The sequence below is a fragment of the Streptomyces sp. NPDC052773 genome, assembly GCF_044547145.1.
Lineage (GTDB): Bacteria > Actinomycetota > Actinomycetes > Streptomycetales > Streptomycetaceae > Streptomyces.
In genome coordinates, this window is the sequence record NZ_JBITZX010000016.1 from 1 (window position 1) to 57,124 (window position 57,124).

Annotated in this window: 46 protein-coding genes and 3 pseudogenes (1 of these 49 cut by a window edge); 23 read left to right on the forward strand and 26 right to left on the reverse strand. The window is 71.6% G+C overall.

From position 1 onward, the window contains the following. Positions 1-105: 105 nt before the first annotated feature. A complete protein-coding gene (locus ACIG0D_RS28725) occupies positions 106-501 on the reverse strand; it encodes a VOC family protein (RefSeq protein ID WP_399806416.1) in 396 nt (131 codons plus the stop codon). 168 nt (positions 502-669) lie between these two features. Here ACIG0D_RS28725 and ACIG0D_RS28730 point away from each other — a divergent pair, with 168 nt between their 5' ends. Further along, positions 670-1,158, forward strand: coding sequence for an MSMEG_6728 family protein (locus ACIG0D_RS28730; protein ID WP_399806418.1), 489 nt, complete (start codon positions 670-672; stop codon positions 1,156-1,158). A 17-nt stretch (positions 1,159-1,175) separates the two neighbouring features. Here the strand turns inward: ACIG0D_RS28730 and ACIG0D_RS28735 are convergent, their stop codons facing one another. Then, entirely contained in the window at positions 1,176-2,369 is a 1,194-nt protein-coding gene (locus ACIG0D_RS28735) for a spore photoproduct lyase family protein (RefSeq protein ID WP_399806420.1), read from the reverse strand. Positions 2,370-2,574: 205 nt separating this feature from the next. Here ACIG0D_RS28735 and ACIG0D_RS28740 point away from each other — a divergent pair, with 205 nt between their 5' ends. After that, positions 2,575-3,459 (forward strand): oxygenase MpaB family protein, encoded by an 885-nt coding sequence (locus ACIG0D_RS28740; protein WP_399806422.1) that lies wholly within the window; start codon positions 2,575-2,577, stop codon positions 3,457-3,459. A gap of 18 nt (positions 3,460-3,477) precedes the next feature. On the opposite strand, the gene ACIG0D_RS28745 is transcribed toward ACIG0D_RS28740, so the two are convergent. Next, a complete protein-coding gene (locus tag ACIG0D_RS28745; RefSeq protein WP_399806787.1) occupies positions 3,478-4,635 on the reverse strand; it encodes a serine hydrolase domain-containing protein in 1,158 nt (385 codons plus the stop codon). 170 nt (positions 4,636-4,805) lie between these two features. Between ACIG0D_RS28745 and ACIG0D_RS28750 the strand changes: the two genes are divergently transcribed. Next, entirely contained in the window at positions 4,806-8,027 is a 3,222-nt protein-coding gene (locus ACIG0D_RS28750) for a BTAD domain-containing putative transcriptional regulator (RefSeq protein WP_399806424.1), read from the forward strand. Here ACIG0D_RS28750 and ACIG0D_RS28755 read toward each other — a convergent pair. From ACIG0D_RS28755 to ACIG0D_RS28775, 5 genes are all read right to left on the reverse strand, one after another. Next, positions 7,927-9,690: an SMI1/KNR4 family protein gene (locus ACIG0D_RS28755; protein ID WP_399806426.1), complete on the reverse strand. Its 1,764-nt coding sequence runs from the start codon at positions 9,688-9,690 to the stop codon at positions 7,927-7,929. The genes ACIG0D_RS28750 and ACIG0D_RS28755 overlap by 101 nt on opposite strands. An 11-nt stretch (positions 9,691-9,701) precedes the next feature. Further along, complete coding sequence (locus tag ACIG0D_RS28760) at positions 9,702-10,208, reverse strand: hypothetical protein (protein ID WP_399806428.1); 507 nt, start codon at positions 10,206-10,208, stop codon at positions 9,702-9,704. Positions 10,209-10,238: 30 nt separating this feature from the next. Next, positions 10,239-10,739 (reverse strand): hypothetical protein, encoded by a 501-nt coding sequence (locus ACIG0D_RS28765; protein WP_399806430.1) that lies wholly within the window; start codon positions 10,737-10,739, stop codon positions 10,239-10,241. A gap of 116 nt (positions 10,740-10,855) precedes the next feature. Next, on the reverse strand, positions 10,856-19,978 hold the full coding sequence (locus ACIG0D_RS28770) for a DNRLRE domain-containing protein (protein WP_399806432.1): 9,123 nt from the start codon (positions 19,976-19,978) through the stop codon (positions 10,856-10,858). A gap of 124 nt (positions 19,979-20,102) precedes the next feature. After that, positions 20,103-20,588 (reverse strand): hypothetical protein, encoded by a 486-nt coding sequence (locus ACIG0D_RS28775; protein WP_399806434.1) that lies wholly within the window; start codon positions 20,586-20,588, stop codon positions 20,103-20,105. Positions 20,589-20,877: 289 nt separating this feature from the next. Here ACIG0D_RS28775 and ACIG0D_RS28780 point away from each other — a divergent pair, with 289 nt between their 5' ends. After that, positions 20,878-21,354, forward strand: a complete 477-nt coding sequence (locus ACIG0D_RS28780) for a hypothetical protein (RefSeq protein WP_399806436.1) — start codon at positions 20,878-20,880, stop codon at positions 21,352-21,354. Positions 21,355-21,744: 390 nt separating this feature from the next. On the opposite strand, the gene ACIG0D_RS28785 is transcribed toward ACIG0D_RS28780, so the two are convergent. The 4 genes and pseudogenes from ACIG0D_RS28785 to ACIG0D_RS28800 form a co-directional block, all read right to left on the reverse strand. Then, the gene (locus ACIG0D_RS28785; protein ID WP_399806790.1) at positions 21,745-21,840 is read right to left on the reverse strand and encodes a hypothetical protein; all 96 of its coding nucleotides are present in this window, start codon (positions 21,838-21,840) and stop codon (positions 21,745-21,747) included. A gap of 85 nt (positions 21,841-21,925) precedes the next feature. Then, positions 21,926-22,090, reverse strand: a pseudogene (locus tag ACIG0D_RS28790) (lasso peptide biosynthesis B2 protein); the annotation flags it as partial. 88 nt (positions 22,091-22,178) lie between these two features. Next, entirely contained in the window at positions 22,179-22,334 is a 156-nt protein-coding gene (locus tag ACIG0D_RS28795; protein WP_399806438.1) for a PqqD family protein, read from the reverse strand. A gap of 26 nt (positions 22,335-22,360) precedes the next feature. After that, positions 22,361-22,471, reverse strand: coding sequence for a keywimysin-related RiPP (locus ACIG0D_RS28800; RefSeq protein ID WP_399806440.1), 111 nt, complete (start codon positions 22,469-22,471; stop codon positions 22,361-22,363). Between the two features lie 543 nt (positions 22,472-23,014). On the opposite strand from ACIG0D_RS28800, the gene ctaD reads away from it, so the two are divergent. Together ctaD and ACIG0D_RS28810 are read left to right on the forward strand one after the other, a co-directional pair. After that, on the forward strand, positions 23,015-24,727 hold the full coding sequence (gene ctaD, locus ACIG0D_RS28805) for a cytochrome c oxidase subunit I (RefSeq protein WP_399806442.1): 1,713 nt from the start codon (positions 23,015-23,017) through the stop codon (positions 24,725-24,727). Next, positions 24,724-25,107, forward strand: coding sequence for a hypothetical protein (locus ACIG0D_RS28810; RefSeq protein WP_399806444.1), 384 nt, complete (start codon positions 24,724-24,726; stop codon positions 25,105-25,107). The genes ctaD and ACIG0D_RS28810 overlap by 4 nt, the downstream gene beginning before the upstream one ends. A gap of 524 nt (positions 25,108-25,631) precedes the next feature. Here ACIG0D_RS28810 and ACIG0D_RS28815 read toward each other — a convergent pair. From ACIG0D_RS28815 to ACIG0D_RS28830, 4 genes are all read right to left on the reverse strand, one after another. Continuing rightward, positions 25,632-26,309 (reverse strand): hemerythrin domain-containing protein, encoded by a 678-nt coding sequence (locus tag ACIG0D_RS28815; RefSeq protein ID WP_399806446.1) that lies wholly within the window; start codon positions 26,307-26,309, stop codon positions 25,632-25,634. A gap of 75 nt (positions 26,310-26,384) precedes the next feature. Beyond that, on the reverse strand, positions 26,385-27,605 hold the full coding sequence (locus ACIG0D_RS28820) for a PP2C family protein-serine/threonine phosphatase (protein WP_399806449.1): 1,221 nt from the start codon (positions 27,603-27,605) through the stop codon (positions 26,385-26,387). Between the two features lie 151 nt (positions 27,606-27,756). Continuing rightward, positions 27,757-29,454 carry a RecQ family ATP-dependent DNA helicase gene (locus ACIG0D_RS28825; protein WP_399806451.1) on the reverse strand — a complete coding sequence of 566 codons (1,698 nt, stop codon included), beginning with the start codon at positions 29,452-29,454 and terminating at the stop codon, positions 27,757-27,759. A gap of 235 nt (positions 29,455-29,689) precedes the next feature. Further along, positions 29,690-30,763, reverse strand: coding sequence for a LysR family transcriptional regulator (locus ACIG0D_RS28830; protein ID WP_399806453.1), 1,074 nt, complete (start codon positions 30,761-30,763; stop codon positions 29,690-29,692). A gap of 125 nt (positions 30,764-30,888) precedes the next feature. Here ACIG0D_RS28830 and ACIG0D_RS28835 point away from each other — a divergent pair, with 125 nt between their 5' ends. The 7 genes from ACIG0D_RS28835 (at position 30,889) to ACIG0D_RS28865 (ending at position 37,866) form a co-directional block, all read left to right on the forward strand. Beyond that, complete coding sequence (locus ACIG0D_RS28835) at positions 30,889-31,887, forward strand: fumarylacetoacetate hydrolase family protein (protein WP_399806455.1); 999 nt, start codon at positions 30,889-30,891, stop codon at positions 31,885-31,887. Between the two features lie 14 nt (positions 31,888-31,901). Continuing rightward, positions 31,902-32,858 carry a cyclase family protein gene (locus ACIG0D_RS28840; RefSeq protein WP_399806792.1) on the forward strand — a complete coding sequence of 319 codons (957 nt, stop codon included), beginning with the start codon at positions 31,902-31,904 and terminating at the stop codon, positions 32,856-32,858. A 75-nt stretch (positions 32,859-32,933) separates the two neighbouring features. Next, the gene (locus ACIG0D_RS28845) at positions 32,934-34,064 is read left to right on the forward strand and encodes an FAD-dependent oxidoreductase (RefSeq protein ID WP_399806457.1); all 1,131 of its coding nucleotides are present in this window, start codon (positions 32,934-32,936) and stop codon (positions 34,062-34,064) included. Then, a complete protein-coding gene (locus ACIG0D_RS28850) occupies positions 34,061-35,062 on the forward strand; it encodes an amidohydrolase family protein (RefSeq protein ID WP_399806459.1) in 1,002 nt (333 codons plus the stop codon). The genes ACIG0D_RS28845 and ACIG0D_RS28850 overlap by 4 nt, the downstream gene beginning before the upstream one ends. A gap of 4 nt (positions 35,063-35,066) precedes the next feature. Next, positions 35,067-35,999 (forward strand): VOC family protein, encoded by a 933-nt coding sequence (locus ACIG0D_RS28855; RefSeq protein ID WP_399806461.1) that lies wholly within the window; start codon positions 35,067-35,069, stop codon positions 35,997-35,999. Positions 36,000-36,109: 110 nt separating this feature from the next. Then, complete coding sequence (locus tag ACIG0D_RS28860; RefSeq protein ID WP_399806463.1) at positions 36,110-37,117, forward strand: fumarylacetoacetate hydrolase family protein; 1,008 nt, start codon at positions 36,110-36,112, stop codon at positions 37,115-37,117. Then, positions 37,114-37,866 (forward strand): SDR family NAD(P)-dependent oxidoreductase, encoded by a 753-nt coding sequence (locus tag ACIG0D_RS28865; protein WP_399806465.1) that lies wholly within the window; start codon positions 37,114-37,116, stop codon positions 37,864-37,866. Before ACIG0D_RS28860 ends, ACIG0D_RS28865 begins: the two co-directional genes overlap by 4 nt. Positions 37,867-37,874: 8 nt before the next feature. Here the strand turns inward: ACIG0D_RS28865 and ACIG0D_RS28870 are convergent, their stop codons facing one another. Further along, positions 37,875-38,453 carry a Type-2Aa cytolytic delta-endotoxin gene (locus ACIG0D_RS28870; protein WP_399806467.1) on the reverse strand — a complete coding sequence of 193 codons (579 nt, stop codon included), beginning with the start codon at positions 38,451-38,453 and terminating at the stop codon, positions 37,875-37,877. A 158-nt stretch (positions 38,454-38,611) separates the two neighbouring features. Here ACIG0D_RS28870 and ACIG0D_RS28875 point away from each other — a divergent pair, with 158 nt between their 5' ends. Then, positions 38,612-39,046, forward strand: coding sequence for a VOC family protein (locus ACIG0D_RS28875; RefSeq protein WP_399806470.1), 435 nt, complete (start codon positions 38,612-38,614; stop codon positions 39,044-39,046). Positions 39,047-39,077: 31 nt separating this feature from the next. Here ACIG0D_RS28875 and ACIG0D_RS28880 read toward each other — a convergent pair whose 3' ends face one another. Next, positions 39,078-39,965, reverse strand: a complete 888-nt coding sequence (locus ACIG0D_RS28880) for a LysR substrate-binding domain-containing protein (protein ID WP_399806472.1) — start codon at positions 39,963-39,965, stop codon at positions 39,078-39,080. A gap of 398 nt (positions 39,966-40,363) precedes the next feature. Between ACIG0D_RS28880 and ACIG0D_RS28885 the strand changes: the two genes are divergently transcribed. From ACIG0D_RS28885 to ACIG0D_RS28900, 4 genes are all read left to right on the forward strand, one after another. Then, complete coding sequence (locus ACIG0D_RS28885; protein WP_399806475.1) at positions 40,364-40,753, forward strand: VOC family protein; 390 nt, start codon at positions 40,364-40,366, stop codon at positions 40,751-40,753. Between the two features lie 127 nt (positions 40,754-40,880). After that, complete coding sequence (locus ACIG0D_RS28890) at positions 40,881-41,147, forward strand: hypothetical protein (protein ID WP_399806477.1); 267 nt, start codon at positions 40,881-40,883, stop codon at positions 41,145-41,147. Positions 41,148-41,355: 208 nt separating this feature from the next. Continuing rightward, positions 41,356-41,817, forward strand: coding sequence for a DUF485 domain-containing protein (locus tag ACIG0D_RS28895; RefSeq protein WP_399806479.1), 462 nt, complete (start codon positions 41,356-41,358; stop codon positions 41,815-41,817). Further along, positions 41,814-43,430 carry a cation acetate symporter gene (locus ACIG0D_RS28900; protein WP_399806481.1) on the forward strand — a complete coding sequence of 539 codons (1,617 nt, stop codon included), beginning with the start codon at positions 41,814-41,816 and terminating at the stop codon, positions 43,428-43,430. Before ACIG0D_RS28895 ends, ACIG0D_RS28900 begins: the two co-directional genes overlap by 4 nt. Positions 43,431-43,514: 84 nt before the next feature. Here the strand turns inward: ACIG0D_RS28900 and ACIG0D_RS28905 are convergent. Beyond that, a pseudogene (locus ACIG0D_RS28905) lies at positions 43,515-45,933 on the reverse strand (SpoIIE family protein phosphatase). 307 nt (positions 45,934-46,240) lie between these two features. After that, positions 46,241-46,705: a MarR family winged helix-turn-helix transcriptional regulator gene (locus ACIG0D_RS28910; RefSeq protein ID WP_399806483.1), complete on the reverse strand. Its 465-nt coding sequence runs from the start codon at positions 46,703-46,705 to the stop codon at positions 46,241-46,243. Between the two features lie 152 nt (positions 46,706-46,857). Here ACIG0D_RS28910 and ACIG0D_RS28915 point away from each other — a divergent pair, with 152 nt between their 5' ends. The 3 genes from ACIG0D_RS28915 (at position 46,858) to ACIG0D_RS28925 (ending at position 50,740) form a co-directional block, all read left to right on the forward strand. Continuing rightward, entirely contained in the window at positions 46,858-48,345 is a 1,488-nt protein-coding gene (locus ACIG0D_RS28915) for an MFS transporter (RefSeq protein ID WP_399806485.1), read from the forward strand. 61 nt (positions 48,346-48,406) lie between these two features. Then, positions 48,407-49,333 carry an NADP-dependent oxidoreductase gene (locus ACIG0D_RS28920; protein WP_399806487.1) on the forward strand — a complete coding sequence of 309 codons (927 nt, stop codon included), beginning with the start codon at positions 48,407-48,409 and terminating at the stop codon, positions 49,331-49,333. 87 nt (positions 49,334-49,420) lie between these two features. Continuing rightward, positions 49,421-50,740, forward strand: a complete 1,320-nt coding sequence (locus ACIG0D_RS28925; protein WP_399806489.1) for an aldehyde dehydrogenase family protein — start codon at positions 49,421-49,423, stop codon at positions 50,738-50,740. Here the strand turns inward: ACIG0D_RS28925 and ACIG0D_RS28930 are convergent. From ACIG0D_RS28930 to ACIG0D_RS28955, 6 genes and pseudogenes are all read right to left on the reverse strand, one after another. Then, entirely contained in the window at positions 50,733-50,861 is a 129-nt protein-coding gene (locus tag ACIG0D_RS28930; protein ID WP_399806795.1) for an SDR family oxidoreductase, read from the reverse strand. The two genes, ACIG0D_RS28925 and ACIG0D_RS28930, sit on opposite strands and share 8 nt — an antisense overlap. Before the next feature lie 110 nt (positions 50,862-50,971). Next, positions 50,972-51,103: pseudogene (locus tag ACIG0D_RS28935) on the reverse strand (SDR family NAD(P)-dependent oxidoreductase); the annotation flags it as partial. 1 nt (position 51,104) lies between these two features. Further along, positions 51,105-52,337, reverse strand: coding sequence for an acyl-CoA dehydrogenase family protein (locus ACIG0D_RS28940; protein ID WP_399806491.1), 1,233 nt, complete (start codon positions 52,335-52,337; stop codon positions 51,105-51,107). 275 nt (positions 52,338-52,612) lie between these two features. Continuing rightward, on the reverse strand, positions 52,613-53,650 hold the full coding sequence (locus ACIG0D_RS28945) for a TetR family transcriptional regulator (RefSeq protein WP_399806493.1): 1,038 nt from the start codon (positions 53,648-53,650) through the stop codon (positions 52,613-52,615). Between the two features lie 91 nt (positions 53,651-53,741). Then, on the reverse strand, positions 53,742-54,371 hold the full coding sequence (locus ACIG0D_RS28950; protein ID WP_399806495.1) for an HAD family hydrolase: 630 nt from the start codon (positions 54,369-54,371) through the stop codon (positions 53,742-53,744). 10 nt (positions 54,372-54,381) lie between these two features. Next, the gene (locus tag ACIG0D_RS28955; protein ID WP_399806497.1) at positions 54,382-55,581 is read right to left on the reverse strand and encodes an acetyl-CoA C-acyltransferase; all 1,200 of its coding nucleotides are present in this window, start codon (positions 55,579-55,581) and stop codon (positions 54,382-54,384) included. Between the two features lie 186 nt (positions 55,582-55,767). On the opposite strand from ACIG0D_RS28955, the gene ACIG0D_RS28960 reads away from it, so the two are divergent. Both ACIG0D_RS28960 and ACIG0D_RS28965 read left to right on the forward strand, forming a co-directional pair. After that, positions 55,768-56,610 (forward strand): alpha/beta fold hydrolase, encoded by an 843-nt coding sequence (locus tag ACIG0D_RS28960; protein ID WP_399806499.1) that lies wholly within the window; start codon positions 55,768-55,770, stop codon positions 56,608-56,610. Between the two features lie 125 nt (positions 56,611-56,735). Then, positions 56,736-57,124: the 5' portion of a hypothetical protein gene (locus ACIG0D_RS28965; RefSeq protein WP_399806501.1), read on the forward strand. 436 nt of this gene lie beyond the right edge of the window; only the first 389 of its 825 coding nucleotides appear in the window; its start codon is at positions 56,736-56,738; the stop codon falls past the right edge of the window.

A 57,124-nucleotide genomic window follows, 5' to 3' on the forward strand; every position in this document is an offset into this window, starting at 1 on the left:
TGGTACAACTACCACCGACCCCACACCGGCATCGGCGGCCACCCACCAGCCAGCCGCGTCACCAACCTGTCCGGACAGCACACCTAGGGGGTGTCAGGCCGTCGGTCAGCTCTCCTGGAGCACGGACAGGACGTTGCCGGCCGGGTCGGTGAACCACGCGATCGCCGCGGGGCCCTCGCCGCCCCCGCCGCGCACGACGCCCTTGTCGTCGTGGTCGAACTCGGGGTAGCGCTCGAGGGTCACGCCGCGCCGCTCCAGTTCGGCGACGGCGGCGTCGATGTCGTCCACGGGGAAGTTGAGGATCGTGAACGTCGCCGGGGTGTGCGTGTCCTTCGGGTAGACGAAGACGCGCGCGCCGCTGCCGAGGCTGAGGATGAGCATCCGCATGGCCCCCTGCCCGGCCTCCTGCACCTCGAGGCCGAGCGTGTCGCCGTAGAAACGGCGGGCCGCGTCGAGGTCGTCGACCGAGAAGCCGCTGAACGCCTGGGATTGACCGAACATGCCGGGTGTCTCCTTCGCGGGTGGGTCCGTCCTGCGTCTCAGGGCACACCACGCGCGCCACGGCCCGGGCGTGCGCCACGCGAGCGGCGTCCGGATGGTCGTGCGCCGTTCACCCGCGCGCAGCCCCAGGGGTGCGCGATCCGTGGGGCTCCCGGAAAGCTGGGATGGATGCAGACGTTCTTGCCGCACCCCGACTTCCGGCGGACCGCCCTGCTGCTGGACCGGCGCCGGCTGGGCAAGCAGCGGGTCGAGGCGCTGCAGGTGCTGCGGGGGCTGACCGTGCCCGGCTACGGGTGGCGACGGCACCCGGCCGTGCGGATGTGGACCGGGTACGAGGAGGCCCTGGTGCGGTACGGCCTGGAGATCTGCCGGGTCTGGCGGGAGCAGGGGCATCAGGACAGCTGCGCCGCCTCCCTGGTCGCCGGGCTGGCCGCGTACCGGCCGGGCGCCCCGGTGCGCGGGCAGGCGGAGCTGGCGGCGGCCGGTGAGCTGCCGCCGTGGCTGGGCGACGAGGCGTTCCACGAGAGCCACCGCTCGGCGCTCGTCCGCAAGGATCCGGAGGTGTACGGCGGGCTGTTTCCCGGGGTGCCGGACGACCTGCCGTACGTCTGGCCCGCCTCGGACCGCGAGCCACGGCAGGCGCCCACGGAACGGTGAGGGCCCGTGCGGGGGTCTCAGAAGGCGTACCGGACGCGCAGCCAGGGGGTGTGGCGGCCGATGAGTGTGCGCAGGGCGTCCACCGCCTCCGCCTTGACCCCGTCGCGGTAGCGGACGTTGACCGCGCCGTTCTCGGAGCGCTTGGCCCGCTGGAGGTCGGGCCGCCACAGGACGTCCTCGGCCCGGGGGTGCCAGCCGAGGTTGACCTCGTGCAGCTCCCGGTTGTGCGTGAGGGTGATCACCTCGGCGGCGGCCTGCCGTTTCACCCGCTCCGGCAGCACGTCGTCGAGCCGGGTCAGCAGCTCCGCCCAGGCGTCCCGCCAGCCGGGGCGGATCACCACCGGCGAGAGATTGAAGTGCACCTCGTACCCGGCGTCCACGAAGTCCGCGGCGGCGCGGACCCGCTCGGCGACGGGTGATGTGCGCACGTCCAGCAGCCGGGAGTCGTCCGGCGGCATCAGCGAGAAGCGGATCCGGGTGCGGCCCCGCGGGTCGAGGGCGAGCAGGTCGGGGTTGACGAACTTGGTGGCGAAGGACGCCTTCGCGGTGGGCCACTGCCGGAAGGCGCGCACCAGGTCGGCGGTGTTCTCGCAGATCAGGGCGTCCACCGAGCAGTCGCCGTTCTCGCCGATGTCGTACACCCAGGACGTGTCGTCGCACTGGTTGGGCTCGGTCTTGGGTCCCTGCCGTGCGATGTGCCGGGCGAGGTGGGCGATGATCCGGTCGATGTTGGTGAAGACGGTGACGGGGTTGGCGTACCCCTTGCGGCGGGGCACGTAGCAGTAGGCGCAGGCCATGGCGCAGCCGTTGGAGGCGCCCGGGGCGATCCAGTCCGCGGACCGGCCGTTGGGGCGGACGGCGAGCGTCTTCCGCTCCCCCAGGACCAGCGTCTCCCCCTTGACGCGGACCCAGCGCTCGACGTTTCCCTCGTTGCCGTGCAGTCCGGGGATGCGCCAGTGCGAGTCCACCGTGACCAGCCGCGCCTCAGGGTACCGGGCGATGATCTGCCGGCCGCGCGGGGAGGCCGCCGCCGCGGGCTCGGCGTGGATCTCCCGTACCGGCAGCAGTCGGCGCGCCGTGGCGGAGTCCCGGAAGGAGGGGCCTTCGCGGACCTGCGCCGGCCCGCCGCCGACGGCGTCGAACCCGTCGAGCGCTTCGAGCCCGAAAAGGGTGCCGGAGCCGTCGTCCGGGGTGGGGGACGGGTGGTGCATGAGTGCTCCGGTGCGGTGGTGCCGAGGGGTGTTCGGTGAGCTTTGGTGCCCATGGTGCGGTACGGCCCTTCCTCCCCACTGTACGGGGGTCACTCCGCGTTCCCGCGGGCTCACAGCCGGTGCCGGGTCTCGCCGGAACGGAACGCGGCGGAGCAGTATGGACAGACGTCACCTGTCGCCGCCAGGGGAAGGAGGGGACGGCACCATGAGACTCTCCCCGGACCTGAGCCCCCTGCGCGACCGGGTGGGCGAGGCGATCCTCTCCCGGGTCGCCGGGCCGGACGGGCCGCGCAACCGAGCGCACATCCACGGCGCCGCGGGACCGCGCTGGTTCGGGCCCGAGCGGCCGATCCGCCAAGTCCACGGCGACGCCTCGATGTTCATCGGCGGCCTGGCCGCCCTGCTGCTCCAGTCGCTGCACCCGCTGGCCATGGCCGCCGTGGCCGCGCACTCCGGATTCCACGGCGATCCCTGGGGGCGGCTCCAGCGGACGAGCACCTTCCTCGCCGTCACGACCTACGGCCCCGCCGACAGCGCGCGGGCGGCCTGCGACCGGGTCCGGGCGGTCCACGAGCGGGTGCGCGGCACCACCGCCGACGGCCTCCCCTACGCCGCCTCGGACCCACACCTGCTGTGCTGGGTGCACATCGCGGAGGTCGACTGCTTCCTGCGCGCCCACCAGCGCTACGGCGCCCGTCCGCTGGACGACGCGGGCTGCGACGGGTACGTCGCGGACATGGCCCGCGTCGCGACCGCGCTCGGCATACCGGACCCGCCGACCGACCGCGCCCGTCTCGCGCGGTGTCTCGCCGCCTACCGCGCCGAACTGCGGGCGACACCCGAGGCCCGCGCCACGGCGCGATACCTGCTGCTGCGGCCACCCGTCCCGCTGGTGGCGCGGGTGCCCTACGGGGCGGTCGCCGCGTCCGCCGTGTCGCTGCTGCCGCCGTGGGCGGCCCGGGCGCTGTGGCTGCCCCGGCTCCCGGTGGCCGGGGACGTGGTCGCCCGCCCGCTCGGCACGGCGGTCACGGCGGGGATCCGCTGGGCGCTGGCCCCGCGCCGGGACGCCGTGCGCGGGGGCCGGGCCTGACCGGGGGCGCGGGACGTCTCAGGGCGTGGCCGAAGGGCCCGGAGGGCAGAACTCGGCCGAGACGACGTTCTTGCCGCCGCCGACCCAGTCGCCGTTGAAGTTCAGGGTGATCATGTGCCGGCCGTCCCGGGTGCCGAAGGCCTGGGTCGAGGAGCCGTGGATGCCGCCGGAGTGGCCCCAGACCTTGGTCCCGCAACTCGTCTCGTACTCGATGAGGCCGAGGCCGTAGCGCTGGCGGGGCAGGTTGCCCTCGGTGGAGACCGTGGTCGTCATCTGGTCCAGCTGGGCGGGGCGCAGCAGTCTGCCGGTGAACAGGGCCGTGTAGAAGCGGTTGAGGTCGGCGGAGTTGGTGATCATCTCCCCCGCCGCCCAGGCCCAGGAGGGGTTCAGCTCGGTCACGTCGTAGGTCGTGCCCGGGTCCTCGGTGAAGGTGGAGTAGTGCCGGGTGGGCGCGGGGACGTGCGGGTCGCGGCCGGGGAAGTACGTGGCGCGCATGCCGAGCGGCCGGGTGATACGCCGCTCGATCTCCTCGGCGTAGGGCCTGCCGGTCAGCCGTTCGATGATCAGGCCCAGCAGGAGGTAGTTGGTGTTGGAGTACTTCCACGAGGTGCCGGGGGCGAACTGGGGCGGGTTCCGCAGCGCGAGGGCGATGACCTGCCGCGGGGTCCAGTCGTCGTAGCGGGACTCCAGGAAGTCGATGCCCAGCACCTTCTGCGCGAACGTGGCGTCCTCGGTGAAGTTGAAGATGCCGCTGGTGTGGTTCATCAGCTGACGGACCGTGATCTTCGTGCCGTCGTGGCCGTTGCCGCGCACCAGGCCGGGCAGATGGTGGTCGACCGGGGCGTCGAGGTCCAGCTTCCCCTCCGCCTGGAGCTGGAGCAGGACGGTCGCCACCAGGGTCTTGGTGACGCTTCCCGCGCGGAACCGGTCGCCGTAGCCGCGGGGCTGCCGTGTGGCGAGGTCGGCGACGCCCGAGGTGCCCTTCCACACCCCGCGGCTGTCGCGCGCCTCGGCCACGACCCCCGGCACGCCCGCGGTGACGGCCGCGTCCATGGCGTCCTGAGTGGCGGCGTGTCGGGACTGCCGGGTCGGTACGGCGGTCACCGTGCCGTCGGCCGCGGCGGCGGGTGTCGTCAGGAACGCCGATCCCGCCGCCGCGATCACTGTCACGCCCACCAGCGTGGCCCGGATCCGGCGTGCCGGCCTGTGCGGTATGTGCGGCATGGGTGTCTTCCCTCTCTCGGTGCGCGGGAGACGCAGCATGCCGACGGCGTCCAACCGCCCGCCAACAACCGGCCAACAACGGCGCTTTGAACCGGGCGCGGCGCTGGACGAAGATGATGTCCGTGAGGTTCGCGGTGCTGGGAGCGGTGACGGCGGTCGACGACGACGGTGCGGCCGTCGCCCTCGGCGGGCCCAAGCCGCGCGCGTTGCTCGCCGCGCTGCTGCTGGAGCCGAACCGCACGGTCCCGCTGGACACGGTGATGACGGCGCTGTGGGGCGAGCGGCCCCCGGCGACGGCCACCGCCTCGCTGCACAACCACGTGGCCCGGCTGCGGCGAAGCCTCGGCGACACCGGCGGCACCCGGCTGTCCACCAGGACCCACGGGCTCGAACTGCGGGTTTCCGAAGGCGAGTTGGACCGGGATCTGTTCGAAGAGCGGGTGCGCCGGGCGCGGGAGGCGCGGGGCCGGGAGGACTGGGAGGCGGTGGAGCGGGACGCCGGTGCCGCCTTGGCGCTGTGGCGGGGCACCCCGTTCGCCGACGTGCGCGCGCTCGCCGGCCATCCCGTGGTGTCGCTCCTTCAGGAGCAGCGGTTGCAGGCGCTCGAGTGCCGCTTCGAGGCGCTGCTGCGGCTGGACCGCCTCGACGGGGTCGCCGCCGAACTGGGGGATCTGGTCGAGGAACACCCGTTCCGGGAGGCGCTGCACCGGCAGCTGATCCTCGTCCTCGGCCGCACCGACCGCCGAGCGGAGGCGCTGGCGCACTTCCGGTCGCTGCGCCGGACCCTGGTCGAGGAGCTGGGGGTGGAGCCAGGGCCCGCGGTCCAGGAAGCCCACCTGGAGGTGCTGCGGGGCACGGGTGTACGGCACCGCGCGTCGCCCCTCGCCACCAACGCCACCGTCGCCGCGACCACCGCGCCGACGGGTACGGCTCCGCGGCCGGCGCAGCTTCCCGCGCCGCCCGGAGAGTTCGTCGGCCGGGCCGAGCACATCGCCGGGCTGCGCGCGGCACTGGAGTCCGAGCGCCGCCGCACCGCGCTCGCCGTGATCAGCGGCATGGCGGGCGTGGGCAAGACGGGTCTCGCCCTGCACGTCGCGGACCGGCTCCGGCACGCCTTCCCCGACGGTCAGCTCCACCTCAACCTCCACGGGGCCACCCCCGGCGTGGCCCCCCTCGAACCCGCCGACGCCCTCGCCGTCCTCCTGCACGGCCTCGGGGTGGAGGCCCGGCGGATCCCGGGTGACGTGGGCGCCGCCTCCGCCCTGCTGCGCTCCGTGCTCGCCCCGACCCGGACCCTGCTCGTCCTCGACGACGCGGCCTCGGTGAGCCAGGTACGCCCGCTGCTCCCGGCCGGTGCCGGCTGCGCCGTACTGGTGACCAGCAGACGGCCGCTGGCCACCCTGGGAGCCTCGGCGCACGTCCGGCTCGAACCGCTCTCGCCCGAGGACGGCGCCCTGCTGCTGGAGCAAGCCTCCGGCCGGTCGTGGGACGCGTCCGACGCCGAGCCGGTCGCCCGGCTGGTGGCCCTGTGCGGCCGTCTCCCGCTGGCGCTGCGGATCTCGGCGGCCCGGCTGCGGAGCCGGCGGACCCTGCCGGTGGAGAAGCTGGTGGAACGCCTCGCCCGGCAGGAGGACCGCCTGGACGAGCTGGAACTGGAGGACCTGAGTGTGCGCCGGTCCCTGCTGGCGGCCCATGAGGCGCTGCTGGGCTCGGGCGACCCGCGGGACGCGGACGCCGCCGCGGCGCTGGTCCTCATCGGTGCGCTGGACCTGCCCGAGTACGGGGCGCCGCTGCTGGCGGCGGCCCTGGACCGCTCGCAGTGGACCGCCGAGCAGGCCCTGGACCGGCTGGCGGAGGTGGCGCTGCTCCAGGAGGTGCGCTTCGGCCGCTACGCGCCGCACGACCTGGTCCGCGACTTCGCCCGGGAGCTGGCCGGGCGGGCGGACGAGCGGGGCCGCACCGCCGGAGCGGTCGAGCGGGCCCTGAGCTGGTACGAGGAACGGCTCGCGCGGTGCGCGGCGGCACTGCGGCCGGACCCCGGCCGGGCCTCCGGGCACTCCGGGCGGCCCCGGCAGCCCGATGGCCCGGCGGACGAGGCCGAGCACCCAGGGCACCGCGCGGACCCGGCAGACGAGCCCCGGCACCCAGGCCACCGCGCGGACCCGGCAGACGAGACCAGCCACCCAGGCCACCGCGCGGAGCCGCCAGGCGAGCCCCGGCACGCCGGGACCGCCCGGCACCCCGGGGTCCGTACGGGCCCGGTCTTCGCCGATCCGGCGGCGGCGCTGGCCTGGGGCGACGCGGAAGCGGCGAACCTCCTCGCCCTGGCCGGTTCCGGCGGGCACGGACGCCTGGGCCCGGCCCGCACGCTGGAGCTGATCAACTCCCTGTTCCCCTACCTGCACGACCGCGGCCGGGTCCGCGACCTGGAACGCCTGACGCGGCACGCCATCGCCCTGGCCCGAGCCGGCGGCAACACCGCGGCCGAGGGGCGGGCGCTGGGGCACCTCGCCACCGCGCACTACTCGGCCGGGCGCGTCCGGCAGGCCGTGTTCGTCCTCGACGAGGCGGTACGGCTCAGCGAGCACGACTGCGACGACATGACCCGGATGCGGCACCTCGGCAACCGGGCCGCGCTGCTGCGGGAACTCGGCGACGGCGCCGCCGCCCGCGCGACCCTCGCACGGTGTCTCGCCCTGCGCCCCAACCGTCTCTCCCCCGGCGACGAGGCGCTGCTGCTCGGGCACCAGGGGTACGTGGCCGAACTCACCGACCCGCGCACGGCCGTCTCGTACCACCTGCGCAGCAGGGCACGCGCCCGGGAGGCCGGCAGCACCGTCGTCGAGCAGGTCGCGCTGTGCAACGCGGGCCGTGCGCATCTGGCCCTCGGCGAGCCCGACCGGGCGCTGCGCAGCTTCGACGAGGCGCTGCGCGTCATGGTCTCGGGCACCGCCCACTGGAACGCGGAACGGGAGACCCGCCTCGGCCGCGCCCAGGCGCTGCGGGCGCTGGGCCGCCTGGAGGAGGCCCGTGACACCTGCGCGGCGCTGCTCGCGGAGGCCGCCGCGCGGGGCGACTCCTACGGGCGGGGGCTCGCCGAGTACGAGTACGGCCACGTCCTCCGAGCGCTCGGAGACGAAGAGGGGGCCCGGGGCCGGTGGGCCGGCGCGCTGTCCGCCCTGGAGGGGACGGACGCGCCGGTCCTCGCCGAGCTGCGCGCCCTCGACCGGCCGGGCCCCCGGGTCACGACTCCCGCAGATCGGCGGCGAGTTCGCCCCGCCAGTGCACGGACAGCCGCTGATGGAGGATCTTCTCCGCGGCGACGGGAACCGGGAGCTCGATGAACGCCCGCAGCGCCTGGGCCGCGCTCTCGCGCACGACCCAGGCGCGGAAGTCCTCGGGGCCGACGGGAGCCGGATCACGGCTCCAGGAGGGCGGCACCATCCGGCGTGCCGCCCAGGTCTCCGCGGCGAGGGTGCGCATGCGCAGGTCGAGCGGGTCGTCGGGGAGGACGCGGACGTCCTCGCCACGGCGGATGCGCGCCAGCGCGTCCGCCACCTCCGGGTAGGTGTCGATCCGGGTCTCCGCCGCCAGCCGCGTCAACTGGGCGGCGACGGCGGCGCGCAGCCGCCGCGGCTCCGTCCGCTCCACGAGAGCGGCCAGGTCGAAGTTGCGCACCACGGTCACGGGCCGGAGCTCGTACTCCGGGAAGTCGTCGAGAACGGGGAGCAGCAGGGCGCTGGTCAGCTCCGTGTCCGCGTCGTCGTCCGGGTCGTGGACGATGCCGTGGTCGTCCGCCAGGCCGGTCAGGAGGCGGGTGTACGCGGTGGTGGATCCGGGCCAGGGGTCCGCGCCGACGTAGCGGGGCGGCATGCCCTCGGGAAGCTGGACGCTGCCTTCGCGCGGGGACATGACGCTGCGGGAGGCGTCCGGGCACGCGATGCCGTCCTCGGTGAGCGTGACGCGCACTTCCGGCCCCCGCTTGGTCAGGGCGACCGCCCGGGTGCCCGCGGACACGCGGCGCAGCACCTCGGGCCGGTCGAACTGCGCGGCGCCGGCCTCCTGTGCGGCGTACGCCCATCCGCCGGCCGTACCCGCCCGGACCAGCGGCCGGCGCGCCGCCCACGGTGAGGCCCCGGCCGCGCGTGCCCGCTCCCGGGTGCGCGGCCGGAGGGTGGCGGGGAGGGCGCCCAGCCGGCGCAGCAGTTCGTCCGGGGTCAGGCCTTCGGCGAAGAGGAGGTCCGGCTGGTCCGGGAGCGGTTCGGGGATGTGGGTGACGATGCGGGAGAAGGCGAGTACGGCGGTGCGTCCGTCCGCGAGGGGGACGAGGGGTGCGGGGTCCGGCTCCGTGGGGGCCGGTTCGGGTTCGCGGGCCGCCGCGGCCAGTGCCAGCGGGGAGACCGGGTCCGCGAGGAGGGGTTCTTCCTCCCGTTCCCACAGCAGGACGCCGTCCACGGCCAGGGGGACCTCGGCTTTGAAGGTGCGGCCGTGTTCCAGGGCGTCCGCGAAGTCGGCCAGGAGGTGCCGCAGTGAGGGCCAGCGGGTGAAGGAGGGGGCATCCTCGTCGAAGTACCGGCCGACTCGGCCGAAGTGGGGGCCGGGGCGGCACGACAGGAACAGTCCGTCGGAGGACTGCCAGCCGACGCCCAGCGTGATCAGCAGCCACTCCCGGCGCCAGAAGGCCGCCAGTTCGTCCTCGTCGTCCGGGTCGCCGGCCAGGTCTCCGGCGACATCGCGCAGGAACAGCGCGCTGCTCGCGAGGTCCGCCACGCCGGCGAGGGGCCCGTAGGTGCTCAACACCGGTGCGCCCGGCCGCAGTTCCACCCCGTCGTGGCAGCGCAGCGAGGCCACCAGGTCGTCGGGTAAGGAGACACCGAGTTCGAGCCGCAGGTTCTCGATGTCCGCGTCGGACGCCGGCGGGCGCAGCAGGGAGTGGCTGACGGGTGCGTGACGGGCCAGCCAGTCGTCGATGCGGGCCCAGGATTCCTCAACGGTGGGAATGCTCATGGGTGCGGACCCTACGGCCCGCCACTGACACTCTTGCGTTTGCGGACGTAGCGGCGGTAGTGCTCGACGCGGTCGCTGTCGAGGTCGACCAGTTCCAGGATGTCGATCGCCGTCTCGCGTTCGCCGGAGACGGCTTCCCGGAGGATCAGCGCGAGGCCTTCCCGGGCCCGGAGCCGGCATTCCTGGTCCAGGTGGGTGCGGCCGTGTGCTTCCTCCACCGGGTGCGGGTCGCCGGCGACGAGATGCCAGAGCAGTGTCACGAGGGAGGAACGCGCGGCGTCCGTCAGCGGCCCAGCGAGCGCGGCGAGGATCACGGCGACCGCGGGAACCGCCACCTCGAAGAGGCCGCCCCGGTCGACGAGGTGGCCCTCCAGGTCCGAGGCGAGCAGTTCGTCGTCGGTCTGGGCCTCCAGCAGGCGCCGGAACAGGTCGGGAACGTGCTGTGCGCCGTGGCCGCAGGCGCAGCGCAGCCGGTCCCATTCGACACGGTCCAGCTCCGCCCGTACCGCCTTGGTCATGCGTGGCGAGGTCACCGTGGGGCCTGCCGGTCAGGAGCGGCGGGCTGTCGCGATCAATTCCTTCTGGAGCTCGATCGCCCGGCGGCAGGAGAGGTTTTCGTGTTCCATTTCGACCGTGACGACGCGACCCAATGCCTGGCGCTGGAGCACGATCTCATAGCAGGCGTCGAGTGCGTCCCGGACTCCGGTCCAGTCCATCTGGTCCGTGGCGAATTGCATGATGTGGCCGAGGCCCAGGCGCAGTGCGCTTCCGGCGTAAGGGGAAAGGGAGTCGGATTCCAGGAAGGCCGCCTCGAAGAATTCCTCTTCGTCGAAAGGCGGTACGTCTCCGGTGTCGACGAAGGCCCGCAGCAGGCCGGTCGCCCGGTCGGTGAAGGCGACGGTGTCGGAGTCGAACACCTCCTCACCCTCGCTGTTCACCAGGCCGAGGGTGGCGTCCAGGACGTCCAGCACCAGCCCCACCGCGTCCCGGCGGGTGTCCAGGATCCCCTCGAAGTCCACCCCGCCGAATTCCGCGCCCCACAAAGTCATTCCGGCCCCCTTTCCGTCCCCGGGAGCCTAGCATCCGGCGCGCTTTCGGGGCCGGGAAAGAGCCGAGTGGCCCCCCGCCCGGCGGGAGGCCACTCGGAGTTCACCCTGACTCCTCCTCAGTTCTTCCGGTCCCAGGGGGCGACGCGGTCCCGCTCCCAGAGTTCGATATCGGCGAATTCCGGGTCGTTCGCACGGCCCGCGCAGTTCTGCCGGGACGGTCCGCAGGCCTTGCGCGACGACGCGATGGTGCCGGGACCGACGAGCGTCCCGTCCTGGCGGGCGTTCATGAAGATCTGCTCGGCGTCGGTCTCCAGCCTCGGGGTGGTGAACTCGACTCCGTGGAGCCGCTCGTACCCCAGCTCCTCCGCCTTGTCCTTCATGGCCTGGGTCGCACGGTTGTTGTTGGTGGTGTAGTACTTCCTGCCGTTGAACACGCCGGTGGCCACCGTGGTGCCCTGTTCGGCGATGCGTGCGCCCGCCGAGTCCGGGTCCATGCCCGTGGTCCTCGCGTCGTGAATGGCCTCCGCGTCGTCCAGCAGCTGGCGTGCCTCGTCGTCCGAGACCGGGCAGGTGCCCGGGGCGACCCGCCGGTCCTCGTTGTGGGTGAGGACGTGGACGCCGCCCACCTGCACGTAGAAGTCGTGCTGGCCCTCGACGGTGAGGTTGTGGACGCGCTGGCTGCGGTGGGTGACGTCGACCGCGGTGATCTGCACCCAGGTGCCCGCGGACGTCTGCAGCCACATGCCCGGCTTCAGCTCGCCGGCGGCGAACCACTTCCCGAAGTCGGGCACCCAGTAGGGGTGTTCCTCCGTGGAGGTGATCTTCGACGGCTTGCCGTCGCCTTCCTCGCCGTCGGTGTCGACGGTGAGCGTGACCAGGGTCTTCTTGCCCGCGTGGTCGCGGGTGTCGGTGATCTGGCGGCCCTGGAGGTCACCGGTCTCCGGGTCGGCGGCGAGGACGAACTCGCCCTCCTTCAGGTCCTCGATGTCCTTCGTGGACCCGTCCGCCATCAGCACCTTGGTGCCCGGGACGAAGCTGTTGCGCTTCACCGGGCAGCTGGGCGCCTCGGGTTCGTCGGTCTTGGGCTTCGACGGAGTCGCCGCGTCGGCGGTGTTCTCGGCCTTCTTGACGTCGTTGGCCGTGTCGGCGGCCTCGACGCCCTTCTGCACGTACCTGCCCGCCTTGACCGCGGTGGCCGCGTACCCGGCGAACGGGATCGCCGAGGACATGGACAGGGCGGCGTCGACGTAGTTGCCCTCGGCGGCGTACCAGATGCCGTTGGCGACGTCGGCGACCTCGCCGACCACCGGGATCAGACCGACCACGTCGAGGGCGGCGTGACCGATGTCGGACAGGGAGAGCCCGAACAGGTGGCCGTCGAGTTCCACGAAGCTGATCGGGTTGCCGCCCGCGAAGGCGTACCGGTTGCCGGTGAACGGATCGGTGGCCAGGGACATGTCCGCCAGGGCGCCGCTGTAGGAGTCCCGGGTCAGGAAGCGGTTCAGCCCGGGGTCGTAGTTGCGGAAGCCCATGTCGTACGTGCCGGAGCCGCCGTCCCAGCGCGAGGAGTTGTAGCGGAAGGAGTTGTAGTCGTCCTCCTGCTCGCCGCCCGTGCCGGGTTTGTCCTCGCCGGTCATCTGGGACTCGTCGGCGGAGCCGTAGGCGGTGTAGCCGTAGGTGGCGCGGGTGGTGCCGTCCTCCTTCGTGATCGCCTCGATGTCGCCCCGGGGACTGGTGACGTAGTGCGAGTACTCCTGGGTGCCGTCCTCCTTGTGCTTGATCTGCGTGGCGCGCTGGCCGCCGGCCAGGTACTGGTAGTCCTTGTCGGCCTTGCCGTCGACCGTCTCGCGCAGCAGCGTGTTGTCCAGGCCGAGGTAGGTGAACGCCTTGGTCTTCGACTCGGCGCCGGAGGTGGTCTCGGAGACCGTCCGGTCGAACGGGTCGTAGACGTAGGACGTGGTCACCGCGGCGGCGCCGGTGCCGGCGCGGACCTTGGCCGTGCGGTCGAAACCGTCGTAGTAGTACTTCTGGGCGGTCCGGCCGCCGGAGCTGACCGTGTCGAGACGGCCCAGCGGGTCGTAGTTGTAGGTGGACGTGACCCCGTTGGTCGTCGCCGACAGCAGCCGGTTGCGGTCGTAGCGCTGGGTGGTGGTGACGCCGTCGACCGTCTGCTCCACGACGTTGCTGTTGCGGTCGTAGGCGTAGGTCTCGGTGGCCGGGTCGTCGCCGGCCTTGTCGACCTTGACGACCCGGTCCTGCGGGTCGTAGGTGTAGCTGTAGGTGTTGTTGATGTAGGCCGCGTTGTCGTCGGCGTTCATCAGCTTCAGCACGTCCTTGGAGCGGTGCCCGTTGAGGGAGTACTCCAGGTCGTGCTGGGCCACCACCGTGCCGCTCGACGTCTGCTCCAGGGACCGCTTGACGGACCCGTCGAGGTAGTACGTCATCTCGAGCGTGTTGCCGTTGGGCTTGGTCTGCTTCAGCAGCTGGCCGCGCCCGGTGTAGGTCATGGTGGAGACCTGCTGCTTGTCCGCCGTCGGCGAGGCGGCGTTGGTGACCTTCCTGACCAGGTCGCGCTCGTCGTACTCGATCTTCGACCAGGTCAGGTCGTGGGTCGAGGTGACCGGGTTGCCGGTCTCGTCGTAGGTCAGCTCGGTGGTGTTCTTCACCGTGCCGCCGGCGAGTTCCTCGACCTTGGTGATCCGGTTCAGGCCGTTGTACGCGATCTTGTAGGTGTCGATCCTGGCGCCGGGCGAGTTGTCCTTGACCTCGACCATGTCGCCGTTGGCGTTGTACCGGTAGGTGAAGTCCTTCTTCTCGTTGTCCGTCTCACCGGTGTGGGAGCGCACCAGCTTCACCGCGTCGGCGAGCACCGTGCCGTTCGCCTGGTCGGTGAGGGTGACCTTCTGGGGGCCGTCCTCGACGAAGGCGTACGAGCCGAGGGAGATCCACTCGCCGGCCCGCTGGGTCTGGTCGACGGTCCGGGTGGCGCTGCCGCCGTCGTGGTCGATGCGGAACTTGGCGTCGGTCGCGGCGCCGTTGACCTGGGGATGGCGGACGAGGACTTCGTAGGTGCCGTTCTGCGGGATGTTCAGCTGCCACGAGAAGGACGCGCTGCCGCTGCCCGCGGGGTGCGAGTAGGTGTCGTAGCCGTACTGCTTCTCGGCCTCGGTGCGCGCCCAGGTGCCCTGGAGCGCCACGTTGTTGAAGTCCGAGCTGTCGACCAGCACGACGTGCCGGCCGACGGGCACACCGTCGTCGGAGTGGGCCCGCTGGTTGCCCGACGGGTAGAAGTCCCAGGTGAGGGTGCGCTGCTGGGAGCCGCCCGCCGAGGTCAGGGTGTTCTTCGTCTGCTGGCCCAGCGCGTTGTACTCGTAGGAGGAGGTGATGTCCCACGGATCCGTGCTGGTCCGGGTCCAGCCGTTGTCGTAGTAGGTGTACTTGGTGACGTTGCGGACCGACTGGCCGTCCGACGGCGGGGCGGAGACCTCGCTGAGGTTGCCGACCTCGTCGTAGAAGTAGCGCGTCGTGTCCGAGCTGGAGTAGCGGGCGTCGTCCTTGTCGAACGGCGAGCGTTCCTCCTTGACCCGGTTCAGCTCGTCGTAGACGGTCTCCGCCACGAAGTCGGTGTCGTCGTCGGTGGTGGCGACGCCGCGCGGGGTGATCGTCTTCGTCCGGTTGCCGACCTGGTCGTAGACGTAGCGGGTGGTGCGGTAGGTGATGTCGCCGGAGGCGTTCTCGCTGACCGGGACCTTGGACTCCACCAGGGCGCCGCGCTCGTCGTAGGTGGCGAGCGACTCGTTGCCCTCCGCGTCCGTCTGCGCGATCTTCAGGCCGTCCTTGTCGTAGCGGACGGAGGTGGCCCATTCGAGCGCGTCGATGGTGCGCACGACCCGGTGGTTCAGGTCGTACTCGTAGCGGGTGGTGTAGTCGTCGGGGTTCGCGGTGGCGTTCTTGCGGGCGTCCACCACCTTGACGAGGTTGCCGACGTTGTCGTACTCGGCCGTGGAGCGGTGGCCCTCGGCGTCGGTGACCTCGACCGGCTGGTACACCGCGTCGTAGCGGGTGGTGGAGGTGAAGTCCCCTGCGGTGGCGGTCAGGTTGCCCTGCGGGCCGGTCCGGGTGACGACGTTGCCGACCTTGTCGTAGGTGAAGGTCGACTTGCGGCCGGGGTCGGTGGTCTCGTCGCCGGGGGCGACGGTCTCGGTGACCTGGTCGGCCTTGTCGTACACGGAGGTCGTCTCGGCCCCGTTGGCGGCGTACGCCGTGACGATGTTGTCGTTGGGGTCGTAGACGGGTGCCTTGGTGACGATGAAGTCGCCCTTGCCCTGGTCCTTGGGTTCCTTCTTCTCCAGGGGCCGGCCGTAGACGTCGTAGGTCTGGGTGACCTCGGCGCCCTTGGCGTTGACGACCTTGGTGACGTTGCCCCGCACGTCGTACACCGAGTGCGAGGGGTGGTCGAGGGGGTCGAGGGTGGTCTCCGGGTAGCCGACGGCGTGGTAGCTGCGGTACTCGGTGTCGTGCCCGTTGGCGTCGATCTCCTTGGTGACCTGCCCGTACTGGTCGTACTCGGTGCGGGAGGTGTAGTCACCGTCGACGTCGGTGGTGGCGACGCCCTTGGGGTCGGTGACGGAGGTCAGGTTGCCGCGGGTGTCGTGGCCGAAGCGGTAGGTGCGGCCCTCCGGGGACTTCTTCTCGAAGAGGTCCGCGATGTGGCCGTCCAGGCCGTAGGCGTAGGTGAAGGTCTGCGCCGCGGTGCCGTTCTTGTTGGCCTCTGCGTCCTTCTGCTCCAGCGGGTAGCCGGTCTTCCGGTCGTACGTCCAGGTCGTGACGGCCCCGTTGGGCTCCTCGAGCCGGGTGACGTTGTTGTCGGTGTCCCAGGCGAGCTTGGTGGTCTCCGACTTGGCGTTGGTGATCGCGGTCGGGCGGCCGTAGCCGTCGAGGGTCTGGACGGTGGCGTGGTTCTCCGCGTCCGTCACCGTGGTCTGGATCACCGAACCGGCGGTGCCGTCCGGGTCCTTGTAGACGTATCCGGTGGTGCCGCCGAGGCGGTCGGTGACGGTCTGGGCGTTCCAGTGGAACTTCGGGTCGTCGCCCTCGCTCGGGTAGTAGTAGTCCAGCGAGGTCGAGTTCCCGCGCGGGTCGGTGACCTTGACCAGTTTGGCGTTCTTGTTGCCCTGCTCCATGTCGTACGTGAAGCGGAACACCTTGGGCTGGGTGCTGCCCGCGCCGTCGGTCAGGGTGGTGAGCAGGCCCTGGTCGGAGTAGTCGAAGGTGACCTTGCGGCCCGAGATGTCGGTCATCGACCGGACGTGGTCGACGATCTTCGGGTTGTTGGTGTCGGCCTTCGTCCAGTAGTCGACGGTGAGCGTCTGCCGTCCGGACGGGTCGGTGATGTAGGTGAGGAACTTGACCGGCTTGTTGTTGGACTTGCGCTGGGCGTACGTGTAGGTCTGCGTGTTGCCGTTCTTGTCGACGACCGACGTCAGGTAGCCGTCGCAGTCGTAGAAGAACTGGGTGCGGTCGGGGCGGGTCAGGGACCAGGCGCGCGGGTCGCCGTCCTTGTTGGGCACGCAGTCCACGCCGGCGCCCTGCCGCAGCAGGTAGTGCACGCCCGCCGGGGCCCGCCAGGTGCCGTCGTCCTGCTTGCGGAAGACGTGCGCGGTGCCGTCGCCGTCGGGCAGCGTCACCTCGGTGGGGCGGGGGTTGGGGTGGAAGTCCAGCGCGGCGCCGAGCCGCATCGGCATGGCCGCCTGGGCGGACCAGCCGTGGCCGAGGACCGTGTCGGAGGTGTCCTGCGAGTTGTAGGCGAACCGCACGAACGTGGACAGGCCGCGGCCCGGGTTGGAGAACGCGTTGTACTGCCAGACGGCGTTGCCCGCGTACAGGTTCGTCATCAGCGACGAGCCGGCGCCGGTGTTCTTGCCCGCGTAGGAGTAGAAGTCCTCCAGGCCGAGCTGGTCGGAGGTCGGGTCCTCGGTGCGGACGTTCTGCGCGAGCGGCGGGATGCTCTCCGTGGCGGACAGCCAGCTGCCGTCGCTGGTCCGCTTCAGGTCCCACTTGAGGACGTACTCCAGGCGCTTGTTGCCGGAGTCGGAGTTGATGGGCGCCTTGAGCTTCGCGGGCACGGTGACGGAGTCACCGGGCAGCACTTCGGCGGGCAGCGCCGTCTGGAGCTGGTTGCCGCCGGTGGTGGCGTCGGTGCCGTCGGGCAGCGCCCAGGTGTAGGACAGTGCCCACTCGCCCTGCGCCCAGGTGCGGGTGGTGGTGTTGGTGAGGGTGACGTCGACGGTGTACTCGTCGCCGGGGATCATCCGGGACGGCGTGTACGGCGCGAAGTAGGTGCTCTCCGTCGACTTGGACAGGTACGTCACGGCGAGCTGCGGGCGCAGCTGGGGTTCCTCGGCCTCCGAGGAGAGGAACACCGTCCGCTCCTGCGGGCCGGACGGCGACTCGTCGCGCAGCCGGATGGCGACCCCGTGGTTGCTGCCCGGGTCGGAGATCCAGCCCTGGGCGAGCGAGGTGACGGACCAGCTCTGGCGGGCGGGGTCGTTGGTGACGGTGCCGACGGTGTCCGACACCGTGGCGGTCATGTCACCGCCCGGAGTGGTCCAGGAGGTGGTGGTGTTCGCCTTGTTCCAGGAGGCGGTGGCCTCGTCGAAGCTCCGGGTCAGGCCGTGCGCCTCGTAGATCGCGCCGGGGCTGCCGGTCGTGGTGGTGAAGCCCCACAGGTCGAGCTGGGCGTCCAGCACGCGGGCGCCCGCGGGGATGTCGGCGACGCCGGGGAACTTCAGCAGGGCCCGGGTGGTGCCGTAGGTGCCGGAGTTGTTGCCCACGGACAGCCAGGGGCGTGGCGTGCCCAGGTCGTCGAGGGTGTCGTGGCCGGTGGACGGCTGGGCGGAGGTCAGGGTGGTGTCCTGCTGGCCGGACTGGAGGACCACCGTGGTGCGGCCCGCCTTGGGGAGCCGGACGAGCTGGGTCGCCGACGGCAGGACCTGCCCTGAGCGGGTCTTGACCGCGACCATGTAGTAGTAGGCGTTGCCGAACGGGTCGGCGGAGTCCGCCGGGGTCGGGGTGGCCGTGGTGTCCGTGTAGCTGCGGGTGTCCTTGGACACCGGGGCTAGCAGGGTCTGCGCGGACGGCGTGAAGTGCTGGAAGACGCTGCGGTGGACCTGGTACTCGACGATGTCGTCGCCCGGCGCGGTCGACGGGTCGGTGTAGGCCGGCCAGTCGAGTTCGGCGCCGGTCGCGTGGATCACCTTCGGGGTGTTCACGTCGACGCCCTGGGTGCCGTAGGTGAGCACCAGCTTGGGGTAGGTGGCGACCTCGCCCTTGTAGGCGTACTCGGACGCCTCGTAGCGCGGGCCGCCCTTGGGGGCGCTCGCGGACTCGTCGGCGGCCTTCACCACGAAGCCGTGGTTGGTGTGCGTGCCGTCGAGCCACTGCTGCACAGTCTTCGTCACCGGGAAGCTGTGCCAGGTGTTGATCTCGCCGGGCCGCTTGGTGACCACGCCGCCCTTGGTGAAGCGGACGGCGTCCGCGATGACCGCGGTGGACGTGGAGGCGGGGCCGTCGCCGAGGGCCACCTTGCCGGTGGTGCCCGCCGTGAACGGGTGGGTGCCGAGGGACTTCCACGCCCCGCCGCTGCCCGCCTGCTGGTTCACGGTGTACGTCTTGCTGCCGCCGCTGTACGTCACCGTGTACGGGGCGTTGGTGGCACGGTCGGAGGCCGGGACGTAGTGGACGTCGACCTGGTAGTCGCCGCTCTCGGGGAGGCTGGGCTGCCAGGTGTAGGTGTCGCCGGCGGTGGCGTCCTTGTTGAAGCGGTAGTCCTGGTTGACCGCGTACTGGGTGTAGGCGGTGTTCGAGGAGGCCGGCCAGGCGCCCTTGGCGGCGGTGGTGCCAAGGTCGCCGTCGTCGACCAGGACGGAGGTGCCGGAGAGTTCGCCGGTGAGGTCCTTGGCGCTGTTCCAGGTGGCGCCGGCCTCGCTCCACGGGCCGGTGGCGCGGTGGGCCTCGAGCCGGACCTCGCTGTCACCGGTGGTGTGCGTCTGGTCGTAGTAGAGCTTGAGTTCGGCCGAGTCCAGCCGGGTGCCGGCGGGGATGCCGGGCAGGCCGAAGCGCAGCAGGGCGCGGCTGCTGCCGGTGGAGGTGTTGCCGACGGAGAGCCGCCAGCTGCCGTCGTAGTTGTCGGCCGGACCGTCCGAGGAGATCATGACGTCCTCGGACTGCGACGGGGTGGGCGCGAGGGTGATGGTCGGGTCGACCGTCACCGGGTAGCGGCGCTCCTCGGCCGTGAGCCAGCGGGCGTCCGGGCGCAGGCTCACCGTGTAGGAGCCGTTCTTTCCGGTGAGGGTCTGCCGGACCGCGTCGGTGCCCGTGGTGCCGTAGGGGGACTCGGCATCGCGCCGGGAGTCGGTCATCGACGGTGCGGGGATGACCAGTTCGGGCCGGCCGGGTCCGGAGCCTTCGCCGTGGAGGGCGATGGCGCCGTTCTTGCGGGCGGTGGCGGTCAGGCCGTGGGTGGTGAGGGTGAAGTCGTAGGCCGGGGCCTTGCCGGGCCGGTCGTGGAGGACGATGTCCTCCTTCAGGCTGCCGTTGCCGACGGTGTACCGGAGGTCGACGCCCTTGCCGAAGGCGTCCCGGTAGGTGACGGTGTTGCCGTCCGTCTCGGGGACGAGCTTCTCGACGCCGGTGGCCGGGTCCTTCAGGCCGAGGGAGACCCAGCGGTCCTCGTCGAGCTGGAAGCGGACCAGCTCACCGGGGCGGGAACCGAAGTAGGTCCGCGCCACGTTGGTGGTGTTGGCCTTCTCGAAACCGGCGCGGTCGGTGTCGGTGACCGCGGTGTCGATGGCCTTCCAGGTGCGCTTGTCCCCCTTGCCGGTGGCGTAGGAGGTCGGCACGGAGGAGACCTCGGCCTGGACGCGGCCGTCGGAGAGCCGCCAGTGGCGGGAGTGGGGCGTCCTGCGGTCCGTCAGCTCCTCGACGCGCTGGGGCTTGGGGGCCTTCTTCCCTTTGGGCAGGTGCTCGTTGGCGGGGACGTCGGTGTCGGGCAGATCGGGCGGGGTCGCCTGCTCGCCGTCGTCGTCTCCGAAGAGGTCGCGCAGGCCTTGGGTGAGGCCTTCACCGAGCCGTCCCACATCGGGCGGGGCGGCGAACGCGGGCGTCGTCGGCGCGAGTGTGACCAGGACGGCCAGGGCCGCGCTCGACGCCAGGACCCTGCGGGCCCTTGGTCTGTGCATCGGATTCCCTTCCGAATCACCGGGCTCGTCCGCCGGTCGGCAGACGGCAGCGGAGGGTTCTTCACCACGTGGTCGTGCACATGTCAATCAGTTGGACGTTTCGGACACCATGGGGCGGCGGGCCTCAGCCCGTGGCCGCGGCGTCCGCCGGATCGGGGCTGGGGCTCGGGCTGGGCAGGCTGCCGGTGCAGGTGGCGCGGCCGAAGCCGCCACTGGCGGTGGCACTCTGCAGATGCCGGCCGCGCACGGCGACGGCACAGCGGGCCTGGCCGCCCTTCTCGCCGAGCACGATGCTCACGACGGGGGTACGGCCGAGCGGGACCGGCACGGTCTTGCGCCAGGGCAGGGTGGCCGCCTTCACGACGGTCGCCTCGCCCGACTCGCTGCGCGCCTGATAGGTGATGTCGGCGGTGCCGGTGCCCGTCACCTCGTACGTGACCTTGGCGGTGGGCACCGTACGCTTCTCCTCCTCCTCGCCGCCCGGGACGAGCACGCCGTACAGCACGAGCCCACCGCACGCGGCGAGCACCACGGCGGCGGTGATCACACCCGCGCGGTCCGGGCGTCCGAACCGCCTGCGCGCGCCGTTCGCCGCCTCACCTTCCCCCACCGGCGTTTTGGAAGGCTCTTGAGCACCGTTGACCATGAAATCCCCCCTGAGCCAAGGGAGTTGGGATCTTCCAACTCCTCGGACGGCGACAGGGCGGGGTTATACACGACGCGTCGGCCGGGTTCCAGTGTGCGGACATATCGGACACGGCCGGGGCGGGTCAGGTGGGCCGGCTGCCGGACGACCGCCGGACGGCGCCCGCGAGGGGGCGGGTCGGCACAGGCCCGGCCGCCGTACCTCCTTTAGACTCGGCGGAGTTCACGTCGAGCCGGTGGGGAGGAGGGGGAGCATGACCCTCACGGAGGAGATGTGGCGCAGGTTCGTCGAGGAGTGCGCACAGGGCACCGCGGCCGGGGCGCCCAGGGAACCGTCCGCCCTCGCGCGCGGTGAGGGCGCCCGTGTGCTGCCGCCCGCGGCGCCCGCTTCCACGCCCGCTTCCGCACCCGCTCCCTCGCCCGCTCCCGAGGTCCGGTACGAGGCGGTCGGTGAGCTGTGGGAGCCGCAGGACACCACCTCGCCCGCCTGGCGCGATCTGGACGGTCCGGCGCGGCGTCGCCGGCTGCGGCACGTGGTCGGCACGGCCTGCGCCGGCGCGCTCCTGCTCGCCCTGGCGTCCCTCGTCCCCGCCCACGCCCCGGGAGAAGACGACGGCCTGACGGACGCCACGGTCTCGGAGGCCACCCCGTCCCCCATGCCCACCACCCACGAGGGTGTGGGCACGACGCCCCGCACCCACACCTCCACGGGGACACCACACCTCGGATGAGAGCGGGTGACGTTCCGCTTCCCGCGTCCCCGGGCTGCTGGAGCTTGGTACAACCGCTGTCGCCGAATCGCCCTGCCGCTCCGGCTGTTGTGTCCGTGGCCCCCGATGCGGCTGGTGCGGTCTAAAAAGCGGACCCCGACCGGCGGCGGCACGCCGTGCCCGGCCACGCCCCCGCACGTGTCACCACCCGCCCCCGCACCACCAGGCCGCCCACCGCGCAGGCGGCGCTCGGTGTCGGCGCGGTGCTGCTCGGCCGGTGACCGGCCGTCAGGCGGAACAGGGCGGCGACCGAGCCTCGCGTCGTGCGGCCCGCGGGCCGCACGGGCCGTCCCGGCTCGCCGTCGGCCGGACCGGTGCCGGGCGGGGCGTCGTCCGCGACGACCGTGTCGCTCACGTCCGCGCCCGCCGCACGGGGGCCACGGTCACGAGCGGTGCGAAGTAGTCGTCCGGGACGCCCTCCCCCACGGGACGGCCGCCGGCCTCGATCCAGGCGTGGGCGGAGAACGGCGGGACTCTGCGTACTCCCCGTGCGCCAGGTGGGCCAGGCCCCGTACATCCGGCACAGCAGGGCCGCGCCCAGCGAGCGGGGCAGGCAGCCGCGCGGCCCCGCGCAGCGCAGGCTCACCGCGCACATCGCCTCACGGGCCGCCGCGGCCTGCGCGGGAGTTGCGGGGCGCGCGCCGTGGCGGACCCACTCGAGTACGGCGCGGAGGTGACGGGGCGGCAGGAACGACAGGAAGCCGGCGCGGGCAGCAGGACGAGGCGGGCGGCGAGGCGCCGGGCGAGGGGGACTCCGGTGGGCCGGTCGAGGGCGCTGGGGGTGGTCATGAGAGCAGCCCCGCGTCCCGGAGGTCGCGTACCAGTGCCGTGACGTCCTGCTCGGCGCGGTCGCGGTCGATGTCGAACCGCTCGACGAGCGCCGTGACGGCGGCCGTCTCGTCGCCGCGGCCCGTTTCCGCACCCACGTGCATGTCGGACATGGAGTCCCGTTACGTTCCGGTCGCCGTCAGTTCTTGCTGAGGATCACACGGTCGTTGCCGCTGCGCTGGAGCAGTCCGGTCTTCTGACGGAACGACCCGAGCCGGACGAGTGTGGGGGCCTCGTACGCCTTCTTCATGTCATTCACCTCGATGTGAGCGGTGCCGTCGGCCTTCCTCGCGGCCGGCGGCGGTCTCACCAGCTAGCGCGGCGGCACGTGACACGGACAAGACGCACAACGTAAGTCGCATCAGCAGACTCTCATTGGTCCGATCCGGTTGCCGGGTGCCCTGACGGCCGCCTCCGCCGTATGCGAAGGGGGGTGGCGTACGGAGGCGATCGGGCGAGCGACCCTCGCGACCCGCGGCATGGTGCGGTCGCCCCGGACGGAGCGACGACCGCATCCGGCACACGGAGCAGGGGGGCGCCGCCCGCGCATCGCCCGCCGGGAACGCAACAGCTCACAGGACGCGGAGGCGGGTACGCCCATGGCGAGCGGCTTCGCGGCCCCTGACACGCGGCCGCACCACTCCCCCGGACGGGGCGGCCGTCCACTCGGACGGATGGACCGATGGGCCGTACGGCCCAAGCACGGCCCGCGTGCCCACTCCCGGCCACGAAAGACGACTAGCTTCCGCTGAACCGGCTACACGCGTCCGAACTGCTGCCGACCGAGGACCCGATGGCGACACATACCGAACCGGTTGCTCCGGTACCCGCGGCCGAGAAGCGCGGCCTCGGCCAGGTGATCGTGACCTGGCTGACCACGACCGACCACAAGAAGATCGGTCACCTCTACCTGATCACGTCGTTCGTCTTCTTCTTGCTCGGCGGCGTCCTGGCCCTGGCGATCAGGGCCGAACTGGCCCGGCCCGGGCTGCAGATCCTCTCCAACGAGCAGTACAACCAGTCGTTCACCCTGCACGGCACGATCATGCTGCTGCTGTTCGCCACCCCGACGTTCGCCGGGTTCGCCAACGCGATCATGCCGTTGCAGATCGGCTCCCCGGACGTCGCCTTCCCCCGGCTGAACATGTTCTCGTACTGGCTGTTCCTCTTCGGCGGCCTCATCGTGATCAGCAGCCTGATGGTTCCCGAGGGCGCGGCGGACTTCGGCTGGACCGCCTACACTCCGCTCAGCGGCGGGGAACGCACCACGCAGCTCGGCGGCGACCTGTGGATCATGGGGCTGGGACTGTCCGGGTTCGGCACGATCCTCGGCGCGGTCAACTTCATGACGACGATCATCTGCATGCGCGCCCCCGGCATGACCATGTTCCGCATGCCGATCTTCACCTGGAACGTGCTGCTGACCTCGGTGCTGGTGCTGTTCGCCTTCCCCGTCCTGGCCGCGGCCCTGTTCGCGCTGGAGGCGGACCGGAAGTTCGGGGCCCACATCTTCGACCCGGCGAACGGCGGAGCGATTCTCTGGCAGCACCTGTTCTGGTTCTTCGGCCATCCCGAGGTCTACATCCTGGCCCTGCCGTTCTTCGGCGTGATCACGGAGATCATCCCGGTCTTCTCCCGCAAGCCGATCTTCGGCTACGGCGGACTGATCGGCGCCACCATCGCCATCGCCGGACTCTCCGTGACCGTCTGGGCCCACCACATGTTCGCCACCGGCGCGGTGCTGCTGCCGTTCTTCTCCTTCATGAGTTTCCTGATCGCCGTGCCGACGGGCGTGAAGTTCTTCAACTGGATCGGCACGATGTGGAAGGGTTCGGTGTCCTTCGAGCCGCCGATGCTGTGGGCGGCCGGCTTCCTCGTCACCTTCCTCTTCGGCGGCCTGACCGGCGTCCTGCTCGCCTCACCGCCGATGGACTTCCACGTCACCGACTCCTACTTCGTGGTGGCGCACTTCCACTACGTCCTGTTCGGCACCATCGTCTTCGCCATGTTCGGCGGGTTCAGCTTCTGGTGGCCCAAGATGACCGGCACCCTGCTCGACGAACGCCTGGAGAAAATCCACTTCTGGACGCTGTTCGCCGGCTTCCACACCACCTTCCTCGTCCAGCACTGGCTCGGCGCCGAAGGCATGCCCCGCCGCTACGTCGACTACCTGGCCGCCGACGGCTTCACCGCCCTCAACACCGTCTCCTCCATCGGCGCGTTCCTCCTCGGCCTGTCCACCCTGCCGTTCCTCTACAACGTGTGGAAGACCGCCAAGAGCGGCGAGCGCGTCGAGGTCGACGACCCCTGGGGCTACGGGCGTTCCCTGGAGTGGGCCACCTCGTGCCCTCCGCCCCGCCACAACTTCCTGACCCTGCCGCGTATCCGCTCCGAGTCCCCCGCCTTCGACCTGCACCACCCCGACCTCGCGCAACTGGAACAGCGGGCGAACGCCGGGCAGCGCGACGTCGTGGCCGCCGACGAGCACAAGGGCGGACCGCAGTGAGACACGACCGGGATCGCACGGCCTCGACCGACACGGCGTCGACCGACACGGCGTCGACCCACACCGTGGAGGGCTATCTCCTCGCCCGCGCCCACCACGACCAGGCGCATCGGGAAGCCGGACTGCTGTGCTCCCGGATGCCCTGGCTGACCAGCGCGCAGGCGGACGACGTCACGCGGCACTACGTCGAGCAGCGCCTCGAAGCCACCCGGTGCATGCTGCGCGAGACGGTGGACCGGGCCGCCCGGCTGCGCCAGGAGTACGAGGACCGCTACGCCGCTCTCCGCCGCGACCTGCTCACCCGCCACACGGCGGCCGCCTGCGCCGTGCTCGCCTGCGCCGTCGGTGCGGGCACACTGGCGGGACTGATCGTCCGCTAGCCGCTTCGTCCGAACGGCTGCCTCGCTCGCCGGTCACGTCGTCCGCCAGTCACAGCGCCCGTCGGCCACTCCGCCCGCCGATCACTCCGCACCCGGCCACGTCGTCCGCCGGTCACGGCGCCCGCCGGTCACAGCGCCCGCCGGTCACAGCGCCCGCCAGTCACAGCGCCCGCCGGTCACAGCGCCCGCCAGTCACGCCGCCCGTCGGCCACTCCGCCCGCCAGTCACGCCGCCCGCCGATCACTCCGCCCGCCAGTCACGCCGCCCGCCGATCACTCCGCCCGCCAGTCACGCCGCCCGCCAGTCACTCCGCCCGCCGATCACTCCGCCCGCCAGTCACTCCGCCCGCCGATCACTCCGCCCGCCAGTCACTCCGCCCGCCAGTCACTCCGCCCGCCGATCACTCCGCCCGCCAGTCACTCCGCCCGCCGATCACTCCGCCCGCCGGTCACTCCGCGCCCGGCCACGTCGTCCGCCGGCCGCTCGGGGTGCCGGACCGGCGGTCATAGTGGGCGACGGCGCGCTCACCGCCGTCCGCGCAGGATCGCCAGCGCGGCGCCCGCGAAGGCCAGCAGGACGGCCAGACCGGTGGCCACCTTTGCCGGGGTGGCGGCGGAGCCGCGGGCGCTCAGCGCGTCGCGCGTCCGGTCGTGCAGGCTCAGCGGGACGCCCAGGACCGCGTTGCCGGGCGGGCGCCTCGGGACGGCGGGGTGGGGATGGGTGGGCGCGGTCCGCCGTACCGTCTCCCAGGCGGTGCCGAGGCGTCGGAGCCCAGCGGTGCCCATGGCGTCCTGGAGCCGGGGCAGGAGAAGGTCCTCCTCGTCCCGGATGTCCTGCCGGATCAGCGCGAAGGCGCGCTCCACCTTGTCGGCGCGTTCCGGGTCGCCGTGCGGGAGGCGTTCGACGGCGGTGACGAGATCGTTGATCTGCTGGTGCTCCTCCTCGACGCGGGCGGTCAGTTCCTCCCCGCCGGGGACGGAGCGGCGCACCGCCGGCCACAGCACGGTCTCCTCCGCGAAGGCGTGGCTGAAGACCAGTTGGACGATCTCCTTCAGGATCCGTTCGCCGTCCTCGTCGTCGCGCCGGGCGCGGTACCGCTCCATGAGCCGGTCGATCTCGGCGTGATCGCGGCGCTGCCGCGCCAGGACGCTGCGGGGGCCGCCCAGTTGCCGGACGGTCTGGTGCTTGATGGTCTTCGCCATGCTCGCTGCTCCGCTCCTCGTGGTCTTCGTCTCACGTGGCGGTGGCGCGGCGCTCCGCCCCGGCACCGCCGGTGGTCAAGGGGTCAGCTCGTCCTGGTGGCCGGCGCGCCATTCGACGAGGAGCACGGTCGCGTCGTCGGCGAGACGGCCCGCGTGGTGCTCGATCACCGCGTGCATCAGACGGCGCAGCGTCTCGTGCGGGCTCTGGTGGCCAAAGTGGTGGCGCACCACGAAGTCGACGAAGCGGTCCCGGCCGAACTCCCGGCCGTCGGCGTCCCGTGCCTCGACCACACCGTCGGTGTAGAGCAGGAGCCGGTCGCCGGGCTGGAGCTGCCGGCGAGAGACGGCGATGGGCAGGCCGAGCCCCGTGCCCATCGGCCCGGCCGGCGGGCAGGAGAGCTCGACGGTCCAGCGGTTGTCGCGGACGAGGAGCGGCAGATGGTGCCCGCGGTTGATCCAGGTCAGTTCCCCGGTGACCAGGTCGAGGTCGGCGAGGATGCCGGTGACGTAGCGGCTGGTGCCGAAGTGCGTCATCAGCAGGTCCTCGACCGCCCGGCTCGTGTCCGCGAGGGAGGCGTCCTGGCGGCGGGCGTTGCGGCAGGCGGCCACGGCCACGTTGGCGGTGATCCCGGCGGTGGTGTCGTGGCCCATGGCGTCGAAGACGGACACGTGCAGCGTGGTGCCGCTGACGGCGTAGTCGAAGGCGTCACCGCCCACCGAGTAGGCGGGTTCCACCAGTCCGCCGACCGTCACGTCCTGGCCGGCGAAGGCGGACGGCGCCATCAGGTTCCACTGCATCTCCGCGGCCACGTTCATGCGCTCGGTCCGGACGAGCCGGGCGAAGGAGTCGCTGACGGACCGCTTGCTCAGCAGCAGCAGCGCCACCAGGGAGGCCAGATCGCGCAGATCGTCCCGCACGGTGTCGTCGCCTGCGTCGGCGGTGTCCGCCCGCAGCACCCCGAGCCGTACGATCCCGTCGGTCACCGGCACCCACCACCGCTGTCCCCGCCGGCCGGCGGGGGCCGACTCGGTGAGCACGTCGACCCGCTGGAAGGCCCGGCCGGGCAGCGTGCCGTCCACCGTCAGCTGCTCCCCGCCTTCGGCGGCTTCCAGGCCGCGGCCGGTGACCTGCCGCAGTACCGTCTCGCGGATGTCGACGACGAAGACCGCGACGTTCTGGAACCCGGCCCGGGCCGCGTGCCCGGCGATCAGCCCGGGCAGCTGCTCGAACGTCGCCGTGTGCGCGGCCTGCATCAGGTCTCGCAGGATCCGCCCGGTGTCCGCGGTGGCTTCCATCGTCGCCGGTCCTTGGTTCGCAGGGGCCTCTCCCTGGGGGCGCCCGGTGCGCTGCCCAGTCGCCGTCGGGCGCGCTTCCGCGTACCCACACAGCGGGAGGTGACGCCTGGCGGCGGTTCGCCCAGGTGGGGCGGGTGGGACAGGGGACGCGTCAGGGCCCCGGGCCGTCCGCGCCGGGCCGGCGCACCACCGTGAGCAGGCCGTCGCGGGAGGCCAGCGCCTCCAGGGAGAGGGTGTGATAGCCGGCCTCGTCGAACAGTACGGTGATGCGGTCCCCGTCCTCGCTCAGCACCGTGCCGTCGCCCCACCGCTCGTGCCGCACTTCGGTCCCGACGGGATAGCGGGCCGCGGCGGGGTGGGCGGGGCGCTCCTCGGGTTCGGGCTCGGCACCCTGTTCGTCGCAGCGGTCGCAGTTGCCGCACGGCGCGTCGTACTCCTCACCGAAGTAGCCGAGCAGGAAATGCCGCCGGCAGCCGGTCGTCTCGGCGAAGGCCCGGGCCATCTCGACCCGTGACCGGTCGGTCCGGCGGTGCGCCTGCGCGGCCCGCGTGGCCCGCTCCGTCGCGCGGCCGGGCGTCATGCCGGGGGCCGGCCGGATCTCCCCGTCCTCCCCCGTGGCGACGGCGCCGGCCTCCTCCAGCAGGTTGACGGCGGCGGTGACCCGGTTCCTGGACAGTCCGGTCTCCTCGCGCAGCTCGTCGAGGCCGGCGGGGTCGTCGCCGTCGTCGTGGACGGCGTCGGCCACGTCGGACAGGGTCTCGCGGCTCGGAGTGCGGCCCGCGAACCAGGTCTGCATCCCCGTGTCCTGCGGTCGGTAGTGCAGTACGGCGAGAGCCGGGCGGCCGTCCCTGCCGCAGCGGCCGATCTCCTGGTAGTAGGCGTCGAGGGACCCCGGCAGCGACGCGTGGAGGACGAACCGTACGTCCTCCTTGTCGATGCCCATGCCGAACGCCGAGGTCGCCACCACGACGTCGGCGGCACCGGACAGGAAGGCGTCGTGGACGCGGGACCGCTCGGCGGCGCGCATCCCGGCGTGGTACGCCTCGGCGGTCAGTCCCAGGGCGGCCAGTTCGGCGGCGTAGTGCTCGGTGTCCTTGCGGGTCCCCGCGTAGACGATGCCCGGTTTCGGCTCGGCGGCAGCCCGTTCGACGACGGCGCGGCGCCGGTCGTCCTCGTCCTGGAAGCGCTGGACCTCCAGCCTGATGTTGGGCCGGTCGAAGCCGGTCACCATCACCCGTGGCCGCCGCATGCCCAGGCGCTCGGTGATCTCCCTGCGCACCGGTGGCGCGGCGGTCGCGGTCAGGGCGAGCACCGGCGGTCTCCCCACCCGGCGCACCGCGTGTGCGAGGCGCAGGTAGTCGGGGCGGAAGTCGTGGCCCCACGAGGAGACGCACTGCGCCTCGTCCACCACGAACAGCGCGGGCCGGGCCTCCGCCACCCGCTCCACCACCTCGTCCTTGGCCAGCTGCTCTGGGGACAGATAGAGGAAACGGGCGTCACCGCGGCGTACCGCCTCCCAGGCGGCCTCGGTCCTCGCCGCCCCGATGTCGGAGTTGACCGCGACGGCCCCGGCGGCGCGGTCGTCGTCCGGCAGGCCGGCGATCTGGTCGCGCTGGAGGGCCAGCAGGGGGGACACCACCACGACCGGGCCGGTCAGCATCAGGGCGGGCACCTGGTAGACGGCGGACTTGCCGGATCCGGTCGGCATGACGACGAGGGTGTCCTCGCCGTCCACCACCCATCGCATGGCCGTGAGCTGGTCGGGCAGGAGGGTGTCCCAGCCGAACACCTCCGCGGCGATCTCCCGCAGGCGCTCGGCGTGGGCGTCTTCCTTCCGCGACCGTCCCATGACGCGCTCCCTCGCTGCTCGTGCGGACGCGTCCGGCGGTTCGCGTCCCCGGCGCGGGGGCGAGTACCCGCAGGTCGGGGGGACGATGCGATGGCTCGGCCCGTGCCTGGCCGGGTCGACGGAGGGCGGCCGTGAAATCGACGGTCGGGTGGGTTCGCGTGGTGAGGGGGTGGGGAGGCGTCCGGCGATCCGCGTGCGGCACGGGAGAGGAACGACTCCCGGTGGGGTGTCCTCGTCATGTGCCCTCCCTTTCGCCATCATCCCCGTGTGCGCCTTCGCCGTCGTCCGCGTGTGCGCCTCCGCCGTCGTCCGCGTGTGCGCCTTCGCCGTCATCCCCGTGTGCGGGTCCGTCGCCGTCTTCGGGTGCGGGTCCGTCGCCGTCCTCGGGTGTGCCGGATTCCCCGGGGCGGCGCAGTCCGGCCCCGACCCGCGCGGCCGTCTCGCGCAGCCAGATGTGCGCCGCGTCATGGGTGTGCACCGGATGCCACCACAGCGCCTCGCGCAGCGGCACCGCCTCGTACGGCGGCTCCAGCAGGCGGACGGGGGCGAGCGGTTCGACGAGCCGGGCGAGGCGTTCCTGGATCAGCGCGATCCGCCGGGTCCCGGCGACGAGCAGCGGCAGCAGCTGGAAGCTGTCGACGGAGACCTCGACGCGCGGTTCGACCCCGAGCATGCCGAGCTGCCGTACGGCGGGGGCGTCGTAGGTGCGCTGGTAGGTGACCCACGGCAGGCGGGCGAGGTCCCGCCGGGTGAGGCGGTCGCCGACGTCGGGGTGGTCGTCGGCGACGAGGAAGACCCAGCGGTCGTCGTAGAGGTCGGTGGCGGGGAAGTCGCTGATGACGCCGTGCGGCATGAGCAGGCCGTCGGTGGCGCTGAGCAGGGTGGCGGTGTCGTCGACCACGGTGGACGGGGTCTGGGTGAAGCGCAGCCGGATGCCGGGGGCCTCCGCGTGCACGACGCGGGCCAGTTCGGCGCCGAAGACGGCCACGGCGTAGTCGGAGGCGACCAGTTTGAACTCGCGGCTCTCCCGGCGCGGGTCGAAGTCGGCCTGGCTGGAGAAGAGGCGTTCCAGCACGTCGTAGGCGGTGGAGGTGCGGTCCAGGAGGACCTGGCCGAGGGCGGTCAGCTCGTAGTGGCCGCCGACGCGGGCGAGCAGTTCGTCGTCGAAGTGGCGGCGCAGCCGGGCCAGGGCGGCGCTCATCGCGGGCTGGCTGAGTCCGACGCGCTGCCCGGCGCGGGTGACGTTGCGTTCCTCCAGCAGGGCGCGCAGGGCGACGACGAGGTTGAGGTCGAGGCGGGCCAGGTTCACGGGCTTTCCCTTGCGGTGGGCGACGAACGGGGCGAATAAACGTGGTGGATGTCGATCATCCACACAATCTATTTCCCTGATCGCGGGCGGCGGGTCCAGATTAGTCCCACCGCAATCAGGAGGACATGTCCGTGAAACCCGAACCCGCGTCCGCGCTCTTCGCCGGACCGTTCGCCCTCGCGACGCTCTCGGCCCCGGACGGGCCCGCCTTCCCCGCCCTGGTCACCCCCGACGCCCGGGTGCTCGATCTGCGCGTCGCCCTCGCCGACGAGCGGCTGACCACCCGCAGTCTCCTCGAGGACTGGGAAGCCGCCCTGCCGCGGCTGCGGACGCTGGCCGGCGAGAGCGGCCCGGACCACGCGCCGCTGGCCGGCTTCCGCGTGCACGCGCCGGTCGAGCCGCGCCAGGTGTTCCAGTCGGGGGCGAACTACCGGCAGCACGTGATCGATCTGCACGTCGCGCACCGCGCCCCCGGTGACGACCGGCCCGAGGCCGAACGGCGCGCCGAGGCGGCGGAGATCATGGACCGCCGGGCCGCGGAGGACCTGCCGTACGTCTTCATCGGTCTGCCGAGCGCGATCACCGGGCCGTACGACGACGTCGTGCTCCCCGCGTGGGCGCAGCAGCCGGACTGGGAGCTGGAGTTGGCTGTCGTGATCGGCCGGCCCGCGCACCGGGTCGGTGTCGAGGAGGCCCTGGACCACGTAGCCGGCTACACGATCGCCAACGACCTCACCGACCGCGCGACCGTCTTCCGCCGGGACATGCCGCAGATCGGCACCGACTGGCTGCGCAGCAAGAACGCGCCCGGCTTCACTCCGCTCGGCCCGTGGATCGTGCCCACCGAGTCGGTCGGCGCCCCGGGCGACCTGCGCGTGACGCTGAAGCTCAACGGCGACACCATGCAGGACGAGTCCACCAAGGACATGATCTTCAACGTGGCGCGGATCGTGTCGTACGCCTCCGAGACCGCGCGGCTCCTCCCCGGCGACCTGGTGCTCACCGGCAGCCCGGCCGGCAACGGTATGCACTGGGGCCGCCTGCTGCGCGACGGAGACGTGATGGAGGGCTCCATCACCGGACTGGGCACGCAGCGCACCCGCTGTGTGGCGGAGGCCTCGTGAACCGCCACGACCCCGTGAACCGCCGGGACCCCGAGGGCGCGATCGCCGAGGCAGCCAAGGCGTACTCCAACTGGGGCCGCTGGGGCGAGGACGACGTGCTCGGGACGCTGAACTTCCTCACCGAGGCCAAGCGCAGGGAGGGCGCCGCCCTGGTGCGGCGGGGAGCGAGCTTCTCCCTGTCCCAGCGGTTCGACATGAACGGCCCGCAGCGCGGCTGGCGGCGGCGCACCAACCCGGTGCACACCATGCTGGACACCGGCACCGACGCCGCCCTCGGCCATCAGGGGTTCCCGCACGGCATCGGCGGCGCGGACGACGTGATCGCGATGCCGCTGCAGTGCTCCACCCAGTGGGACGGGCTCGGGCACATCTTCGACCACGGCAAGGCCTGGAACGGCCGCCCGGCCGAGAAGGTCGTCACCTCCGACGGCGATCTCGTCACCGGCATCGAGCACATGGCGCCGTATGTCGCGGGGCGCGGGGTGCTGCTGGACGTCGGCCGGGTGGTCGGCGAGGACGGGGAGCTGCCCGACGGCTTCCCGATCACCGAGGAGCACCTGACGGCGACCGCCGAGGCGCACGGGGTGCGGGTGGGACGGGGTGACCTCGTCCTCGTCCGCACCGGGCAGCTCGCCCGCGTCCGCCGCGACGGCTGGGGCGAGTACGCGGGCGGCCCGGCGCCCGGTCTGTCGTTCACCACGGCCGGCTGGCTGCACCGCACCGAGATCGCCGCGCTCGCCACCGACACCTGGGGCTTCGAGGTGCGGCCCAACGAGTTCGAGAACGCCTTCCAGCCCCTGCACCAGGTCGTCATCCCCAACATGGGCCTGCTCGTCGGCGAGATGTGGGACCTGGAGGCACTGGCCGAGGACTGCGCGGCCGACGGCGTGTACGAGTTCTGGCTCACCGCCGCTCCCCTGCCGATCACCGGAGCGGTCGGCTCCCCGGTCAACCCGATCGCCGTCAAGTAGCCCGTCCAGCAGGCAAGTCGCCCCTCCAGCAGGCGACCTGCCTGCTCCAGCGAGCGTGGAACGAAGGAGTTCCCCATGAGCACACCCCGCACGGTCCTCGTCGTCGGCGGCGGCGCCGCCGGCAACGCCGTGACGATCCTGCTGCGCCGGGCCGGAATCGCCGTCGACCTGATCGAGGCCAAGGACGACTGGAACGCCACGGCGGGCTCCGGCATCACCCTCCAGGGCAACGCCCTGCGCGTCCTGCGGGAACTCGGCGTCTGGGAGCGGGTGAAGGAGTCCGGCTTCGGCTTCGGCTCGGTCGGCATCACCGCCCCCGACGGCACCGTCCTGCACGTCGCCCGCGACATCCGCACCGGCGGCGACGACCTGCCCGCCACCGTCGGCATGCAGCGCCCCCACCTCCAGCAGATCCTCATCGACGCCGTCCGCGCCGCCGGCGCGCGGGTGCGCCTGGGCACCCGGGCCACGGACTTCGAACAGCACGCCGACGGTGTGACCGTACGGTTCACCGACGGCACCGAGGCCCGCTACGACCTGGTGATCGCCGCCGACGGTCTCGGCTCGGCGACGCGCGCCGCGATCGGCATCACCGACAAGCCGGAGCCGACCGGCATGGCCATCTGGCGCGTCGCCGCCCCGCGCCCGGCGGGCGTGGTCCGCACCGACCTCGCCTACGGCGGCCCGGCCTACATCGCCGGGTACTGCCCCACCAGCGACACCACCCTCTACGCGTACGTCGTGGAGGCCAACCGCGACCGGGCGTCGATCCCCGAGGAGTCGTACGCGGACGAGATGCGCCGGCCGGCCTCCGCGTACGGCGGGTTCTGGCCGGAGATCACCGCACACATCACCGACCCCGCGAAGGTCAACTACACCTGGTTCGACCGGCTGCTGGTGGAGGGCTCCTGGCACCGGGGCCGCATCGTCCTGATCGGCGACGCCGCGCACTGCTGCCCGCCCACGCTCGCGCAGGGCGCGGCGCTCTCCCTGGAGGACGCGTGGGTGCTCGCCCGGCTGCTGACCTCGACGCGGACGTGGGACGACGCTCTTCTCCAGGCGTACTACGAGCGGCGCGTCGCCCGCGTCCGCCCGGTCGTGGAGGCGTCCGTCCGGATCGGGCAGTGGCAGCTCGACGGCGTCCGTGACGCGGACGTCCCCGGCCTGATGGGCCGCACCATGACGATGCTGCGGGAGCTGCCGTGAGCACGGCCCCCACCGTGGACGTCCACGCCCATGTGCTGCTGCCCGAGGTCGAGGCGCTGGTGGCCGGTCTGGCGGGGCTGGCGGAGGCGAAGGCCCTGGACGCCCGGCGCAACGGTCCGGCGGCCCTCGCGGTCAGCGGCCCGATGGTGCGGGAGCGCATCCCGAAGCTGACCGACGTCTCCGCGCGTCTGGCCGCCATGGACGCCCGGGGCGTGGACGTGCAGCTGGTCAGCCCCTCCCCCTCGCACTACCACTACTGGGCGGACGAGGAGACGGCGGAGAAGGTCTGCCGGCTCGCCAACGAGGCGACGGCGGCTCACTGCTCGGCCGCCCCGGAGCGGCTGCGCGGCCTCGGGCTCGTACCGCTCCAGCACCCCGGGCACCTGGTCCGCCTGCTCGACCACGCCCTGGACCAGGGCCTGATGGGCGTCGAGATCTCCAGCCACGCCCCGGGGCGGGAACTCTCCGACCCGGCGTACGAACCCTTCTGGAGCCGGGCGGAGGAGACGGGCGCGCTCGTGTTCCTGCACCCGTTCGGCTGCACCCTCGACGAGCGGCTGGACCGGTGGTACCTGTCCAACACCGTCGGACAGCCCACGGAGAACGCCGTCGCGCTCTCCCATCTGATCTTCTCCGGCGTCCTGGACCGGCACCCGGGGCTCACGCTGATCGCCGCCCACGGCGGCGGCTATCTGCCCACCCACATCGGCCGTGCCGACCACGCCTGGGCCACCCGCCCCGACGCGGGCGCCGGCTGCGCCCACCTGCCCAGCGGCTATCTGAGGCGCCTGTACTTCGACTCCCTCGTCCACGATCCGCACGTGCTGCGCGAGCTGGTCCGGGTCGCGGGTGCCGACCGCGTGCTGCTCGGCTCCGACTTCCCCTTCGACATGGGCAGCGAGGACCCCGTCGCCGCGCTGCGCGCCGCCCGTCTGCCCGACGCCGACTTCCACGCCGTACGAGGCGGCAACGCCGCCGCCCTCCTCTTCAAGGAGTGACACCATGCGTCTGCTCACCCATCTGCGCCACGTCGACCTCGCCGTGCCCGACTACGCCAAGCAGCTCGACTTCTACGCCGGCGTCTGGGGCCTGACCAAGGTCGCCGAGGACTCCGGCATCGCCTTCCTCGCTGCCGAGGGCTCCCCGGAGCAGTACGTCGTACGCCTGCGCAAGGCCGACGAGAAGCGCCTCGACCTCGTCTCCTACGGCGCCGCGAGCCCGGCCGACGTCGACACGCTCGCCGAGCGACTCCTCGCCGGGGGCGTGCGGTTGATCTCCCAGCCCGGCAAGGTCGACACCCCCGGCGGCGGCTACGGCTTCCGCTTCTTCGACGTGGACGGCCGCACCATCGAGGTCTCCGCCGACGTCGAGGTACGGCGGCACCGCAAGATCCAGGAGAAGGAGGCCATCCCGGTCAAGCTGTCGCACGTCGTCCTCAACTCCCCCGATCTGAACCGCGCCCGGGAGTGGTACGAGCGCCACCTCGGCTTCCGCCTCTCCGACACGCTCAGCTCGCCGCACATGGGCGAGGTCATGCACTTCATGCGGATCTCCAACCAGCACCACTCCATGGCGCTGGCCAAGGGCCCGCACACCTCCCTGCACCACATCTCCTTCGAGATGCGCGGCCTCGACGAGTACATGCGCGGCTCCGGCCGGGTCATGCGCGCCGGCTACCGCAAGATCTGGGGCCCCGGGCGGCACATGGCGGGCGACAACACGTTCACCTACTTCCTCGACCCGCACGGCAACACCGTCGAGTACACGACGGAGCTGGAGCTGCTGGACGAGGACACCTGGCACCCGCACGTCTACGACTTCTCCCAGCCCGAGGTCACCGACCAGTGGGGCACGGCCAACCCCATGAACGAACTCGTCGCGAAGGAGTCGTTCAACGACCCCGACCGCGGTGTCTTCGTCGCCCCGCCGGTCTGATCCCGCGGCGGCGACCTCCCCTCCTCCCCGACTCCGGAGGCGCGGCCTTCCTGTCATGCCCTGACTGCGCCGCGCCTCCGGCCCAGCCCTCCCCTGCCAGGAGCCCTTCCGTGCGCTTCGCCACCTACGCCCACCGGGGCGACGTCCACGTCGCCGTGCTCGACGAGGACGACGGCCTCCACCCGGTCACCGGCGCCCGCCCGGTCACCGGCGCCCGCTCGCTCACCCGCGTCGGCTCGCTGAGCGAGATCATCGCCGCGGGGGCCGGTCTCCCCGCGCTCCTCGACCTCGGCGCCGCCGCCCTCGACGCGCCCGCCGGCCCGCACGTGTCGGAAGTGCGCCTGCTGCCGCCGCTCCAGCCCGCCTCGATACGCGACTTCGTCACCTTCGAGGAACACGTCGAGGGCGTACGGCGCTCGGTGAGCGGCGCCGTCGGCGTGCCCGAGCAGTGGTACGCCGCGCCGACCTTCTACTTCACCAACCCGCACGCCGTGTACGGCCCGGGCGACGACATCCCGATGCCGCCCGGCTCCACGGTCCTCGACTTCGAACTGGAGGTGGCCGCCGTCATCGGCCGCGAGGGCCGCGACCTCACCCCGGAGCAGGCCCGCGACCACATCCTCGGCTACACCGTCTTCAACGACTGGTCCGCGCGCGACCTTCAGTCGGCGGAGATGACGGTCGGCCTCGGCCCGTGCAAGGGCAAGGACACCGCCACCACCCTCGGCCCGTACCTGGTGACCGCCGACGAACTGGCGCCGTACCGGGACCCGGACGGCTTCCTGCGCCTGGCGCTGACCGCCGAGGTCAACGGCGAGGTCGTCGGCCGCGACCTGCTGTCCAACATGAGCTGGACCTTCGAGGAGATGGTGGCCTACGCCTCCCGTGGCACCCGGGTGGTGCCCGGTGACGTCCTGGGCTCGGGCACCTGCGGCAACGGCGGCTGCCTCGCCGAGCTGTGGGGCCGGCGCGGCGGGCGGGACCCGCGCCCGCTGAAGCCGGGCGACACGGTCACCCTCACCGTGGAAGGCGTCGGCCGCGTGACCAACACGGTCGTGCCGGGCCCGGACCCGGTGGCGATCCCCGCCGGTCGCCGCCGTTCCCGGGAGCGGCCGTGAGCGAACCGCATCCCGGGCGTCTGCTCGGCAAGGTCGTGGTGGTCACCGGCGCGGCCCGCGGCCAGGGCGCCGCCGAGGCCGACCTGCTCACCCGGGAGGGGGCCCGGGTCATCGCCACCGACGTGAGCGAGGCACCCGGCTGCCGCCGGCTCGACGTCACCAGCGAGGAGCAGTGGGCGGCGCTCGCCGCCGAACTGAGGGAGTCGTTCGGGCGGGTGCACGGCCTGGTCAACAACGCGGGCATCACCTGGCGCGCGCGGATCGGGGACGTACGTCCCGAGGACATGGCACGCGTCCACGCCGTCAACGTCACCGGCCCGCTCCTCGGCATCCAGCACCTCGCCCCGCTCATGCCGCCCGGCTCGTCCATCGTCAACGTCGGCTCCTCCGCGGCCCTCACCGCGCACTACCCGGTCGCCTACACGACCAGCAAGTGGGCGCTGCGCGGCCTGTCGAGGACCGCCGCCCTGGAACTCGGCCCGCGCGGCATCCGCGTCAACACGATCCACCCCGGTCACATCGAGACGGAGATGACCGCCTCCGCCGCGCCGGCCTTCCGCGAGGCCGGCATCCGCGAAACACCGCTGGGCCGCACCGGCACGGTCGCGGAGGTGGCCCCTCTGGTCGTCTTCCTGCTGTCAGACGCCTCCTCGTTCATCACCGGCGCGGAGATCCCCGTCGACGGGGGCCTCACCGCGCACGGGGGCGCGAAGTCGGTGTCGGACGCGCTGCGTGGGGCGGCTTCGTGAAGCGACTTTCACATGGACGGGGCTGTCTTCTGGCGTACGACGATCGCGTTGAGCCGGACGGCGAACGGCGCGGTGTCGGTGAGACCCAGGGCCCCGACCTGGGACTTGCCGCGTCCGATGGTGACGTCGGCGCAGAAGGCGACGGCGTACAGAAAGGCGCCGGCAACCTCGTCCTGGAGGGCGAAGAACAGGTCGCGGTAATAGCTCGTGCGGTCCGGTTCCTCTTCGTAGTAGACCAGTCCCGGTTCACCCTCCTGCTCCGCGAGACCGGTGAAGGCGTCCATGAGGTCGCGCTCGACGGTGTCCCAGAACGCGGCCTGGGCCGCCTCGGGCGGGAGCGCCTGGCGGACCGCCTCCTTGAGGGAGAGCGCCATCACCAGGATCGGCGCCTCCTCCTGGAGCCCCCAGCCCCGGACCATCCTGACGATCTCGCTGTCGGGAAGCAGGGCGGCGGCATCACGGATGTGCCCGAAGTCGTAGTTGACGGTGGCGGGCGCGATCGCCTCCTGGAAGGCACGGTCCAGCGCCTCCGCTTGGGCGCGATGGGCCTCTTCCACCTCGATGAGTGTCCTGAAACGGGCTGCCAACTCCCCCTCCTTCAACATTTTGTTGCAGTGGCGAGGCGACAGTATGCACGCAGCGACGCGTCGGCGCGACCCCCGGGACACGGCCGGGTGGCTCCCCTCCCCAACTCGCGGACTGCCGTGGGGTGATGAACGACGGAGGCCCCTGCTATGGTGCGCCGATGTCCACGATCAAGCAGTTCCAGGTCACCTTCGACTGCGCGGAACCGGAGCGTCTCGCCCGCTTCTGGTGCGAGGTGCTGGGGTACGTCGTACCGCCGGCCCCGAAGGGGTTCGCCACTTGGGCCGACTACGACCGCTCGCTGCCGCCCGAGCAGCAGGGCGGGGGGTTCGCCTGCGTCGCCCCGACGGGCGTGGGCCCGCGGCTGTACTTCCAGCGCGTCCCCGAAGGCAAGGTCGTCAAGAACCGGCTCCATCTCGACGTACGGGTCGGCACCGGGCTCAGGGGCGAGGAGCGCGTCGCCGCCCTGGAGGCCGAGTGCGCACGGCTGATGGCGCTCGGCGCGAAGCGGGTACGGTTGCTGCTCGCCGATGACCACAACGAGTCGTGCCTCGTGATGCAGGACATCGAGGGCAACGAGTTCTGTCTCGACTGAGCGTCCTCCCGGGACGGGGAGCCGTCTGCTTTCAGGTGGAGGATCGGGCGTCCGCGGCGGCTTCGGCGAAGGCGCGGATGAGGGGCGTCTCGGCCGCGGACTTCCACACCAGTGCCCAGCGGGAGGGTGGGGCGTCGCGGATCGGCAGGTAGCGGATGTCCGGCCATGGGTAGTAGTCGGCGGCCTCGGCCTGGGTCAGTGCGACGGCGTGGCCGTCCGCGATGGTGGTGAGCACTTCCTGGAAGGTGTTCACGCGGCCCGCCCGGCGGATGGGCCGCCCGCTCGACGTGTGGAATGGGATGAGTCCGGCTTCCATGTACTCCGGGATCGGTCCGGCCGGTCCGAGCACGGCGTGGTCGCCGAGGTCTTCCAGGGTCACGGCATCCTGCGCGGCGAGCGGGTGGGCGGGGGCCGCCATCACCATGATGGGACTGGCGCGCAGCACCGGACCGACCGTCAGGTCCGGTTCCCGGACGGGCAGCCAGAGCACACCGACGTCCACTTCGCCGGACCGCAGCGGGGTGAGCGGATCCGGTGGGTGGATCTCCCGGAAACGCAACTCCACGTCGGGGTACCGGCTGCGGAAGAGATCGAGGACGTCACCGATGGCGCGGGCCATCGCGCCCATCGTGCCGAGGGCCAGCGATCCGGATATCCCGCGCGCGGCGGCCGTGACCGCGTCGATGCCGGCGACGATCTGCTCGTAGCCCTCGGACAGCCGGCGCTGAAGTTGCTCGCCGAGGGGCGTCAACCTGACCGTGCGGGTGGTGCGGTGGAACAGCGGCGCGCCGATCCGCCGTTCCTGCTTCTTGATCGACTGGCTCACCCGGGCCGGCGTGAGCCGCAGCCGCTCCGCGGTCCGGCCGAAATGCAGTTCCTCGGCCAGCGTCAGGAAGATCTGGATGTCGCGAAGGTCCACCACCGCTCCTCGGATTGTCGCCAAACGCTTAACAGTACGTTGCCGAGGTCGTCGTTGATGCCGGTGACCGCCCTGGCGGAAGCTGAAGGCCGTCATCAAGAGCCCGCGAACACAGCGTGGTTCGGTCGGTCATGCCGCAGCGGAGACGAACGGTTCCTGCTGCCGTGTGAGGAAGAGGAACCTGCATGGAAACTCCAGTCAGCCCCGCATCCCGGGTCTGGTTCATCACCGGGGCCAGCCGAGGCCTCGGCCGCGCCTTTCACCCTTCACCGGCTGCGGACTGAACGACCGCCGACCCCATCGCGCGGCGGCGGTTCACCCGCGAACCGCCCTGCTGTGCCCCTGCCCTTCCACCAACCCCACCGGTGATCCGGACCCCCCTGACAAGGAAAGACGACGTGAACATCACCGCCACCACCATCGCGCTCACCATCGACGATGTCGCCGCCTCCCAGGCGTTCTTCACCACCCATCTCGGCTACACCGTCCGGGCCGAGGCCGACGGTTTCGCCTCCCTCACCCATTCCGCCGCGGCGGACATCGTGCTCCTCGCCCGGGGCACCCAGGTCCTGCCGCCCGAGCAGCGCGACCGGCACGCCGACGGCCTGATCGTCGCCTTCACCCTGGCCGCCGGCCTCGACGACGAGGAGAAGCGGCTGCGCGACGCCGGAGTCGAGATCACCCTGCCGCTGCGCGAGGAACCCTGGGGCGAACGGCTGTTCCAGATCACCGACCCCAACGGCGTGATCGTCCAGTTCGTCGAGTGGGCCACGCCCGCCGACGCATGACCCGTGACGCGCCGGGCGGCAACCGTCTCAGACCGTCTGGCGCGCCACAGCGCGACATGGTGAACCACCTCCACCCGACCTCCGTCTTCCCACGCGACCGTCATCACGCACGACAGAGGAACGGACCGTGACAGAGACAGGCGTTGAGCAGGGCCGCGACGAGCGGAGTGACATCCCGGGGCCTTGGTGGGCGGACCCCGGCACCTGGGGCGCGGTCGCGCTGATCGCCCTCGGCGGTCTGTCGGCCGTATGGGCCTCCTTCCGACTGCCCGGCACCCCGCAGAACTTGGCACCCGCCTACTACTGGGCCGCCAAGTCCGTCGCCTTCGGCCTGGTCCTCCTGGGCACCACCTTGCTGGGCCGCCGCCACGCCCGGGCCACACGGGGACGGTAGGTCCGGCGCCACCTTCGGGGCCGCTGTTTCCCTCCAAGCAGCCTCCTAGGGCCGGCGTCCCCAGAGCCGCATCCGCATCCGCATCCGCATCGACCCCGAAACGTGATCCACCGCCTGCTTACAGGCATGCCGACCAGTCGGTATGGTGCGCCGCTGAGCCACTCCCCGTTCCCCTGCACGGATCCGAGCCGTAGCGGAAGGCCAGGCGATGACACACCCCGACCAGAACCGGTATCCGCCATCAACGTCACCGGGATGGCCCCGGACACACACCGATCGCCCGTCACACGGATACGACGTCCCTCCTGGGTACGGCCAGGACGGGCGATCCCCTTGGGACGAGCCGTATGCGGAGGGGATCCATCAGCACGGCGCCGACCTCGCCGCCCTCCGCTCGGCCTACCGCCTCCTCCGCCGCGTCTCCACGCTCACGGCACTCGGCTCCTTCGTGGTGTACGTCGTGCTGTCCTGCGGCGCCCCGGACCTGATGGGGTCCAAGATCGCTGGAGAGCTGAGCCTGGGCATGGCCCTGGGGATCCTCCAGCTCGTCGTCACGTTCGCGGCGGTCTTCTGGTACGGACGCAGCGCACGACGTTCGGTGGATCCGTTGGCCCGCACCGTCAGGGAGCAGGCGGTCGCCGCCGGCGGAAACCCCGGGGTGACGAGATGAACGACTTCAGCTCCGGGACGCAGGCCACCGTCCTTCTCCTGTTCACCGTGCTCGTCACCCTCACGCTGCTCATGTGCGTGATGGCGGGGCCGGACCGCGACGACCTGACGAACTTCTACACCGGCTACCGCTCGCTCACCCCGTTCAAGAACGGCCTGGCCATCGCGGGCGACTACATCTCCGCGGCCACGGTGCTGAGCACCACCGGCATCATCGCGCTCACCGGATACGACGGCTATGTCCTCGCGGTCAGCACCGCCCTGTCCCTGGTGCTGCTGATGTTCCTGCTGGCCGAACCCTTGCGCAACGCCGGCCGGTTCACCATGGGTGACGTGCTGGCTCGCACCCTGCCCGGGCGGGCCGTGCGGGTCGCCGCCTGCATGGTGACGCTCTCGGCGACCGTGCCCTTCCTGGTCGTCCAGCTCTCCGGGGCCGGGTCGCTGCTCACCTTCATCCTGGACCTCCCGCACATGGCGGGCGTCAGGACGGGCAGCATCGTCATCGTCGGCAGCCTGATGATCGTTTACGCGGCGCTCGGCGGCATGAGAGGCACCGCGCTCGTCCAGATGGTCAAGATCGTATTTCTGCTCGCGACCAGCCTTGCCGTCGCCGCCCTGGTGCTGAACCGTTTCGACTGGAGCCCTGGCGAGGTGCTCAGGGCCGCCCAGCAGGGCAGCGGCGCGGGCCCCGCCTTCCTCCAGCAGGGCCTCCAGCTGGGCACCTCGGCCGGTGAACGGCTGGACTTCATCGGGTTCCAGATCACCGTGGTCCTCGGCGTGGCCTGCCTGCCCCACATCACCATGCGTCTGTACTCGGCGCAGGACGTGCCCGCCGTACGTCGCTCCATGTCGTGGGCGGTCGGTACGGTCACCACGTTCTGCCTGCTCGTGATCGTCATGGGGACGGGCGCGGCGGCGCTGGTGGGGTCGCAGTCCATCACCGCGGCCGATCCACAGGGCAGGACGTCGGTGCTCTTGCTGTCGCAGACGCTCGGCGGAGGACCCGGATCCATGGGCACGACGATTCTCTACTCGGCCGTGGCGGGCATGGTGTTCATCACCCTGCTGTCCTCGGTCGCGGGAATGACCCTGGCCGCGGCCTCGTCGCTCGCCCACGACCTGTTCGCCCATGTGGCACGGCGGGGGCAGGTGGAGCCGCGTACGGAGATGACGGTGGCCGTGTGGACGAGCGTGGCCGTGGGAACCGTGGCCATCGGGCTGGCCACCCTGGTCCAGAACTGGAACGTCGGCGTGCTGACCACGCTGGCCATCTGCGTCGGGGCGTCGGCAGTGGCGCCCGCGCTCACCTACTCGCTGTTCTGGCGGGGGTTCACGCGCACCGGCCTGCTCGCCACCCTCTACGGCGGCGCGGCCTGCGCGCTGGTGCTGATGGTCTTCTCCAAGGCGGTCTCGGGCACGCCGTCCGCCATCTTCCCGAACGCCGACTTCCACTGGTTCCCCATGGAGTCCACCGGACTGGTCTCCATCCCGTTCGGCTACCTGGCGGGCTGGCTGGGCAGTCGGCTGGACCACTGGCGCCGTCCCGCCGACAGCCTCGAGAACCGGCGGCTGTACGAGGAGAGCGAGGCCCGGCTGCTCGCCGCGGCCGAATGACCACGGCGGCCCGGGCGGACCGCGGCGGCATCGGGCCTCCGCCGCGGTCCGCCCGGGCCCACGTTCCGACAAGGCCCGAAACCGTCAGGTGGACATGCCGGCCAGCGGTTGTTCGGTCCACACGATCTTGCCCTCGCGGGTGTATCGGGTGCCCCAGCGTTCGGTCATCTGGGCCACCAGGAACAGGCCGCGCCCGCCCTCGTCGGTGGTACGAGCGTGGCGTAGGTGGGGTGAGGTGTGGCTGGTGTCGCTCACCTCGCACACCAGACACCGTTCCCGGATCAGCCGCAGGGTCGCAGGACCGCCGGCGTAGCGGTAGACGTTGGTGACCAGTTCGCTGGCGATCAACTCGGTGCTGAACGCCAAGTGCTCCAGACCCCATTCGGTCAGCTTGGCGGAGGTCAGGGCCCGGGCCCGAGCGGCACTGGCGGGCTCCGGCGGCAGACACCACGAGGCGACATCGTCCGGTGGCAGCTTGCGCGTGCGGGCGATCAGCAGAGCGACGTCGTCGCTGGGACGCGAGGGCACGAGCGAGTCGACCACCGCTTGGCATGTCCGTTCCAGCGCGTCGGCGGGGCGGGTGAGCGCCGCGCGCAGCTTGGCCAGGCCGGCGTCGGCATCGACGTGGCCTTCGCCGATGAGTCCGTTGGTGTAGAGGCACAGCAGGCTTCCCTCGGCCAGTTCGACGTCCCGTGCCTCGAACGGCAGGCCGCCCAGGCCGAGCGGTGGACCTGCGGGCAGGTCCAGTAGAGACACCTGTCCGTCCGGAGCGGTCACCACGGGCGGCGGGTGGCCGGCGCGAGCCAGGGAGCACCGCCCGGAAACCGGGTCGTACACGGCGTACAGGCAGGTGGCGCCGACGACCTGCTCGCCCACGGGCGGTTCGCCGACTGCCTCCTGTTCGGCCGCCAGGAGGTCGACCAGATCGTCGAGGCGGGAGAGGGACCTCGTCCGGTTCCAGGTCGAGGCTGGCGAGGGTGTGTACGGCGGTACGCAGCCGCCCCATGGTGGCGGCGGCGTGGATGCCGCGTCCCACCACGTCGCCGACGACGAGGGCGACGCGGGCCCCGGACAGGGGAATGACGTCGAACCAGTCGCCGCCCAGGCCGGGAGCCGCGCTGGCCGGCAGGTACCGCAGGGCCACCTCGACGGCCGACTGGTCCGGGACCGCCCGAAGCAGAAGGCTGCTCTGCAGGGTGAACGCGGTCTGCTGCTGCTGGGTGAAGCGCCGCGCGTTGTCGATGGCGACGCCGGCGCGCGAGGCGAGCTCCTGGGCGAGGGTGAGATCGTCCGCCTCGAAGGGATCGGGGCGGCGCGACCGCCACAGGGCCATCACTCCGAGCACCAGGCCACGTGCGGCGACAGGGACCACGATCAACGAGTGGGCGCCCAGCTCCGGGGCGTGGGCCCCCTGGCGGCCTTCCGCCGAGAACCAGTCGGGCGGGAGCACCGGTTCCAGGACGGGCTGCCCTTCGGCCAGGCATCTGGCCTGGGGTGTGTCCGGCGCGAACTCCATCGGCCTGCCCTCGCCGTGGCGCGGGCCGACGTGGGCACCGACGCCGCTGGTCCCCACGCGTACCACCGGCCCTGCCAGGGGCCGCGCCGCTTCCTCACCACGCGTCACAGGCTCCAGCAGGTCCACCGAGGCGTGGTCGGCGAGGTGGGGCACCATCACCTCGGCGAGTTCCCGGGCCGTCTCCGCCACGTCCAGGGTGGTGCCGATACGGCCGCCGGCCTGGCCGAGGAGCGCCAGCCGGCGCTGGGCGCGATGGCGTTCGGTGATGTCCTCGATCATCTCGGCCACACCCAGGATGTGGCCGGAGGGATCCTCCATCGGGAAGGACGAGACCATCGCGACCCGCTCGCGCGCCGGATCCTGCTCCAGGCGTGCGAACTGCTCGGAGTAGACCAAAGGCCTGCGGGTGTCCATCACTTGGCGCACCCGTTCAACCGCCCTGCGCGCGTCGTCGGGGAGGAGGAAACAGCCGGTGGGCAGCCCCCGGAAGCCGGCTGCCGGGATGCCACTGAAGCGTTCGACGGCCCGGTTGACCCGGAGAAGTCTCAGGTCGGGGCCGTGGACGGCCAGGCCGATCGGGCACCGGCGGTACAGCCCCTCGAGAACCGCGCGGTCCCTTTGCCACTCCAGGACGTCAGCCGCGAGTGCCCCGGCGAGGACCCACTCACGGACCCGGCCGTCGCGCGAGAGCGCGTGGGCCCTGAGCCCCACCTCCACGAGCCGCCCGTCGCGGTGCCGCACGGTGAGCGTCCCGAACCAGCCGCCGGCTCTCCCGCAGCTCGCCGCGGCCTCCCGGACGGCCGGCAGATCGCGAGGATCGACGAGGACGTCGAATGCCGGACGACCGATCACAGCCGTGTCCGGATGACCGAGCAGTTCCTCGGCCCGCCGGTTCCATCCGACCACGGTGCCCCGGTCGTCCAGGACCTCCAGGGCGGCGAGGTGCAGGGCGAACGGATCGTCGTGGCTTTCGCTGAGCTCCGTCATCCGCTTCTCCACCGCTGGACACCACCTTGTCCTCGGTCGCTTCCCCGAAGCACGCTGACCTGCTGCTGCCATGCAAGCCTATTGATTCGGCGGCGCCACGGCCTCGCCCGTCGAGTGGCACGGCGTGGCGGGCGCCGCGCCCGGCGCGGACAGGGCGGGGAGTGCGGCCCTCACGGCGTTGTGCGGCGGGAGGCGGCGGCCTGTGCTCGCCTCGGAGGCCGTGCCGCTCGCCGACGCGGTGTCGACGACCGCGTGGTCTTCGCGAACCCACGCGGGGTGACATACAGCGGACGGCGGCCCGCCGCGATCAGGTGGTCTCCTCGGGGTGCAGGCGCCCCAGCAGCTCGTAGAGACTGCGGCGCCCCTCCTCGTCCAGACGCGCGAAGGCTGCCGAGGTGGCCCGCATGTCGGCGCGGATGAGGCGGACCGCCTCCCTGCCCTCTTCGGTGGCGACCACGTTCTTGATCCGCCGGTCTGTCGGGTCGGCGTGCCTGGAGACCAGTCCACGCGCCTCCAGCCGGTCGACGAGTCCGGTGATGTTGGAGGCGTCGCAGCCGAGCCGCCCCGCGAGGGCGCGCATGGGCAGCGGTTGCCGGAGCAGGATCAGCATCTTGGCCTGCGTCATGGTGAGGCCGTGCAGGGCGGCTGCCGCTGTCAGGTCCCGGTAGTAGCCGGCAGCGGCGCGTGCCAGGCGCTCCATGAGTGCGTCGTGGGCAGGGTCGCTGTCCGGCGCAGCGGAGCGGTCGGCGGGCGCGGGGGTGGTGTGGGCCATGCCTCAAGTGTAGGTGACCTTCAATGTTTGACCTCCTCAACCATTGAGGTCTACCGTCTCCGTCATCGCTTGACTTCATCAAGCATCTGGTCTCGACAGTCCCCGTCGGGTTCCCGCCACCCTGCCCCGCCCCGTACCGGAGAACAGCACCCGTGTCACAACCCCTTGCTCCGCCGCACGGCCGACGCCGAGCCCAGACCGCGGTCATCCTCGCCCTGAGCCTCGCCGCGATGATCGTGTCGATGATGCAGACACTGGTGGTGCCGATCCTCGGCCTGATCCAGAACAGCCTCGGCGCCAGCTCCGCCGAGGTCAGCTGGGTCACCACCGCGACCCTGCTCTCGGCTGCCGTCTTCACCCCGCTGCTCGGCCGCATCGGCGACCAGCACGGCAAGAAGCCGACCCTCATCGCCGTGCTGGCAGTGATGATCGTCGGCTCCGTCCTGGCCGCCACCACCGACTCCCTGGTCTGGCTGATCGTCGGCCGCGTGTTGCAGGGCGCCGCCACCGCGATCTTTCCGCTCGCCCTGTCGGTGCTCCGCGAGGAGGTCTCCGCCCACCGTCTGCCGGGAGCGATGGCGCTGGTCAGCGGCACCCTGGCGTTCGGCAGCGGTTTCGCACTGGTCACCACCGGTCTGCTGACGCGCGGCGCGGACGCCGACTACCACCACGTCTTCTGGCTGGCCACCGGCCTCGCGGTGGTCACTCTGCTCGCCGTCGCCCTCCTCGTACCGGCGAGCCGTACCAAGACCGGCGGACGCACCGACATACTCGGCGCCCTCACCCTCGGCCTCTTCCTCGTTCTCCTGCTGCTGCCGATCTCCCAGGGGCACGAGTGGGGCTGGACCTCCGCCCGTACGCTGGGCAGCTTCGCCGGGGCGGTCGTCATGGCGGGTGTCTGGAGCCTCACCGAGAGCCGCGTCCGCGAACCCATGGTCGACATGAGGATGTTCCTCCACCGCCCGGTGCTCTTCAGCAACCTCGCAGGCCTCTTCGTGGGATTCGGGATGTTCGCCCAGTTCCTCGGCATCTCCTACCTGGCGCAGGTGCCGAGGGACGTCGCGGGCTACGGCTTCGGCGCCTCCGTTCTCCGCGCCTCCGTCGAGTACCTGCTGCCCGGCACGATCGCGTCCCTCGTCGTCTCCCAGTTCGGTGGCGTACTGATCCGCAGGATCGGACCGCGCCTCACCCTCGCCCTCGGCGCGGTGACCGGCATCACCGGGTTCTCGTGGCTGGCCGCCGCACACTCCTCGACCCCCTCGGTCATCGGTGCCGGGATGGCTGTCGGCACGGCCATCAGCCTCGGCTACGCCGCGATGCCCGCCCTCATCGTCGCGGGGGTGCCACCCCACCAGACCGGCATCGCCAACGGCATCAATTCCATCTCCCGGTCCGTCGGCAGCGCGATCGGCAGCGCGCTGATCACCTCACTGCTCGCCTCCCGGACCATCGAGAACCTTCCGGCCGGAGTCCCCCCGCTCCCCGCCGAGAGCCAGTTCACCCTGAGCTTCACCCTCGGCGGTATCGCCTTCGCCTTCGTCCTGGCCCTCTCGCTGGCCGGCCTCAAGCGGGGAGAGCAAGCGCCCCGGGCGGCACACCTGCCCGCGACGGAACCGGCCGCTGCCACCACCGCTGCCTGATGAGCCCCACCTCGATCCGCACCACCGCACCACCGCACACCACATCAAGGAGTAACCCCCCATGAAGGCCATCACCTACCGCACCTACGGCGGCCCGGAAATCCTGGAGTACGGCGACGTACCGAACCCGAAGCTCGGCGTGGACACCGTGCTGGTCCGCGTGAAGGCCGCCTCCGTCAACCCGGTCGACTGGAAGATCCAGGCGGGGTACCTGGACGCCGTCATGGACGCCGTCTTCCCCGTCATCCCCGGCTGGGACATGGCCGGCGTCGTCGAGGAGACCGGCATCGGGGTCACCGAGTTCGCTCCGGGCGACGAGGTGATCGGCTACGTCCGTGAGGACTTCGTCTCCCGCGGGACCTTCGCCGAGTACGTCGCCGCCCCGGTCCGCACGCTCGCCCGCAAGCCCGCCAACCTCTCCTTCGAGGAGGCCGCCGGCCTTCCGCTGGCCGGGCTCACCGCGTACCAGGCGCTGACACGATCCCTGCGGGTGCGGGCCGGCGACACCGTGCTGGTGCACGCCGCGGCGGGTGGCGTCGGCTCTCTGGCCGTACAGATCGCCAGGTCGCTCGGCGCCCGGGTCATCGGCACCGCCAGTGAGTACAACCACGCCTACCTGCGAGAACTCGGAGCGGAGCCGGTCGCCTACGGCGAGGGCCTCACCGACCGTGTCCACGCCCTCGCCCCGCAGGGCGTGGATGCCGTCCTCGACCTCGTCGGCGGGGACGCCCTGAAGGTCTCGCCAGGGCTGCTCGCCCAGGGCGGCCGCCTGGCCTCCGCTGTGGACGGCGCCGTGCTCGGCCTCGGTGGCGGGTACGTCTTCGTACGGCCCGACGCCCGGGACCTGGAGGCTCTCACCGGGCTTGCCGAGCGCGGGGAGCTGCGGGTGGACGTGGCCGCCGTGTTCCCGCTCGAGCAGGCGGCCGACGCCCAGCGCCTCAACCGCGAGGGCCACACCCGCGGCAAGATCGTCATCACCGTCGCCTGACCCCTGACCCCTGACGACGCCGACGCCCGGGCTGCCCGGCGGCGCGGCCACAACGCCCCGTCCCCCTACCGCACCTGTGAGGAAATCATGAACAATCCCGCGCCCGAGCAGCCCGCCGACCTCGTCGCCCGGCTGCGCGCCACCTTCCGCGCGGGCAGGACCAAGCCCGTGGCATGGCGCACCGAGCAGTTGCACCGGCTGCGTACCCTGCTCACCGAGCAGGGGGAGACATTCGCCGAGGCACTGCACGCCGACCTGGGAAAGAGCTCCACCGAGGCTTACCGCACGGAGATCGACTTCGTCATACGCGAGATCGACCACACCCTGGAGCATCTCGACGGCTGGCTGCGCCCCGAACCGGTCCCGGTGCCCGCGTTCATCGGTGAGGCGAGTGCCTGGACGCAGTACGACCCGCTGGGTGTCGTACTGGTCATCGCCCCCTGGAACTACCCGGCGCAACTGCTGCTGTCCCCGGTGGCCGGTGCCCTGGCCGCGGGCAACGCGGTGGTCGCCAAGCCCAGCGAACTGGCCCCGGCCACCTCCGCCGCCCTCGCCCGCCTCGTGCCGCGGTACCTCGACACCGACGCGGTCGCCGTGGTCGAAGGCGGGGTCCCGGAGACCACCGCCCTGCTGGAGCAGCGCTTCGACCACATCCTCTACACCGGCAACGGCACGGTCGGCCGCATCGTGATGGCCGCGGCCGCCCGGCACCTCACGCCCGTCACCCTCGAACTGGGCGGCAAGTCCCCGGCGTTCGTGGACCGGGGCACCGACCTGGACGCCGTCGCCGCCCGGCTCGCGGCCGGGAAGTTCCTCAACGCCGGGCAGACCTGCGTCGCGCCCGACTACGTCCTCACCGACCCCGGGACCGCGCGTGCTCTGGAAGCCGCCCTGACCAAGGCCATCGACGGACTGTACGGGTCCGACCCGGCTGCCTCCCCGGAGTACGGCCGTATCGTCAACGAACGCCACTTCGACCGGCTGACCGTTCTCCTCGACTCCGGCCGTCAGGTCACCGGCGGCGCGTACGACCGCGGGACGAAGTACATCGCGCCGACCGTCCTGGCCGAGGTGTCACCGGACGCGCCCGTCATGCGGGAGGAGATCTTCGGCCCGATCCTCCCGATCGTCCAGGTGGCCGGGCTCGACGAGGCCATCGACTTCATCAACGACCGCGACAAGCCGCTGGCGCTGTACGCGTTCACCGAATCGGACACCACACGGGACCGGCTCGCCGCCGAAACGTCCTCCGGCGGCCTCGGATTCGGCCTGCCGCTGGCCCATCTGACCATCTCCGACCTGCCGTTCGGCGGCGTCGGCGAGAGCGGCATGGGCAGCTACCACGGCCGCCACTCCGTCGAGACCTTCAGCCACCGCAAGGCCGTCCTCGCCAAGCCCCTCAGCTGATCCCGGCTCCTTGCCTGAACGGGAGCGCGTCACCGAGCAGTTGCCCGCCGTCGATCACCATCGTCTCGCCGGTGATCCAGCTCGCGGCGTCCGAGACGAGGAAGGCGACCGCGGAGGCGATGTCGGCGGGCTCCCCGTGCGGCCCACCGCCACCGAGGCGGACACGGCCTCGACCGCGTGCGCACCGACGCCGACCGCTGTGCCCTTGACCTGGGCCGCGGCGGCGTCCGCCGCCTCCTGGGACCGGGAGGTGAGGACGACGTTTCCGCCGGCCGCGGCGATGGCCTGGGCGATCGCCGGCCCGATGCCGCGCAAGGCCCCGGTGACGACGGCGGTGCGACCGGTGAGATCGAGTCCCGCCATCTCAGCTCAACGCCGCCGTCGCCGCCGCGTCGCGGTACCGCCGCAGTTCCTGCTTGGCGATGGCCCGCTTGTGCACCTCGTCGGGACCGTCCGCGAGCCGCAGCGTCCGCAGATGCGCGTACATCATCGCCAGGGGGAAGTCGTCGGTCACTCCCGCTCCCCCGTGCACCTGGATCGCGCGGTCGACGATCCTCAACGCGATGTCGGGGGCGGCCACCTTGATGGCCGCGATCTCGGTGCGCGCCTCCTTGTTCCCGACCGTGTCCATGAGATACGCGGCCTTGAGCGTGAGCAGGCGGATCATCTCGATGTCGATCCGCGCTTCGGCGATCCAGTCCTGGATGTTGGACCGTTCGGCGACCGGACTGCCGAAGGTCACCCGTGACTGCGCGCGCCGGCACATCAGTTCCAGCGCCCGCTCGGCGGCGCCGATGGCCCGCATGCAGTGGTGGATACGACCGGGCCCGAGCCGGGCCTGGCTGATCGCGAAACCCTCACCCTCGCCCTTGAGCAGGTCCTTGGCCGGCACCCGGACATCCTCGAAGATGATCTCCGCGTGTCCCTCGCGATCCGCGTACCCGAACACCGGGAGGTTCCGGACCACGGTGATGCCGGGGGCGTCGATCGGGACGACCATCATCGACTGCTGGCGATGCGGGGCCGCCGTGGGGTCGGTCTTGCCCATCACGATGAGCACCTTGCAGTTCTTGTGCATCGCGTTCGAGGCGAACCACTTGCGGCCGTTGAGCACGTACTCGTCGCCGTCGCGCTCCATCCGCAGCTCGATGTTGGTGGCGTCGGAGCTGGCGACACGCGGCTCGGTCATCGCGAAGGCCGAGGCCATCGTCCCGTCGAGCAGGGGCTTGAGGTACTTCTCCTTGTGCTCGTCGGTGCCGAAGAGGGTGAGTACCTCCATGTTGCCGGTGTCGGGCGCGTTGCAGTTGCACGCCTCGGGGGCGATGTGGCTGCGGCCCATGATCTCCGCCAGCGGCGCGTACTCGAGGTTCGTCAGACCGGGGCCCCACTCCGGGTGCGGGTGGAACAGGTTCCACAGTCCGCGCCTGCGTGCCTCCGCCTTGAGCTCCTCGAGGACCGGCGGGTGGAAGTGCGGGTCACCGGAGGCGCGCATCTGCTCGTGGTACACCGCCTCGGCGGGGTAGATGCGGTCATCCATGAACTCGAGCAGATCCGCCTGGTACTTCTTGGCGCGGTCCGACATCTCGAAGAGGGACATCCGAACTCCTGACGGGTAGGGAGGGAAAGTCGGGCGGGCGCTTGTCCAGGTGACTGGCGACGCCTTCGACGCCGTGGGGCCCGCGGAAGGCCTGAGGCCGAAGCTTTCCGCGCAGCACAGCCCCAACGTTCGCGGCAACCCGCTCCGCCGGGGGGCCTGCGATGCGTTCACCTGTATACTTGAATCCGACGTCAAGTTCAATAATGGGCTCGCGTGGACCCCATGGAGAAAGCCGCCCAGACCCAGGGGGTATGAGCGGCTGCGAGGCGGGCGGATCAGCGGTGGCCGGGGAACCGTAGGGCGTTCGCCCAGAGACGGGTGACCGTGGTCACGAGCTCCTCGAAGTCCACAGGCGTGCCTTCTTCTTGCGGTTCGCCGAGCACGAAGGCGTTGTAGGCCATGACGCTGACCATGCCCGACAGGGCTCGGGAGGCCATCATCGGATCGACCTCACGGTCTGCGACACCTCGCGCCTGCAGCTCGGCGATGCCGCGGGCATTGCGGCGGATGAACGCGTCGGCGCGCCGCCTCCGGAACTCACGGAACTCGGGCTCCACTTGCGCGACCTGTTCGAGCAGGCCCATCAGCTTCGCGTTCCGTTTGTATGCCTCGAGGTATGCGCGATTACTCGCTTCGAGGACCGCGTAGGGATCGTCGGTATCCTGCACCCGGCCCATGCCGGGGTGCATCATGTCCTCCTGCGCCTCCAGGAGGACGGCGGCAAGCACCTCTTCCTTGCTGGCGAAGTAGGTGTAGAAGGATCCCGCCGCGCACTGAGCCTCTTTGGTGATGTCGGTCAGGCGGGTGTCGAGATAGCCGTCCCGTTCGAACACCTTCCGCGCGGCTTTCACCAGAGCGGCCCGTGTCCGTGCTCCACGCTTTGTCGTGGGTGGCTCACGAAGGTGCGAGAGGGGTGCCATGGGCGGCACCTTCTCGCCGTCGATCTCCTCGGGCGCAGTACTGTCCATCCGGGGAACTGTACTTGAATCCGACACCATGATCACGAACCGGCGGACGCCCAGGGCCGGCGGGCGGCAGCGTCGGCGGCCGACGTGTCGCGGGCGAGCGCCGTACGGTGGATGGACCGCTTGAGGATCTTCCCGCTCGGGCCCCTCGGGCAGCGCGTCGACGAACCGGACGATGCGCGGGATCTTGTAGGCGGACAGCCGCTCCCGCGCCCAGCGCGACACCTCGGCCGCATCGAGCTCCGAACCGGGCCGGGCGGCGATGATCGCGGCGACCTCCTCGCCGTAGTGCTCGTCGGGAACGCCGACCACGGCTGCCTCGACGATGTCCGGATGCTCGTAGAGCACCTCCTCGACCTCACCGAGGCAGACGTTGCAGCCGCCGCGGATGATCAGTCCTTGATTCGGTCGACGATGCGCAGGTCGCCGTCGGTGTCGGTCAGGCGGTGATGCCGAAGTGTTCGGCGAGTTGGCGGCGGGTGTCGGCGGCGCTGGTGTGCAGTACGCCCCCGATGCCGATCCGTGCCGCTCCGTCGAGGTTCTGCTGCAGATCGTCGATCATGACTGCCTCCTCGGGTTCGATGCCGAGGCGTTCGCATGCGATCGCGTAGATCCGCCGGGAGGGCTTGCGGATTCCGACCTCGGCGGAGATGACGATCACGTCGGCGACAGCGGCGAGTTCGACGCCGTCGTAGGTTCCGGTACCGAACGAATTGGACACGAGCGCGACGGGACGGCCGGCGGCTCGGAGATCACCGAGCAGCGCGAGCATGTCCTGGTCGATCGACATTCCCACCTGCATGCGGGCCGTGAGCCCCTCGGCCGCCACGTCGGCGCCGTGGGCACGGAGCCGTTCGGCGAATCCCCGCTCGAAGGCTTCGGTGTCGATACGGCCGCACTCGTGGTCGGCCAGGAGGGTGCGTGATGCCTCATCCCGGCCGAGGAGTTCCAGCGGCAGGCGGGGGTCGACGCCGAGCGAGGCGCCGAAGTCGGTGAAGGCCCGCAGCACACTGGAGGTGATGACACCGCCGAAGTCCACCAGGACCGCGGTTCGCGTCTTGTCCGTCACGCCCGGCACGTCAGGCCACCTCGAACAGTCCGGCTGCGCCCATTCCGCCGCCGATGCACATGGAGATCACCACGTACCGGACGCCCCGGCGCTTGCCCTCGATGAGGGCATGCCCCACCAGCCGGGCACCGGTCATTCCGTACGGATGACCGACCGAGATGGCGCCGCCGTTGACGTTGAACCGCTCCGGGTCGATGTGCAGTTCGTCCCGGCAGTACACCGCCTGGGAGGCGAACGCCTCGTTGAGTTCCCACAGGCCGATGTCGTCGATGGTGAGGTCGTGCTGCTTCAGCAGCTTCGGAATGGCGAACACCGGCCCGATGCCCATCTCGTCCGGCCCGCACCCGGCAACGGTCATACCCCGGTAGATCCCCAGCGGTTGCAGTCCGCGGCGCTCGGCCTCCTTCGACTCCATCAGCACCGATGCCGAAGCCCCGTCCGACAGCTGCGAGGAGTTGCCCGCCGTGACGGTGGACTGCGCGCTCACCTGACCGTCGGGCAGCACCGGCGCCAGCCCGGCCAGGCCCTCGAGCGTCGTCGACGCGCGGTTGCCCTCGTCCCGGGTCAGGGTCACCTCCTCGTCCCGCACCTCTCCGGATTGCTTGTCGAGGACCTTCTTGACGCTGGGCAGCGCGACGATCTCCTGGTCGAACCGGCCGGCCTCCTGCGCCGCGGCGGTGCGCTGCTGCGACAGCAGCGCGAACTCGTCCTGGCGTTCGCGGCTCACGCCGTAGCGTTCGGCGACGATCTCAGCCGTGTGCAGCATCGGCAGGTAGATGCTCGGCTTGTGCTCGACCAGCCAGGGATCCGCCATGCGGTGGGTGTTCATGTGGTCGTTCTGCACCAGGGAGATCGACTCGACGCCGCCGCCGACAGTGACCTGCATGCCGTCCGTGACGATCTGCTTGGCGGCCGTCGCAATGGCCATCAGGCCCGACGAGCACTGCCGGTCGATCGACATCCCCGGCACGGTGTCCGGAAGTCCGGCGCGCAGGACGGCCTGACGCGCGACATTGACACCGGTGGACCCCTGCTGCACGGCGCAGCCGAAGATCACATCCTCGACCTCGCCTCCCTCGAGCCCGGCGCGCCGCACGGCGTGCGACAGGGCGTGGGCGGCGAGTTCCTGCGCCTGGGTGTCGTTGAACGCGCCGCGGTAGGCCTTTCCGATCGGCGTCCGGGCCGTCGAAACGATGACTGCTTCCCTCATGTCGCCTCACTGCTCCTTCTGGTTCGGTTGTCCGTGAGCTTCGGGCCGGAAATGCGAGCGCCGTGGGCCGGGAGTCAGCCTCCCGACCGGTTATAGTTGAACTCGACGTCAGGTTCAACCATCCGTAACGCCTTGACAGTCCACTCCCCCGCAGGAAGTCTACCGACCAGTCGGTATGGGAGGTGGATGGTGATCCAGCTGAGCATCCCCACGGGTGCGGGCGTGTTCGACGCCCTCGCGGCGGGTCCGCCCGAAGGCCGCCCGGTGCTGTTGCTGCACGGTTTCCCGCAGACAGGGCTGGCGTGGCAGTGGCAGATCACGGCGCTGGCGGCGCACGGCTACCGGGTGGTGGCACCCGACCAGCGCGGGTACTCCCCCGGCGTACGCCCCCCGCGACCCGAGGACTATCGCATCGGCCTTCTCGTCGACGACGTGGTCGCCATCAGCGAGCAACTGGGCTGGGCGGCGTTCGATCTGGTCGGCCATGACTGGGGAGGCGCGGTGGCCTGGTGGACCGCGCACGCCCACCCCGGCCGCGTACGCACCCTGACGGTTGTCTCGACCCCGCACCCCGGCGCACTGGCCACCACCCTGCGCACCGACCAGGATCAGCGCGCACGCTCCCACTACATGATCGACTGGCGCGAGACACCCGCGACCGAGGAGCGCATGCTCGCCGACGATGCCCGAGAGCTCCGCGATTTCTACGCCGAGAAGGTCCCGCGGGACAGCGCGGACGCCTACGTGCGCCACCTGTCCCGGCCGGGCGCTCTCACCGCGGCGCTGAACTGGTACCGGGCCGGCCGCCCCGACGGCCCGATCGGCGTCGTCGACGTGCCCACGCTGTATGTCTGGAGCACGGAGGACAGCGCGTTCGGCCCGGCAGCCGCACAGGAGACCCGGCGGTGGGTCAAGGGACCGTACCGGTTCGAGACCCTCCAGGGCGTCAGCCACTGGATCCCCGAGGAGGCGCCCGAGACGCTGAGCCGCCTGCTGCTCGAACACCTGCGAGCGCACGGCGAGCCCTGAACCGGCGACGCACACCCCGCTCAGCCAATACCCCATGCGGCGAATAACCCGTGCAGCGATAACCCGTGCGGCGAATAACCCGTCCAGCGCATCCCCACTCGTCGACTCTCCGAAGAGGTGACCTCATGCAGGCAGCAGCACGCTCGGCCTGGCGCCGTCTCGAGCCCGTGCACGCCATGATCTACTTCGTCCCCGAGGGAAGGCGACGGTACGCGGGCCTCGGCCTGAGCGGCCGCGCCGGGTACTTCACGTCCCGGAGCGCCGCGTTCGGCCGAGCCTCCGCCGAGCTGGTCATCTCGACCTTCTACAACTTCAACCCCGATGTCGTACGGCGGTCGGTCGACGGAGTCTGGGACGCGACGACGCCGCAGCAGGTGCTGGACGCGCGGTACGCCGCGGCGGGCGAAGCCCTGCGGCGGGCGGGAATCCACGAGTTGCCCGACCTGCACGAAGTCCTGGCGCTGGCCCGCCAGGCCGCCGAGGCGGCTTGCGAACACGCGCAGGGCCGCCCGCT

Bases quoted from the DNA above. Each gene is read 5' to 3' on its own strand.
- ACIG0D_RS28725 (WP_399806416.1), bottom strand. From the start codon at position 501: ATGTTCGGTCAATCCCAGGCGTTCAGCGGCTTCTCGGTCGACGACCTC.
- ACIG0D_RS28730 (WP_399806418.1), top strand. From the start codon at position 670: ATGCAGACGTTCTTGCCGCACCCCGACTTCCGGCGGACCGCCCTGCTG.
- ACIG0D_RS28735 (WP_399806420.1), bottom strand. From the start codon at position 2,369: ATGCACCACCCGTCCCCCACCCCGGACGACGGCTCCGGCACCCTTTTC.
- ACIG0D_RS28740 (WP_399806422.1), top strand. From the start codon at position 2,575: ATGAGACTCTCCCCGGACCTGAGCCCCCTGCGCGACCGGGTGGGCGAG.
- ACIG0D_RS28755 (WP_399806426.1), bottom strand. From the start codon at position 9,690: ATGAGCATTCCCACCGTTGAGGAATCCTGGGCCCGCATCGACGACTGG.
- ACIG0D_RS28760 (WP_399806428.1), bottom strand. From the start codon at position 10,208: ATGACCAAGGCGGTACGGGCGGAGCTGGACCGTGTCGAATGGGACCGG.
- ACIG0D_RS28765 (WP_399806430.1), bottom strand. From the start codon at position 10,739: ATGACTTTGTGGGGCGCGGAATTCGGCGGGGTGGACTTCGAGGGGATC.
- ACIG0D_RS28770 (WP_399806432.1), bottom strand. From the start codon at position 19,978: ATGCACAGACCAAGGGCCCGCAGGGTCCTGGCGTCGAGCGCGGCCCTG.
- ACIG0D_RS28780 (WP_399806436.1), top strand. From the start codon at position 20,878: ATGACCCTCACGGAGGAGATGTGGCGCAGGTTCGTCGAGGAGTGCGCA.
- ACIG0D_RS28795 (WP_399806438.1), bottom strand. From the start codon at position 22,334: ATGTCCGACATGCACGTGGGTGCGGAAACGGGCCGCGGCGACGAGACG.
- ACIG0D_RS28800 (WP_399806440.1), bottom strand. From the start codon at position 22,471: ATGAAGAAGGCGTACGAGGCCCCCACACTCGTCCGGCTCGGGTCGTTC.
- ctaD (WP_399806442.1), top strand. From the start codon at position 23,015: ATGGCGACACATACCGAACCGGTTGCTCCGGTACCCGCGGCCGAGAAG.
- ACIG0D_RS28815 (WP_399806446.1), bottom strand. From the start codon at position 26,309: ATGGCGAAGACCATCAAGCACCAGACCGTCCGGCAACTGGGCGGCCCC.
- ACIG0D_RS28820 (WP_399806449.1), bottom strand. From the start codon at position 27,605: ATGGAAGCCACCGCGGACACCGGGCGGATCCTGCGAGACCTGATGCAG.
- ACIG0D_RS28825 (WP_399806451.1), bottom strand. From the start codon at position 29,454: ATGGGACGGTCGCGGAAGGAAGACGCCCACGCCGAGCGCCTGCGGGAG.
- ACIG0D_RS28835 (WP_399806455.1), top strand. From the start codon at position 30,889: ATGTCCGTGAAACCCGAACCCGCGTCCGCGCTCTTCGCCGGACCGTTC.
- ACIG0D_RS28845 (WP_399806457.1), top strand. From the start codon at position 32,934: ATGAGCACACCCCGCACGGTCCTCGTCGTCGGCGGCGGCGCCGCCGGC.
- ACIG0D_RS28855 (WP_399806461.1), top strand. From the start codon at position 35,067: ATGCGTCTGCTCACCCATCTGCGCCACGTCGACCTCGCCGTGCCCGAC.
- ACIG0D_RS28875 (WP_399806470.1), top strand. From the start codon at position 38,612: ATGTCCACGATCAAGCAGTTCCAGGTCACCTTCGACTGCGCGGAACCG.
- ACIG0D_RS28895 (WP_399806479.1), top strand. From the start codon at position 41,356: ATGACACACCCCGACCAGAACCGGTATCCGCCATCAACGTCACCGGGA.
- ACIG0D_RS28900 (WP_399806481.1), top strand. From the start codon at position 41,814: ATGAACGACTTCAGCTCCGGGACGCAGGCCACCGTCCTTCTCCTGTTC.
- ACIG0D_RS28910 (WP_399806483.1), bottom strand. From the start codon at position 46,705: ATGGCCCACACCACCCCCGCGCCCGCCGACCGCTCCGCTGCGCCGGAC.
- ACIG0D_RS28920 (WP_399806487.1), top strand. From the start codon at position 48,407: ATGAAGGCCATCACCTACCGCACCTACGGCGGCCCGGAAATCCTGGAG.
- ACIG0D_RS28925 (WP_399806489.1), top strand. From the start codon at position 49,421: ATGAACAATCCCGCGCCCGAGCAGCCCGCCGACCTCGTCGCCCGGCTG.
- ACIG0D_RS28940 (WP_399806491.1), bottom strand. From the start codon at position 52,337: ATGTCCCTCTTCGAGATGTCGGACCGCGCCAAGAAGTACCAGGCGGAT.
- ACIG0D_RS28955 (WP_399806497.1), bottom strand. From the start codon at position 55,581: ATGAGGGAAGCAGTCATCGTTTCGACGGCCCGGACGCCGATCGGAAAG.
- ACIG0D_RS28960 (WP_399806499.1), top strand. From the start codon at position 55,768: ATGGTGATCCAGCTGAGCATCCCCACGGGTGCGGGCGTGTTCGACGCC.